Source organism: Psychrobacter sp. UBA6291, from assembly GCF_002439405.1.
GTDB lineage: Bacteria > Pseudomonadota > Gammaproteobacteria > Pseudomonadales > Moraxellaceae > Psychrobacter > Psychrobacter faecalis.
Window position 1 is genome coordinate 1 of record NZ_DJUD01000057.1, and the last position, 57,671, is coordinate 57,671.

Consider the following 57,671-nt stretch of genomic DNA (forward strand, 5'->3'; position numbering starts at 1 on the left):
ACTTGGTGTGTTAATCTAAGATATTATTTACTTGAGGAAGTCCCATGTCCTTATTTGCTATTATCGGCCACGATGTTGCTGGCAGCAGCGCCCAACGTCAGGTAACACGCGCCGAACACGTTGCCCGCCTGAAAGTATTACAAAGCGAGCAGCGACTCATTATCGCAGGTCCAACGCCCATCGAACACGGTAAAAGCGAGATGTCAGGCAGCTTGATTATTGCTGACTTTGACTCCCTCGATGCTGCGCAAGCATGGGCGAGCGCTGAGCCTTATCTGCGTGATGGCGTCTATAGCCATGTAGATATCAAGCCGTTTGTGCAGACCTTACCTGAACCTACTGACAGCGCCGCAGATAAACCAGCAGACAAGCCAGCAAATAAGGTAACAGTATCGTGATTCAGCAGTTATTATTAAATGGTTCTGTTTCTAATCATACCAGTGAGCACGTTCTTGGCCGCGTCGCTAATCTTATTGTTGCGAGCTTGTTATTACTTGCTAGCTTATCAGCACAAGCAGCACCAACTGTGACCAATGCTGATCCTGCGGCAAGAACGGCTCCGCTTGCGCCAAATGCTGTATTAGCGCCCAATACTGTTAATCAACTAGCGTTACCAAATACTGCCTCAAATACGGTCTCTGCTACAGCAGCGAACCAAGCTACTAGTGCTCAGCCTGCGACCAATATTAGCGACACTTTAGCCGCGCAGCTACAACCATCAACTAAAGCGCTCTCTGAAGCCAATCAAGAATTGCTAAGCCGTAATGCCCAGCTTCAGCGTCAAGTCAATGACTTACAAACACAAGTAAACGTTTTGGTTTATGAAAGCAAAGGTCAATTGTTTTTATACGGCGCATTTACGGTGTTAGTGAGCTTATTGGTTGGGATATTTATTTCGTGGTTGGTGTTTGTCCGCCGTGACCGCTGGTAGTAAATCCTCTATAAATGTGATGCTTTATGTCCAAATTTGTGTCTAAACCTGAGTCTAAACCGGCTATATCCAAGCCTACCTCTACCTCTCTTGCCACTTATAAAAAAGCCACCAAGCCCCCTAAGAAACCCGCGCCGCCAGATGTGATTACCCCTGCTAAGATTGGATGGCAAACCGATGATGCTGGCAATCAAGTGCCAGTATCAGGGGAGTTTGGCGATGTGTATTTCTCGCACGCTGATGGCTTAGCAGAATCTCGCCATGTATTTTTAGCCCATAATCAATTACCCGAGCGCCTAGCAAACCTTGCTGATAAGCAATGCTTTACGATTGCTGAATTGGGCTTTGGAACGGGCTTGAATTTTTTAGCGACATGGCAGCTTTGGCGTGAGCTTCGTGCTCAGCAGCCGCAGTTAACAAGCGCGCGCTTACACTTTATCACCACTGAAAAATACCCCATACCGCTTAACGACTTAACGCAGATACTCATTTTATGGGCACAACGCGCCCCTGAACTTGCCGAATTGATTAAAGAGCTTTTAGCCAACTACCCACCGCTGATTGCGGGCTGTCATCGACTAAACTTTATTGACGATAATATCACGCTTGATATTTGGTTAGGCGATGCGGGCGATAGTTTGGCAAGTCTGGCTAGTTTTGAGAGCTTAGCTACTTTAAATACTGAGACTGCTATCAATCGTCCTTACGTTGATGCTTGGTTTTTAGATGGTTTCGCGCCTTCTTGTAATGAGAGCTTGTGGGCGGAGTCGATATTTACCCAGATGCAGCGCTTATCTCGTACTGGCACCACGGCCGCTACTTATAGCTGTGCTGGTATTGTCAAACGTGGCTTGCAAGCGCATGGTTTTAGCATTAAAAAGGTAAAAGGTTTTGGGCGCAAGCGCGAGATGTTAACGGCAGCGATGGCGGACAATACTGAGTTCTTACCTGATTCTTTAGCACTGAATGACGATAACAATATTTGCGTTTTGCCACACCCTCATGACCATACTCCTAATCATACAGTGGTTATTGGTGCAGGCGTTGCGGGACTACTTACGGCTTGGACGCTGGCCAACCGCGGTGTGGCTGTGTCGGTAGTAGATAAAGTCGCGCCGCTTGCTGGCGCCTCTGGCAATCCGCGCGCCCTCCTCGCACCAAATATGACACCCATTCATCATGTGTATGAGCACTTGCACTCTATCGGCTATCTCTATAGCGGCAGGTTGTACCGTTATTTCAATCGGCAAGCAGCGCTGCAGCAAACGCCGCCAATACTTGAGCAAACAGGCGCGTTAGACTTGCTAATCAAAACCAATATCGGAACTGTGCAAATTGCCGATTATCCCAATGAAATGGCAACCACGGTTACGATTGAAGAGGCGCGGCAATTAAGTGGCTTAAAAACTAAAGACTTAACGGACAATTTATATTTACCACAATCTGGATTGGTCAATCCACAAGCGCTAAAAACGCTCATCCTTAAGCACTCAAATATCAATTATCAGCAGCTTAGCGTTACTGATATCAAAGAAGCTGCCAATAAAGTGACGGTGATTGGTGAGAAAGAAAGCGGTATTGATGGTCAAAGTTCTGTCACTATCTGCGCTGACAATATAGTGATTTGCGCCGCCTATGAAAGCCATCAATTAGACAAACGTATTGTTGAGTGCCGTACTATTCGCGGGCAATTATCTTGGTTTACACCTACTGCTGAGCAAGTTGCGGGTTTGCCTAAACTACCGCTCAAATATAGTGGTTATTGCGCGCCCTTTATCGGGCAAAGCGGCGATGCTGAGATAAATAACATTCGCGACAATGAGCCACAGTTTTTATTAGGTGCCAGCTTTGTAGATGCTGACGCCAGTATTGATATCCGCGAAGAAGAAAATCAGCAAAATTATGACAAATTGCTTGAGGATATTCCTGAATTAAGCAATGTCTTGCCAGACGATACCAGCGCATGGCAAGCGCGCGCCGGTGTGCGTACGCAAACGATTGACTATCATCCCTTGGTCGGACGACTTGCCCAAAGTCGCCGCATTTGGACGCTCTCTGCGATGGGGGCAAAAGGTTATGCCTTAGCACCGATATGCGCCGAAGCATTAGCAGATATGATGTTAGGCTGCTTTGCGCCTTTATCTACCGTTACCTTAGCGCGATTATCACCCAATCGGGCGCGATTGCATAAAGCGTAAAAAGTAACAATTTAACGTTACGCTAACTTTTATCAATATTTATGAAAACGCTCTTAAAGCTAAGGCATGTATTGATAATAGTATAGAAGCAGGCTTAAAGAATAATGCTAGACTAGCCTTAAAGTTTAAAACACTTAAATAACGATTATAAATGGATAGCTGTCTATTATGAAAACCGATATTTTTACCTTAGTGAAATCAAAACCATCCTTTAAAGCGATTTCTGTCACTCTATTAGGCCTATCCCTACTAAGTGCTTGCCAAAAGACGCCAGAATCTGAAACCGCCGAAGAGATTGCTGCTGACACAACCACCCAAACGACGCCAATAAGCTCTAATATTAATGCACCGAAAGTTGCTGAAACAAAGCCAAGCGCTACTGATTCGGCAGCCACTTTAGAGCAAGATACAAGCTCAAATGAATCAGAAAACGAGCTTAGCGCAGCGGATATCTCAACAAGTAGTGCTGCGATAATGCCCAATCCAGAACAAGCCATCAAAGGCGCGCAAATCACTGATGTCAATTATCGCAGCGCTAGCGGTGAGACGTTATTTGTTATCTTTGAAACCTCAGAAAAAGGCGTACTTAACGCTATCGTCACGTTGCCAAATAAACCAGAAATGACCTTGAGTGCGCCAGAAGGCCAAGGCAATAACCCTACTTATCGCTCAAACGATGGAAGTATTCAGCTGGTCAGTCATGGCGGTGGTAGCAGCATTGATCTTATTCAAAACAACAAAACGACCAGCTTTGAGGCCATCAGTGTAGAAGCAGAAGTCATTACCGAATAGTTTTTAAATAAAAATTTGGCTTAAAACCTGTCGAAAATAATAAATTAAACCCTAAAAAAGGCGGCAAATACTTATCATATTTGCCGCCTTTTTTACTCTACTTTACCTTTAACCAAAACCAGTGGTCTTGCTAAACAGACCGACCAGCCAGCTTATCATCGCCCATAAGCCCCAACCAATAACCACAATAACGATTAATCCCAATAGATCAGGAATATGCAGGTATAGCCAAGCAACGATAGGATTACGCCAAAAGAACGCAAAGCGGCTTTGCTGCTGCCTATCTTCTAATGATTGATGCAAAAACGGCCGATCCATATGCATGGTTTCGGTAATGCCATATTCATCGTGTAGATGCTCGTGCACGATGCTCAATGTCTTACGACTGGGCCGAATAAAAATATCGAGCACCGTACCTATACCCGGTACAATACCAACCACCATATCAATCAGCGCCAATCTAACCGCTGGGGTCATTTTATGCGCAGGTACGCCCAACTGCCGCCCTAATATAAAAGCATAGCTGGTCAACGCCAGTCCTGCCAAATCTCCCGCCAGCGGAATGGTCGACAGCGCCGCATCAGCCCCCATGCCTTGTTTGGTAAAGGGAATACGTACGAGCGAATCCATGGTATTGGCAAATTTCGCCAATTTGCGCTCAGTTTCGATGACTTGTGCGCGTGTTAAGCCATGTTCAGCTAGCTTTGCCTGATAATCGATAACTGGCGCCTTAACATCAGATACCTTTCTAGCTTTTGACTTTGAGAGTTTCTTAAAGTTATCCATTAAAAGTTGTCCATAAACACGCGATTGCGATAAGAGCAAAGACGTAACGCCCTACCCATATATTGGCCAAAAACGCCTGAAAACAGGCCAGTGCTTGACGACTGGCACAAGCGCTGTTCTGCTTGGCAAACATCATCGCCACGAGCGCCAAGCCAAATACTGGTAACACGCCCACACTGGTTGGCGCAAAGTAATGCCACATGACCGCACCCATAATAACTAAAAAGACGGTTTGCAGCAGCGAGATAATAATCACATCGTAGCGGCCAAATAATATCGCCGTTGATTTGACGCCAATTTTTAAATCATCCTCACGATCCGCCATCGCGTACTGGGTATCATACGCTACTGTCCAGCACATATAAGCGATAAATAATAACCAGCACCAGATATCAGGCGCGCCTTGTATCGCGACATAGGCCATCGGTATTGCCCAACCAAAAGCGGCGGCTAAAAACACTTGCGGCAAATGGGTAAAACGCTTCATGAATGGATAAATAAACGCCAATATAACGGCGCCAAGCGACCAGTAAAAAACGGCAATAGGCAAAAAGAATAGCAAACTGGCACTCAGCAATACCAATACTAAAAACGCGGCAATGGCTTCCTTACCAGACAAGCGTCCATCTGCTAATGGACGGCCTTTGGTGCGGCTGACATAACCGTCGACCTTGCGATCAGCAAAATCATTGATTGCACAGCCAGCCGCGCGCATAAAAATCGCACCGAGCGCAAAAATAACAAAGACTCTAAAATTTGGCATACCTGCTACCATGCCTTGCTGCTGCGCTTGACCCATCGCCGCCAGCATTACCCCCCAAAGCGTTGGCCAGAGTAACAGCTCGATACCTACAGGTTTATCAAAGCGTGTTAGTTGTAGGTAGGCTTGTAATTTGTCATTAAATGTCATGGCGTTTTATTATCATCTATATAAATTTTATATACTTTTTTGCAAGCTGCTAGGTTAAGCGAATAGAAGCGAAAGGGTTCGCGAGCTATTGGATTTGTTGCCACAAATTATTAGCTTCAATGAGCGACAACTCAGGATATTGCTTGCGTAAGGCTTTAATGGCAGGAACTTTTTCTTTTTGTACGGCTTGCTGTCGCAAGAATCTCAAGTAATCTTCAGGGCGACTCAATTCTTTTAAGCGCGCTTCCAATCTTAAAATTCTCGTACGCAGCATAATATTTATCAGTAATAGCGCCGCTCCCATTACCCAAATAATTAGTGTCGACATTCCTTGCTCCTAAATTCACTAACTCTAAAAGTTTAAACTGACTCCATGCATGGTAACGAAAGGTTTTTTAAACGAAATACCCATCAAAACGTATCGCTTCATTATGCCAGCTTTCGCTTGGTTGTTGATGCGCAAGTAATGGTGCGAGCTGCGGGCGTTTAACGACGACGCGGCCTTGGCTTGCACTTTGACTGACGATTGCTTGTGCACTTTGGAGCAATTGTGACTCTTCTTCTAGCGTTGGTGGACGTGCCAATTGGTGCAAGGCTTGCATATGCTTGCCCACTTTCGCGCCTTTACCCGTTTTGCTATCTTGATAGCTATCCTCTGGAAACATAGGATCAAGATATACCACATCAATAGTCTGATGGCTATTAGCGGTCAAACCATTACTAGAATCTGTAAAATCAATACTTTCAAAATAACTCAGCGCATCGGTATTGATAATCTGTAGTCGGCGCATCAGCTTTTGCCAATTTGGTAGCGTACTCATCCGCTGCTGTTCAGCTAGCAAAAACAGCGCCATCAAGGGCTGCTCCTCAAGCATAATGACTTGAGCGCCAGTACTGGCTAATATGAGGCTGTCATGCCCAAAGCCTGCGGTCGCATCAATGACCGTGCTATCCGCTGTAATTTTAGCCGCTTGTAGCAGTAACTCAGACTTACGCCCGGCACTCACCACTCGGCGTTGTAGCTTATCCCATTCGGGCGCCACGCTCAGCCCATCGCTCAGCCATGATAGCTTATCTTTTTCATCTAATACTAAGATAGGCTGGATAGAATGCTGGCTTAATTGCTGGCGGCGTTTTTGATTGAGCTTTTCGCTAAACAACTCAATGTTTAGAACAATAGGCAATTGATGTTTCACTACCAGCGCTTTTAGGCTGGCGATTTGCGCTTGTTGGGCTTCATTAACATAAAAAAGCTGGCAATGCATAAAATCGCTTGATTTTTGTTGTAAACTGCTCATGATTGCCCTCCCTCTTAATGTTTTATGGTTTAAAACGTTACCGTTAACCCAGTTGAAAATGATAACGCCACATCGTTAAAACTTAGCCTGCCATCTGATAGCCAAAACCCCAAGCGGCAATCAGTACTAATACGCCCGTAACAATACGTAGCCAAGCAAAGATTTTAAAGTCACGACGGCTAACCCAAGCGACCAATAAGCGGATACAAAGCAAAGCGACGACAAATGACACCACGGTGCCGATACCCAATACCAGCCAGTCTTCGCTACTGGTCAACACGTCATGGTGCTTTAATAAATCCAACAATGCTGCGCCAACAATGACAGGTATGCCTAAAAAGAAAGAAAATTCCGCAGACGCCTTACGCGACACGCCAAGCCAGAGGGCGCCGATAATAGTGGCCCCTGAGCGTGAGGTTCCGGGTATCAAAGCCAAACACTGCATCAAACCAATCATTAACGCAGTTTTTAGACTGACGTCTTCTGCTTCTTGGGCAATAATCGTTTTAGGTCGATTTTCGACATAAAATATCAGCAGACCGCCGATAATCAGCATAATCGCTACCACGATAGGGTTAAACAAATATGCCTTAATCTCGTCTGCAAAGGTAAAACCTACAATCATTACCGGAATGGTCGCCACAATTAAGCTTAAACCAAGCTGCCTTGGATTACTCATACCTTCCGCTTTACCAGTCAGTAGCCCCATGAGCGCTTGCCAGAGCCTGCCCCAGTAATCATAAATGACGGCTAAGATAGCACCAAGCTGGACTACCACCACAAACAAATCAACTTTTTCCTTAGTCCAAAAGCTCATCAAATCGGCTGATAAAATCAAATACCCCGTACTAGAGATGGGTAAAAACTCAGTGATACCTTCAACGATACCCATGATGAGCGCTTGGATTAATAACAGTATATCCACAGTTGCTTCCCTAAAAAAACAGCGCTAGCCGCTGTTTTATATTGTTGTTGCTTTTATAATCGTTTATACGTAGAAGTACAAAGTACATTGCTTACTAATCATCATGTAAGCACTATGCCTTACCTTGCTCTTTTAGCGTTTTCCATGCTTGATTGCGCAAGTACTTTGGTAAGGCATTAGCCGCATCGCTACCGCCTGTCTGTATGAATTGAGCGATACCCAATTGTCCAATCACTACCGCATCTGGCCAAACCTCTTCATGGCAAACTTGTTCGTCATGCGCTTTTAATAGCGGCGCACCGTTACCGACGACAGGCAGATTGGCAGCGGTTTGGCTGCCATAATCAAGTAAGCGCTCGGTATCTTCGCCACTTTCTTGCACGACGGGCTGCATGATATGGTCTATTAGTGCATATTGCCCAAAATATACTTGCTGCATACGCGCATCAAGCGCGCTATAAATTTGCGTCAAACCATACCTTTGATGCGCACACTGGGCAATGGCTTGTAAGCTAGAAACCCCCACGCAAGGAATATCATGGGCGACAGATAAGGCTTGCACCACCGCTGTATTGATTCTGATACCGCTAAAAGCACCGGGGCCACGGTTGAATACCAATGCTTTTATCTGCGCCAGATTGAGCTTAGCTTCAGATAAAGCCGCATCTATCATTGGCAAAATGTGCTGAGTTTGCTCACGTTTGCCTTGTTCGGTATGACTCGATAGCACCTGACCATTGGCATCTAAAATCGCGATCGAACACTGCTCAAATACGGTATCCATTGCTAAAAACATCATTACCTCGGCTTATTTTCTTAATACCACAAAACATGCGCTCATCAATCAGCGCCTATCATAGCATTTAGGATAAAAGAATTTTATCAATTTCTAAACTTTCCTAGTGCATCCATCAATATTTATGCAAATACGTCAGACATAAAAAACCCCAAAACTATTTCAGCCTTGGGGAATTTGTTAAAAAGTAAATACTATATCAATCTGAGCGTCTATTCATTAAAAGCGCGTTTTAAACTTCTTTGGCGCTTGGTTTTGTAGCTCTTGCATCTGTTTTTGCATCTCTTCGGTGCTCGGCATATTGTTTGGGTCCAGTCCCATCTGCTTTGCCATCTGCGCGGGATTTACATCTTTGGCACCGCCTTGCTGACCGCCGCCAAATAACGGACCGCCGCCACCAGCACCGCCGCCGCCCATCAAGCCTTGCATCGACTTCATCATTTTACTGATACCTTCAGGCTTAGAAATCATTTTCATCATTTTTGCCATTTGCTTGTGCTGCTTGAGCAAACGGTTGACGTCTTGAATCTCACGTCCTGAACCTGCGGCAATACGGCGCTTGCGGCTTGGGTTAATCTTATCGGGATTCTTACGCTCAAACGGCGTCATTGAATTAATCAAGGCTTCCATTTCACGTACTTTTTCTTCAGGCTTAGCGTCTTGCACGGCTTTTTGCATATCAGAGCCGCCCATACCCGGCATTTTATCTAAAAAACCTGCCATGCCGCCCATGCTTTTCATTTGCTGAAACTGGGTCAATAAATCCTCAAGGTCGAAGTCGCCGCCCTTTTGCATCTTTTTCGCCATTTTTTCCGCTTTATCACGGTCGATTTTTTGCTCGACTTCTTCGACCAAACTTAAGACGTCACCCATACCAAGGATACGCTGAGCGATACGCTCAGGGTGGAATAGCTCGAGCGCGTCGAGTTTTTCACCGCGACCTAAAAACTTAATCGGTTTACCAGTAATGGCGCGTACAGATAATGCTGCACCGCCGCGCGCATCACCATCGGTCTTGGTTAAGATAACGCCAGTCAATGGCAGCGCATCGTTAAAGGCTTTGGCGGTATTGGCCGCATCTTGCCCGGTCATCGCATCGACGACAAACAAGGTTTCAGACGGGTTGACCGCCGCGGTCAACGCCTTGATTTCAGCCATCATGGTCTCATCGATAGCCAGACGACCAGCCGTATCAATAATCAGAATATCTTGATATTGGATTTTAGCTTCTTCGATAGCGCGGCGGGCGATATCAATCGGATTTTCATCAACTGTTGAATTGACGAACTTGGCATTGACTTGTCCTGCTACTTGCTCAAGCTGTTTAATAGCTGCTGGGCGGTAAACGTCGGCAGAAACCAGCATCACCTTTTTCTTATGACGCTCTTGCAAAAACTTCGCCAATTTACCAGCGGTGGTGGTTTTACCCGCCCCCTGCAAACCAGCAAGCAGATAAACAACCGGCGGTTTACCCGTCATCTCAAGTTGCTGATTGGCACTGCCCATCATTTCGGTCAGCTCGTCATGGACAATTTTGACAAAGGCTTGTCCTGGCGCCAACTCTTTGAGCACTTCTGCGCCAAGCGCTTGCTCTTTGACACGTTTGACAAAATCACGCGTTACCGGTAGCGCAACGTCAGCTTCTAATAGCGCCATGCGCACTTCGCGCAGCGTGTCTTTGATATTATCTTCGGTCAACTGCCCAGTACCGGCGATATTACGCAGGCTCGATGATAAGCGTTCGGTTAAGGTATCAAACATAAATAACTCTCAATTAAAATAATTCTTAGTGAAAACAATCTTTGATAAAAGCAATTCTTAGTAAAAACACTATGACAACAATACGTCGTCAAATTTGGTTCAGCGTTGCTTGCTGATTTACATGATTTGGCTATGCTACAGACGATTAAAAAGTAGCATATTATCAATACTATAGCATTAAGAGGCCATAAAGCTTATAGTCGTTTTGCAAATGGCATTTTTCTAATAAGCGCTGCTGTGCTACAAGCGCTATAATCAATCCGTAAGATGGCGCTCAATTGCTTGCCATTTTATGATAAATTGGAGAATTATTCTAATCATTCTGATAATACCATTTTAGCATTCAACTGAGCGGCGTTTGTGCGCTCATCATGAGATGAGGTTCTTTATCTTGCAACTTGCATTTTTACTGGCTGGCATGGTTTATATTTTGGTCAGCATCTACATCGGCTGGGCGCTGATTCACGATAAACCTATCCACAAGGGCGTGAGCTTAGGTTTATTGGTCGTCGGCATGCTCGCACATGCCGCACTACTCTATCCACATGTGGTCACGCTTTATGGGCTAAATTTCAACTTGTTTAATACCATTAGCCTGATCAGTTTATTTTTCTTATTTTTCTACGTTATTTTTAGCTTATACCGCCCTATTGTCAGTCTTGGTATTTTAGCAGCACCGACGGCACTAGTTGGGATGATTATCGGTTATATCGGCCGCGCGCCCTATCGTCCGATTACAGACATCAGTGTCGGGTTAGAGGCGCATATCCTACTATCACTTGCCGCCTATTGTGTGCTGCTGATGGCAGCGCTGCAAGCGCTATTTTTGCGCTTACAAATACGCGAGCTTAAACACCAGTCGATTCATCGCTTTTGGGTCAATAAACTGCCGTCCTTGCAGAGCATGGAAAGTCTATTGTTCGACATGCTATTGGTCGGCTTTGTGTTGCTCAGTATCGCGCTTGGCATTGGCTTTGTTTATGTAGAAGACCTGATGGCGCAGCATCTTGCCCATAAAACGGTCTTTAGCATGTTATCTTGGCTGTTATTTGGCGCATTATTATTGGGTAATTGGCGCGCAGGATGGCGTGGTAAACGCGCTGCCAATATGACCATTTATGCGTTTATCTTATTAGCAATTGGCTTTGTCGGTAGCAAGTTTGTGTTAGAGATGCTGTTATAAACCCAGTTCTGCGATATTGGTAATTTGATTAAAAAAGGCCGCCAGTATTAAATACCAATACTGGCGGCCTTTTTTACGCTCTTCTTTTGGTTTAACACCGTCTTAAAAAAAAGCTAATTAAAAACCACGGTTTTATTACCTGCCACAATCACGCGGTTTTGTACATGCCAATTTACTGCGCGCGCTAAGACATTACGCTCGATATCACGGCCAATAGCACGTAATTCTGCCACTCCTTGACGGTGAGTGACACGATGGACGTCTTGCTCAATGATAGGCCCTTGATCTAGCTCGGCTGTCACATAGTGCGCAGTCGCGCCGATAAGCTTGACGCCTTTTTCATAAGCCTGACGATAAGGATCAGCACCGACAAAGGCGGGCAAAAATGAATGGTGAATATTAATGATTTGCATCGGCCAACGCTTGACAAAATCAGATGATAAGATCTGCATATAACGCGCCAATACCAACAAGTCATTGCCTGCCATCAAGGTATGAATCTGCTCTTCTGCTTCGGCTTTATTATCCTTGGTGACTGGCACATAATGAAAGGTTATACCAAAGTTTTCTACCGCTTGGCGCAAGTCCTCATGGTTACTAACGACAGACGTAATCTCGCAATCGAGTAATCCGCGCTGATGCCGCCACAGTAAATCTAATAGCGCATGATCGAACTTTGATACTAAAATACCAACCTTGGTTTTAATCGCATTATTATGTAAGCGCCACGCCATATTATGGCGCTTAGCCACCGTATGCCCAAAGCTGGCTTCAAAGTTATCTATAATCTCGCTCAAGCCTGCTAACGCAAACTCCAAACGCATAAAATATTGACCACCTTCGTGAGCGGTTGAATACTGATCAAGCGTAATAATATTGCCGCCATAACGATGAATAAACTCAGATACGGCTTGTACGATACCCGCTTGATCGCGGCATTTAATCAATAGCGTCGCGGTATCAATAGCAGCCGCAACCGGTGAGTTTTGAGAATTTTTGCTCGACTTTATGCTTGCTGTAGCAGTCGTGGTATTGTCTGACATAATGCGCCCAATTAAAAATGAAACGTGCTGCTTACTTTGAATATGGTTAGCAGCATAGGAAACCGACTATTCTAATCGCTTTTGCAGAACTTTGCTGATTGAGTTGCTTGTATTTGGTTATTGAGATTATGAATACAAAAACCCTAGCACAGAGCTAGGGTTTTTGTAAAAACACAACTTAGGATATAGTTATATAAATATCATTCAAGTTTCAATAGTTTAGAGAACCCAAATCCATTATTGATAATGGTAACTGTATCCCCCGTCTTATATGCACTGTCAAAGTCCATAATATATGAGTTGTAACCTTGCTGATGCTTATTAAACGTTATTTTTCCATTCCATAAAATGGAATAATTAGGTGAATAAGGTGATAGTGTTACCTTGGTTTTCCCAGCTTGAGCGTTGATATTTATATTCATACTATCTACACACGAGGCACTACCTGTGCCAAAAGGACTAGCATTGCCGATCCAAGGTGTATTAATGCTTGAACCATTAATAACAAGATCGCTTTCTGCAGAAGGCAGTTGATAGTTAATACTCTGTGTATTTTCACTACCATTTAAGAATGTAGTAGCATCAAACTGTACTTTAACCCAGTTAGAATAACGCATTGGATAGCGAATCTCAAAGTCAGCGCGACCTTCTTCATTGGTGACGAAAGTATATCCATCATCTGATACTGTACCGCCAATAATAGCTACGGGGTTAATAGCTTCAAGCGTACCATTACCATTCTTATCTTCATTTAAAACAGGGTTATTATCTTTGTCTAAAGTATAGTTATAGTTTGAGTCTTCAGTAGACTTCCAGCCAGACTGTAAAAATACAGATGTCTTTTCAGAGAATATTTTCGGGTCTGGCGTAGTTGTAGCGCCTGAAGCTGACACTTCATCAGCAGCTTGATACGTTACTGTGCTGTCTAGCAAGCAAACTCTGCCTTGAGCATATTCCGTTGCATAAGACTTTATAGAGACTTCTTTATTCGGTACAGCACGACCTGCACCATCCATCACAGAAATTGAACCGCGTTTCGTATAATAAATAGTATCAGAAGTCACGACGTTACTAAACGCTAAAGTGGTATATACAGCTTCTTTTGAGACTGTGATGTTAGTTGATGCTTCAAACTTGCCAAATGTTTCATCCAATAAACGTGCATTGATTTTCACACCACCGATAGGAGAACTGGCATTGGCTTTATAGACGACTCGTGCCTCACCTCTGCTATTTGTCACTGCTGTCGCAGCCGACAAACGACCTGCTGAAGAGTCTGACGCACGGCTAAAGACGACGGTTTGACCTTCGACTGGGACATCGTTTTTATCTTTTACCGTGGCCACAATTTCAGTACTACTGCCTGGAGTAATAACAGACTTCACCGCTTGGAATAGCATTTTAGCAGGTGTTGTAGCACGGAAACGTGTATCAACTGTCGTTTGATAACGAGGCTGACCATTGATATTTTCACCGAGAACTGTTGCTTGTAATACAGCAGTACCAGCAAGATTAGATTTTAGCCATACTTTTACGGTAATGATATTGCCTTGAATATCAGTTGCCTTAATAGGCTTAGTTACAATAACCTTATCAGTGAACTTATCTAAATAGTTCGGAATCAAGCTACCAATAGTCGTTTGCACTTCAACTTCTTTACCGACAAGAGTTGCTGCCTGTTCTGCACTATCAGCACGAATTTGAACATTAATTAATTGTGGCTCATCGACATTATAAACGTCTTCAATATTAATAAAGCTGATACCTGCCTGCGAAACCTTAATCAGCTCAATACTATTTAAACTACGCTGAATATTGATACTATTTTCACCCAAAGCGCGAGCAAATACACGTAAGTTACCATTGCTATCAAAGGTCAAATCAGCTTCGTTAATATTAAACACCGCTTGACCATCTGCATTGCTAATAGCAGTTGCACTAGAGTGAATAACATCACCGTTTGCGTCGACCAACTCCATACCAGCATTGGCAATAGCACGTCCTGCACCATCTACTAATGTGGTCGTGATAGTAGTAGAAGCGCCATCTTTTAGATTGGCTTCTGTAGCTGCAATAGTAATCTCTGTACCGATAGCTGATAAGCTTAATGACTTCTCTTCACGCACTTGCATGCTGACCTTGCCATCTGCATCGTATTGCGGTGTCACGATTTTAGCATTAATCACTACGCTATGATTTAGACGCGAATTGATAGAGTTGGCTGCTAGGATGACGCCGACATCGATCTGACCATTAGCATCAGTGGTTACCATACTTGGTGTGGTTAACGCCGCACCACTGGCCTCTAAGTCTTCAATACTTAACTGTACAGGTACTCCTGCCAAGATACCGCCTTTGCTGTCAGTCACACGGAAGGTAGCATTGGTCTGATCACCCCCAGTGTTTAAAGTAGACTTATCAGAGGACGCTATGAGCTGATAACTATCAATCGTAGCAGTATCTACTGCAACGATGTAGTTTTGCTCTAATTTGACGTTTTCGGCTGTTGTCGTAGTCGCCGTTAAGCGAATACCTGCTTCTAAGATAGCTTGGTTAACATTAGCACCGTCTTCTAGTGTTAGGTCAAATGTCGCCAAACCATCACCATTCGTTGTGGCAGTATTATTGGTTACAGTGACGCCAGTTTGTATAGGATCATCTACACTTAAACGAACCTCACGATTGGCGATACTACCCTTTTTATTCTCTACACGCACAAATACTTTAAATGTATCACCCTTCTTATTAACGACTTTATTTGCACCAATCGTTATATTTTCTTGCGTCCCACTTGCATCTGGGGCCATCGTCTCGACAATGCTGGTTTTCGTAGCAATATTATTGTTCTCATCGGTTGCTGAGAATACAACTTTAAAGTTACTGCCGATAAGTTTTTTCTGCTCATCGGTTAGACCAGATGGCACAGCAAGTGTAAAGCTAGCTCTTCCCGACTCATTGGTAGTTTGCGTGCCACTAGTGACTAAGCTAACCCCTTGAGCCGCAATGGCAGCAGGGAGCGCTAGGTAAACTGTCTTGCCTGCAATGACATTGTCTTTACTGTCTTTGGCTATCACCTCAACCTGAGTCTCACCACCGTTTAGATTCAGTTTTTTCGGTGTGATAGCTATCAAGTCAATCGCGGCTTTAGTCGACTGTATATTGAACTGGATTTCTTGTTTCTTACCTGTCAATGTCTCAGTCAAAGTAGCTGTTAGCTTTTGGTTTTTTAGAGCAGATTTTTGCTCTGGGGTTAAGTTACTCGGTACAGTAACGGTAAAGCCTGCTGTGCCTGTAGCGTTGGTACTGACAATATTAGTCGCCGATCCTAACTTACCATTTACAGTTAATAGCTTTGCCAACTCTTCATTAGCAAATTCTAGCTTGATAGGCTGCCCACCGATACTGATGTTGGTGTTTATAGTACTTAGTGCTGCATTAACCACAACCGTATCGCCTTCGCCATTCAATGTATAGAAAGGACGGTTATTGATAAGATTTGGTGGATTTACTACTGTCAAATCAACCACTGGGGTTAAGATATCTACTTTGGTTATAGCAGAAGTATAAGTTTCGCCTTTTTCGACATACGACAGCTGATAATTAATACCAGTAGATTTAAGCTCGGTACGCTCTTTTGCTGTCAGCCCTTCTGGGATAGTAACTATAAACGTCGTCTCACCACTAAAGTCAGTAGTCGCTGACTCTGCATTGACAGTAACACCATAATCGAGTGCAGCTTTACCTAACTGGATAGCAACTGTCTGTCCATTAACTGGCGTTTGCTTGCCTTTATCCAATAGCTTGATACTTATAGTACCGCTACCGCCAAGCTCACTAATTGAAGGCGTAAGAATAGAAGCAAACTCTAAACTCGTTGCTGGCTGTACCACTTTGACAACTGCATCTGTAATTTTAGCGACTGTGCCATCATCATCCGTTAAAGTAACATTGTATTTAATACCTGATGTAATTAGTGCTGTACGTTGTACTGGTGTTAAATCTTGACTAAGGTTAACAGTAAATGCTGCATTGCCAGCTTCATTGGTTGTTTGCTCATTTCCTTGGATACTGACGCCTGCGACATCACTGATCTCAAGTTTAACTTTTTGCCCTACTGCAACATTACCATTAGGACGTTTAGCAGATACTTGAATAGTAAACTGCTTGTCTGTGACAGTCACCACTTTAGGAGAGCTAATCGAAGTAAGTTTAATATCACTTTCGGTTAACTCTGAACTGATTTTTATAGCTGAACTACTGATACTACTACTTGCACCTGAGGCTTCAACAGCTTTGGCAGTTAGCACAAAACCCTTTTGCGCTTCTAGCTTATCTTTCTGTGATTTAGTCAAACCTGCAGGAACACTAACTTTATAACTGACTACGCCTTGAGCATTAGTCGTTTGGGTCGCAGTACTATCTAGAGTAAGTAAGCCAGAATCAATTAGAGCTTTCGGTAGCATTGCTGTGACGCTTTGGTTAGCAATAACCCCACCATTTTTATCATTCACACGGAAGCTAATGACTGCACTACCACCTGAACTTGATAATTGAACTTTATCACTGGTACCAAAATTAATCTGATACTGTGCTGCAGGGATAACCACAGAAGCATTATAATTACTGGTAGTGACACCATCGTTATCAGTCAAGCTCGCGGTATAAGTAATGCCTGACTTCACTAGTGCTTCACGTTGGGCTTGGGTTAAATCTGGGCTTATATCTACGATAAATGTCACATTACCTGATGCATCAGTCTTTTTCTCATCCTCTTTAACAGTAATACCCGTCATCTGAGCAAGGTTTAGCTTGACGACTTTATCAGATGCTGCACTACCATCTTTGCGTTTACCTAATACTTGAATCGTGAACTGGTCTTTTAAAATATTAACAACTTTAGGATTGGTCTCTGATGTTAAGACCGTTAAGCTTTTCTGTATTTTATTACTGACGTTAATAGGCGTACTATTAGCACTAGTAGTAGCTCCTGATGCCTCAATCAGCTTAGCACTCAAGATAAATCCACTGGCTTTTTCTAATGCTGATTTCTGTGTAGGTGATAGCCCAGTCGGAATACGAACGGTATAGTTCACGATACCTTTATCATTTGTTGTTTGATTAGCAGCAGTATCTAAGGTCAACAATCCTGCATCCACTAAAGCTTTTGGCAGGCTTACCGAGACTTTCTGATTGGCTATAACGCCACCGTCTTTATCATTAACTCGGAAACTAATGACAGTACTGCCACCTGAGCTTGATAGCTCTGCATTGCTGCTGCTACCAAAATTGATTTTGTATTCAGCACTAGGCACAGATGCTTTAATACTATAATTTTCAGTGGCAACCCCATCTTCATCAGTCAATGCAACAGTATAGGCAATACCTGCTTTTTCAAATGCCTTACGTTGTTCTAGAGTCAATGCTTGGTCTATATTTACGGTGAACACAGCATTACCAGCACTGTTAGTGACTTGTTCACCACCTTCAATACTAATGCCTTTGACATTATTAATTGCAAGTTTCACAGGCTTACCTGCAGCAGCACTACCATTCGGACGCTTAGCAGATACTTGAATCGTAAACTGGTCTTTTAAAACGTTTACGATGCTAGGAGTGGTTTTTGCAGTCAGGATGGTTTGACTTCTACTAGGGTCTGCAGTCACAGGAATACGATTACTGCTTGTATTGATACTTGCACCTGAGGCTTCTACCAGACGGGCATTTAGGACGAACCCACCTGCTTTTTCAAGTTCTGCTCTTTGTGTAGGAGATAGCCCTGCAGGTATACGAACCGTATAACTTACATTACCTTGAGCATCAGTTGCTTGGTTTGCTGCACTTTCAAGCGTTATAAGCCCTTTTTGAGTCAAGCTACTTGGTAAGCTTGCTGTTACAGTTTGGTTAGCTATTACGCCGCCATTTTTATCATTAACGCGGAAACTTAAAGTAGTTACACCACCTGTACTCAACAGCTTATCAGTACTACTGCTGCCAAAGTTTAGCTTATATTCAGCCACTGGAATGATAACTGGCGCCTTATACTTATTCGTAGCCACGCCATCTTCATCAGTCAAAGTCACGGTATAAGGAATACCAGACTTCACCAAATCTTGACGTTGCTTTTCTGTCAAATCTTGGCTTAAATTGACGGTAAATACTGCGTTGCCTGATGCATCTGTCGTTTGCTGGCTGCCTTGAATACTCACGCCTGTGACATTACTAATAGTCAACTTAACTTCTTTGCCAGCTGCAGCACTACCATCCGGACGCTTACCTGCAACTTGAATTTGGAATTGACTTTTTAGGATGTTTACAGCGCTAGGAATGTTTTTTACATTTAGAATCGTTTCACTTTCAGCAGTTACTTGGATACGTTCACTATTGATACTACTACTAGCTCCTGAAGCTTCAGTAACTTTAGCGGTTAGGACAAAGCCACCGATACTCTCTAATTTTGTTCTTTGAGCGGCTGTCAAACTTGCTGGGACACTCACACTGTAATTCACCATGCCTTTACCATCAGTTACTTGAGTAGCAGCACTATCTAAGTTTAAGAGTCCAGTTTTAATTAAATCCTGAGGCAAGCTGGCAGTGACTTTTTGATTGGCAATTGCTCCGCCATCTTTATCATTGACACGGAAACTGATAATAGCTTCACTACCGAAACTAGAGATTCTATTTTTATTTTTCGTCGCAAACTTTATTTGATACTGAGATTCAGGGATATACGCTTCGTTTCCATATGTATCCATCGTGACTGCACGGTTTGGCTCTGATAAAACCACCGTATAGCTGACGCCTTTTTCTACAATTTCTTTGCGCTGAGCGGCAGTAAGCGTAGGCGCTACAATTAAACTAACAACTGCACTTCCTGTTGCATCAAATGTAAAACTCTCTGTACTAAGCTTAACACCAGTAACTGCATTGTTAAGCTTGATTGTGCCTTTTGCCCCCTTAATAACGGTTGGCACTTTAGAGTTTTTAGCCGTTGCTGTGATAGTTAGCGGCTTCTCATCTCCATAGGCATTAAGCACTACGTCTCTACCTTTCACATCTAAGACATAATCAGAGATAGGCAGGGATACAGTTAAAGTATTTGTTTCTTGCTTGGTGGCACCATTCTGCTCTTGGATACTGATGGCATATGCAATACCTTCACCTTTTAACAGTGCATCACGCTCAACCTTCGAAAGATTTTCATCTATTTTAATAGAGAACGTTGCAATCCCATCCGCATTTGTGACTTTACTACTGCCACCTACGATAGAAACGCCTTTGATATTATCAATACCCAAGCCAACTTTAACATCCTGAACACGGGCACCCTTGCTGTTCTTAGCAATGACGGTCAATTGAGCACTATCACCATAAGGGTTTAGAGCGTTATTAGAGACTGAGCTAGTAGTGAACGAAGTGCTTATATCAAGTTTACTTTCCGTAACTTGTGTGCCATCACCACTACCTTTTTTATTGACTGAAACCTTGAGTTCCTGCGGTGCGACTGCAGTGCCATCTGCTTTGTTAGCAGTCGCCACTAGAGTAAAGCCATTGGCTATCAGTTTATCTTTATCAGCAACTGCTTGCGGATTGAGCTTCAATGCGTATACCGCATTACCATCACTGTCAGTGGTTTGGGTACTCTGACCTTCGATAGTGATACCGTTATTTTCAGAGTCCACTACCTTTAGAGTCACAGCTTTACCAACCATCGCTCCACCAGATACTTTTTCAACAGCTTTAACTGTAACACTAAAAGCTGCTTGATCATCAGACAACTCAATAATAGTAGGCGCTGTGCTCAGTTTTTGGATAAAGAAGTCAGGCTCAATCTCTGGTGTTTGCTCGCCACCGCCATTATTGTTGCCACCACCGTTATTACCACCAGTACCGGGCTGCACTCCTAAATCAGGTGTAGGAGCAATGACATCTGTGCCATCCCCGCCACCACAACCTGCCAATGCTAATGCACAGGTTAAAGAAGTGAGCTGAAATAACTTGGAAGTCAGTGGTAATGAGCTATAGGACATTTTAAAACTCCGTGATGGCAATCATCTATTTAAGTAAAGATACACACACTTACAATAAGAGCAGTTGTATTAACAGATTGTATTAAATATATAACCGCAACTTTACTGACTTTTGTTATAACTTACAACTAAAAAATGCATCTTTACTATTAAATAATCAATCACATAGCGTGTGCAATTCAGGGTATAATAGCTATCGTTTAAAGCAGCGATTATTATAAAAATATTTGAGTATTCATTAGTTTTATGGTATAAATGTCGGCTTTAAAATTTTCTGAATTGGTTTGCCTGTTATTTGCCTTTAGATGACAGTAATATCAGCTCAACCTTCATAATAGTTTTGTTTGGTGCAAAGCTGCCGCTTGCTGTGTCCATGCCGCAAAAACGTGCAACTTGCCCAGACTGGTATGAGAATCCCTCATACCTCATAGATTAGGAGTTCGCCATGTCTAGAGTTTGCCAAGTGACTGGAAAGCGCCCTATGGTGGGTAATAATGTTTCGCACGCAAACAACAAAACCCGTCGTCGCTTTCTACCAAACCTTCATAACCATCGTTTTTGGGTAGAGTCTGAAAATCGTTTCGTACGTCTACGTGTGTCTACCAAAGGTATGCGCATCATTGACAAACTTGGTATCGACAAAGTGTTAGCGGATCTACGCGCACAAGGTCAAAAAGTATAAGTTAAGATCAGCGGCTTGAGTGGTCGATAATTTTCACCTTCCAAGCTGCTTTTTAGCTACCTCATTTGTAGCGACTAACCTTTTTGCACTCGTACCTATCGTTTGAAGACCCCTCATTTACAGGAAAGCTATCATGAGAGATAAAATTAAATTAGTATCAACCGCTGGTACTGGGTATTACTACACCACTACCAAAAACAAGCGCACTATGCCTGGCAAAATGGAAATTAAAAAGTTTGATCCAAAAGTACGCCAGCACGTCATCTTTAAAGAAGCAAAAATCAAATAATTTGTCATTAAATTATTTTGATAAAAAAAAGGGTTTATCAAAAGATAAACCCTTTTTTATTGCCAGTTTTTTGACTCGCCAACCATTTCAACCATACACTATTTTAACCAGCTACTATATTTCGTTCTTACAGATTTAGAAGATATACATTTAGAAGCTATCAGCCTGTTTAGCTTTAGCTATAGTGAGTGGGCTCTTTATCATAGACATGGGCATGCCACTGGCTCATTTGTTTTTGCATAATGACCTGAATCGCAGCATGAATCATATGCTGACCAATCGCTTGGGTATCACTGCCAAGTATCTCTCTAAGCTTATCAGAAAAATCAATGGTCATCAGCGGTGCTTCTTCTTCCTCGGCGTCACGTAACAGCAACCTACCGTCCGCTGCTTCAACCAGCTCCAACGTGGTCTCTTTAGCAAATCCAGCGAATTGGTCGCGACTATCGTTATCTACTTCTATCTCATTATCAATATCGTATGGCATCTATTTTTTCCTTATTATCCCGGTTTACCTCTATAAAAAGGCGCTGATTCATTTATTAAAGCGCGGTTCTTACAAATATACGGGCAAAACTATCTTACTTATACAATGGACGCTTTGCGCCGACAATTCAAGGCCTGACGCGTAAGTCTTTTTGCATAAATGCTCTTTAATACTACTTATCAAGCTTATGAACGAGCTAAATCGCTCTTAACGCCAATAGCGTAATTTCGCTAAGGTAAATAAGAAAGCGACAAACATCCCCAGATAATACATTTGCTTGAGCTCGAGCGACGGGTCGCGATATTTGAACGGTAAGGCTACGGTAGCGGTGGCGGTCGGGATAATGAGCAACATAAGTAGCCAATTTTCAAAGACATGTAGCCAGCCTTGCAGTCCGGTACCATGGCGCAGGTAGGATAAGCCTAAGAGTAAACAGGCGATAATCAGTAAAATAAACAAACTGTTTGGAAGCTCTTTTGGGAAAATGATATCGGTGATTTTCTTAGAGGAAGTAGGCATACTAGCAAGTGTCCAGTCGCATCATAAAGCGCGACTTATTAAAAAGTAGAAATCGATGAATGCCATAAAGACAAAGTTTTAAAAGATAACCATGTTAAAGCGCTAACAGCAGCCAATTATTAACTATAAGTGCCCATTAACCAAAGCATGGCTATACAAGAGGTTAAATAGCCCAAGCTAATAGCATTCCAGCTTGCGATATGCAAACCTTTGAGTTTATTTAAAACGCGCGAACCAAGCCAGAAAAATAGCGGAATACCAATCATAAATGCTGGCACTATCACTGCTGCATGACGCAGCACTTCTCCGACATCATCGCCAATCAGCAGGCGAAAACCATAACCAGCGAGGCTAAGCACCAAGGCAAAAGCTGCCATGCCTATAGTGAGACCCTTAGGTACTAAGCTTGGGGCTTGTTTTTCTTTTATAGGCTCAGGCGATACTGACGAGTTAATGGGCTTTTGCGTGTTCATATTTCACCTTTATAGGGCTTATCGAGTCCATCGTTATAACCTTAACACTCATACTAATAGTTATAAATGGGGATTAATAACCATTTGCCAAGGCTAATTCGGCGCGCATAGCGTCGATGGCAGATTTATAATCTTCTTGATTAAAAATAGCGGAACCGGCGACGAACATATCAGCGCCTGCTTCGGCAATCGCGCGAATATTGCTGGCTTTGATGCCGCCATCTACTTCTAGTCTAATATCGCGACCACTGGTAATAATACGTTGACGAACTTGGCGAACTTTATCTAAGGTACCCTCAATAAACGATTGACCACCATATCCAGGGTTAACGCTCATCAGTAAGATTTGGTCAACCTTGTCCATCACATAATCTAAATAATGCAGTGGCGTTGCGGGGTTTAATACCAAACCGCATTCAGCGCCACCATCTTTAATCAGCTGCAAAGAGCGGTCAATATGGGCGCTGGCTTCTGGGTGGAAGGTGATAATACTCGCACCCGCCTCTAAAAACTGCTCGATCATACTATCGACTGGCGATACCATAAGATGGACATCAATCGGCGCCTCGATACCATAGTCACGCAGCGCCTGACATATCATGCTACCAAAGGTTAGGTTAGGCACATAGTGATTGTCCATCACATCAAAATGGATAATATCAGCGCCCGCCTCCAATACCTTTTCGACCTCTTCACCAAGTCTGGCAAAGTCAGCTGATAAAATAGAAGGCGCGATAAGATAGGGTTTGGCTGGGCTAGTCATAGTTGAACTACCTATTTGGGTTGGTATAAACGTTTAATAAAAAAGTTTTTAATCACTGGGATTGGTATTTAGATACTACATTTAGACGATTCTTTTAAATAAGGCGTTTTAAAAAAAACGTTAGCGCGGTTTATATTGGCTCTTACAATACGCACGACCGACATCAAACGGACGCTTTGTTTGATGCTTGGTCACACGGCTAGTAACGCGCTGACGCCATAGGCGAAAAGACGATGGTTTTAACTCTTGACGCATCAGCTTAATGACTGCGGTCTCATTTAGAGCGTAGCTGTGCTCTATCGCTTCAAACGGCGTACGGTCTTCCCACGCCATCTCTATCACCCGCGATAATTGCACGGCATCAAGCGCATGAATAGCATCTGTATTAGCTGGCTTTGCTTTGCGAGTTTCTGATTTGATATTTTCTTTTTGAACAACACCAACTCGCTGCTTATTTTTTAAAGTTGCCATCATATTAGCCATATCTGCTTGCATGGCCGCCAACGATAATTGAGCCGTCTGCTGTCGGTTAGCCAGATTTGTCTTCGATGGCACTGTTAGCTTATTCATCATAAAACTTACCTTTAAAAAAGTTTTGCCTATTGGCAAGCTCGCTCAATTTTGCACCAATCTATTTTATAACAATAAAGGCGCTTGGTTAAATAATCAGCGTAACCGTCTGTCAAGTTATATGACAGACGATACGCTCAGCTATTAGACGGCTATTATTTGTAGACAGATATTATTGGACAGGCTTAACCCATTTGCGCCATACGCCAGTGGTGTTCGATATGGTCATTAATCACTGTTTGAATAAAATAATAGCTATGATCATGACCGGCCTGATAGCGTAATGTTAATGGCTGCTTGGCCTTTTCACACGCTGCTTGCAGCTTAGGCGTTTGCAGCTGACCTTCTGCCAAAAAATTATCAGCCGCGCCTTGGTCGACCAAAATACTGGCGTACTGCTGGCCGACTTCTACAATCATCTGTGAGGCGTCAGCTTGCGCCCATAGCACCTTATCATCGCCAAAGTACTCTGTATAAGCGGCCTGCCCCCATGCCGACTCACTGGCGGCACAAACAGGTGCTAAGGCGGAGACACTGACAAACTTACTTGGGAACTTAAAGCCCAATAGTAACGCTCCATGACCGCCCATCGAGTGGCCTGTGATGCCGATACTATCAGTCGGAAACTCTGAGCGTAGTAAATCGTATAATTCATCAACGATATAGCTTTGCATATTAAAATGTTCTGCCCAGGGTGCTTGCGTGGCATCGACATAGTAGCTTGCGCCCTGCCCGACAAAATAACGCTCATCGTTTGCGACATCGTGCGCGTCATTACTTCTAGGAGAAGTATCAGGCGCAATAAATATCATGCCAAGCTCGCTACATTTTTGTTGAAAATGCGCTTTATGGGTGACGTTATCGGCATTACAGGTCAAACCCGAGAGATATAAAACAGCCGGACAACGGCGCCCAGCCAGCGCTTCATCTGGCAGATAAATACTAAAGGTCATCGGCGTTTTGGTCGCGGTGGACTCATGACAATAATAATGCTGCTCGCCATCGAAGCAGCGATTGACGCTGATTTGCTCAATCTTTGAGTTGGTAGATAAACTGTGTTTATAAGAATTATTCATAAGTGATATCCTTTTTATCCGAGATAAAACAAGCGCTGAGTGACAACTGCCCATCTTTACTATTAGCAAGCAAACCGTTAGAGACAAGCAATTAAGTAAAGTCAATTAAAGACAGTCAGTCACTCGAGTAGTATTTTAAAAATTCAAAAAGCGCGCCTTAGTAGCGACATAAATCTAATTTATCAGCAGCCCTTAGTCATTTTCAGGCAGATTATCGATTGCGTTTGCCGTATCAGGAGCTTGAGTAACCTTAACAGAATTCGGCTGATTAGTCATACTAGCGAGTGCTGGACGAGTTTTAGCAAACAACACTTGCTCAAATGCTGGCAGCGCGGTTTCCATTAAGCTACCAATGACCATCTGCGGCTCTGATGGCTCAAAACCCATATAAAGCTCACGTTCTTGAACGCGGTAAGCGGCGTCTTTAAATGCATCAGAAAAACTGGTGTTTTCGCGCAAACTCTCCGCAAAGAAGGCCTGTCCAAAGTAAGTCATCTCAGCACTATTGGTGCAGCCAAATGACATTTTATCAGCGGCGGAGGCGGTAATAATTACCGTTGTTGGTGATGCCAATTCATCGATAAATGAGCCTGAATAGCACGCCGACACCACAATCACTCGCCAGCGGATACCGGACGCATCTAACGCTTCACGCAGCCATGTGGCATCTAAATTATCCATCGCTAATGGTGGATTTGCCAGTTGAATAACATTCTCATCACCATGTGACGATAGGGTAAGAAATAATACATCTTCATCAGCATTCATTTGCTGACCGATGGTTTTTAACCCGCGCAAAATACTGGTTTTTGTCGCAATTGGCTCATCTAGCCACGTATAGTTATTATTAATCAATGCCAGCGAATGGCCACTGGTACCAAAGCGCACGTCAAACAATTCACGCACTTTATTAATCTCAGAACGAAAGACATTTTGGTCTGAGAATCCTGCCACGCCCATAAAATACCAGTCGCTTTTACCGGGTATACTCGGGTCGATACGGTCTAAAGCTTGCTGCAATAATCGCGGCTGCTCGTACAAAGCCGCTTCTTCTAGTACTGGCTCAACAGGAATTTGCTTAAATATCGGCTGGTCGGCGACGTTGCGCTGCCAAATGGTCAATAATGCCACTGCCCCTACTAAGACGATGATTCTCTCCCACCAAGAAATGCGCAGGCGACGGAAAAATATCCATAATAAAGCGAGTGTCTGCCATAAAAACAGCACTAAAAATAAAATAGGTAAAAAAGAATAACTCCAACTTGGCAACCACCCATAGCTGCCAAAAAACTGTACCAGGCTTTGCAGTAACGCTGATAGCGTATCAGCAACCAGCCATAAAATGACAGGCACAAAAACCAGCGCTTGGTTACCAGCGCGGCGAGCTAAAATAATACCGCCGAGCAAAATAATCATCGGCCAAATTAAATAGCTGACCAATCCTTGCTCATTAAAGACGCTACCATTTGCGGCGGCTAACCACGAGAATAGGACATTACTACCCAGTGCCAATATGGCGAATACCGCAAACTGGATAAAGGTGGGTTTTACCCAAGAGAACGCCCGCGTCGACCCGACCAGCATCCACAAGGTGGCAATAATATTGGCCGCGAAATTGAGCGAGAAGCGCTGAAGCGATACGGTTTTTAATGACGCAAGTGACAAAGACTTAGACCTCTAGCCAGTCGAGAGAAATAACGCCAATTTATTATTATTTGACGATAAAATAGGATTGAAAAGCGAGAAATCTAACTTAATATTTTAGCTCGCTAATCTATCGCGATTGTAACGGATTGTCGCTCAAGAGGATAAGGCTGATTTGTAAAAACTGCCGAAAAATTACTCTAAACGTTGATTGACAATCCATTAAAAAAGGAGGCCTTAAAATCAAGACCTCCTTTTATTAAGCAGCAATTATTATCGCATCAATAGCTCATTGACGCGTTTTAGATAAGCGGCTGGATCTTCTAGTTGACCGCCATCGGCAAGTAACGCTTGGTCAAAAATGACCTGCGCCAGCTTGTCAAAATTGTCGTCAGACTGCTCGCTACTCTCTAACTTTTTAATCAGTGGATGGTCAGGATTGACCTCAAGCGTTGGTTTGCTTTCTGGTACATCTTGACCCATTTGCTTCAGCATCTGAATCATTTGCGGTGACAGCTCACCTTCACCAATGACTAGACACGCTGGACTATCAACCAAACGCGTTGAGACTTTAACGTCTTTTGCGCGCGCGCCAAGTACCGTTTTTAGCTTATCAACGACAGGCTTCATGGTCTCTTGCGCTTTTTCAGCTTCAGCTTTTTCGGCTTCGTCCTGCAAGTCGCCTAAATCAACCGCACCCTTAGCAATATTTTGTAGCGGCGTGCCATCAAATTGGGTCAAGAAGTTCATCGCCCATTCATCAACACGGCTGGTCATCAAGATAACTTCGATGCCTTTTTTCTTAAACAGCTCAAGCTGCGGACTGTTTTTAGCAGCTGCTAAATTATCCGCCGTCAGATAATAGATGGCTTTTTGACCGTCAATCATACGACCTTTATAATCTTCAAAGCTGATCTCAACCTTGTCGTTGGTGCTAGTGGCATAACGCAGCAATTTGGCAATACGCTCTTGATTGCCCATATCCTCGCCAAGGCCTTCTTTAATCACATCGCCAAATTCGCTATAGAATTGGGCAAATTTTTCTTGTTTATCGCTATCTTCGCTGTTAGCAAGGCTCGCTAGCAAGGTCAAAATACGGCGCGCGTTACCATCTCGGATAGATTTAACATCGCGCGATTCTTGCAAGATTTCGCGGCTGACGTTAAGCGGCAGATCCGCTGAATCAATGACCCCTTTCACAAAACGCAAATACATCGGCAGCAATTGCTCAGCATCGTCCATAATAAAGACGCGCTTCACATAAAGCTTTAAGCCGTGCTGCTGCTCACGCGTGTATAAATCCATCGGCGCTTTTTTCGGAATATATAAAAGCTGGGTATACTGAACGCGACCTTCAACGCGGTTGTGTGTCCATGTTAGCGGCGCATCCATGTCATAAGTGATGTTTTTATAAAAATCGACATACTCATCATCTTCAACCTCAGATGCTGAGCGGGTCCAAAGCGCACTGGCTTTGTTAATGGTTTCCCACTCGTCGGTCAAGACCATCTGACCGCCTGCTGGCGCGTCACTGTCGTCGCCCTCTTCTTTCACATCTTCTTGCCAGACTTCTTTACGCATCTGAATCGGCAAGCTAATATGGTCTGAGTACTTATTGACCAAACGCTTGATTTTGCCGCGGTCTAGATAATTATCTTCGCCTTCGCTGTACTCTTCTTTTAGATGCAAAGTAATGCTGGTACCGCGCGTCTCTTTGGTAATTGGCTCAACGGTAAAGCTACCGGTGCCGTCTGAAACCCAGCGTACACCTTTATCGGCAGGCTCGCCCGCTTTTCGTGACTCAACGCTAATGGTATCAGCCACGATAAATCCAGAGTAAAAACCAACCCCAAATTGACCAATTAATTGTCCATCTTGCTTTTGCGATTCAGACAATTTGTCGAGGAAAGCCTTAGTACCAGATTTGGCAATCGTTCCTAAGTTTTCGATGGCGTCGGCTTCATTCATACCGATGCCGTTATCGATAAAGGTAATGGTTTTGGCATCTTCATCGACAGCGATACGAATCTTTAACTCGCCGTCATCTTCATAAAGACTGTCGTCATTGGTCGCTTCAAAGCGCAATTTGTCGCAAGCGTCCGATGCGTTCGAAACCAATTCACGCACAAAAATATCGGCATTAGAATAAAGCGAATGCGTCACCAAATGCAGCAGCTGCGCCACTTCTGCTTCAAAACTGTGTTTTTTTAATTCTGGGCTGTCTTTATTAATGTTGATGTCATTAGCGTTTTTATTATCCGCTTGGGTCTGTTCACTCATAAAAACTCCTATTATTGATACCAAAAATGCTGTTACCAGCACGCATAAATCACAAATTTTCAAATACTAGCAGTTTAGCCAATTTGATTACCCAATCTAATTACTAAATTTGATTAGCAAGAAGGCGCTGTAAATACTGCTAGGCTGCCTAATCAGATAGGGGCACGGGTAAAAATTTCAAGATCAAATAGGCTAAACTAAGCTAAAAAAATAATTAAGCATAAAAAAAACCGCCCCAGTTTCCTAAGGCGGTGTTTTTAGATAAATATAGAGCAGCTAAATTCTATCGTTTTTATTTTCTACAGAGATTATAAACAGCTAGGTAAATGACGAGCAGGATCATTCTCACGTGCTGCCATAGCGTCTTCAACGCTCATGCCAAGGGCTTTGGCAACGCCTACGCCATAAGCAGGGTCGCACCAGTTACAGTTGCGAATATGACGATATTTAATAAAATCAAGCGCATCACCCATCGCGCGGGCGGTATTATCAAACAACACTTGCTTTTGCTCATCATTCATCAGGTTAAACAGTGCGCGCGGCTGGCTAAAATAATCACTATCGTCTTCACGGAAATCGTAATGCGCTGCGTAGCCATCAATCTTTAACGCTGGCTCAGCGTACTGCGGCTGATCTTGCCACTGCTCAAAGCTGTTTGGCGTATAGTGTGGACGGCCACCGTAGTTATCATCGACACGCATTTGACCGTCGCGGTGGTTACTGGTCACCGGACAACGAGGTTTATTTACTGGGATCTGCTTGTGATTGACACCAACGCGATAACGCTGAGCATCGGCGTAGCTAAAGAGACGCGCTTGTAGCATACGGTCTGGTGAGGCACTGATGCCAGTCACGAGATTGTTCGGCGCAAAAGCCGCCTGCTCGACGTCTAAGAAATAATTGTCTGAGTTTTTATTAAGCTCAATCTCGCCAACCTCAATCAGCGGATAATCCCCTTTTGGCCATACCTTGGTTAAGTCAAACGGATGGTAAGGTACTTTATCGGCATCGGTTTCTGGCATGATTTGCACGTACATTTTCCACTTCGGAAAATCGCCATTGTCGATGGCATTGAGCAAATCTTCTTGATGGCTTTCACGATTCGAGGCGATGATTTCAGCGGCTTCGGCATCGGTTAAGTTTTTGATACCTTGCTGAGTACGGAAATGAAATTTGACCCAAAAACGCTCATTGTCGCTATTGATAAAGCTATACGTATGCGAGCCAAAGCCGTGCATATGTCTATAAGACGCTGGGATACCGCGATCGCTCATGGTAATGGTGACTTGGTGCAAAGATTCGGGCAATAACGTCCAAAAGTCCCAGTTATTGGTTGCCGAACGCATATTGGTACGTGGGTCACGCTTGACCGCTTTGTTTAAATCTGGAAATTTGCGCGGGTCACGAACGAAAAATACCGGCGTATTATTACCGACCAAATCCCAAATACCTTGCTCGGTATAGAATTTTAGGGCAAAACCGCGAATATCACGCTCAGCATCAGCGGCCCCGCGCTCACCTGCGACTGTACTAAAGCGCGCAAACATCTCCGTTTGCTTGCCCACTTCGCTAAAAATATCAGCACGCGTATATTGAGTAATGTCATTGGTGACGGTAAAAGTACCGAACGCGCCCGAACCTTTGGCGTGCATACGGCGCTCTGGAATAACCTCTCGGTTTAAATCAGCGAGCTTTTCGTTAAGCCATAAATCCTCTGCGAGTAGAGGACCGCGTTTACCAGCGGTTTTGCTATTTTCATTATCAACCACTGGCGCGCCATTACTCATGGTCAACGGCGTCATATCGTAAGGGCATTTTTTATCGTTCATATCGTTCATATCGTTCATGGCCATATTCCTTTAGTTATCGTTGTTGCAAGGATAAAGTGAAAGGTAACCTTCACTATCAAAACCCATCCTAGCAGTTTTGAATCACCTTGCCTCGTTGTGGTATTCCATTACAACCGATTTTTAATTATTTGTATAATAAATTAATCACATACTTTTGATTTATTTTATATAACTATTAACCATTTTCTTATCAACTAAATGCTAACTTAGGACGATAATTTGCTGAAACAATCCTGCTCAGTTTACTTTTGTGACTATCCAATACATAAAGCTATCGCGCTTTAACGCGGCATAGGGCGAATGGTCAAGATTTGCTCACTGCGACCAAACGGCCCGTGCACATCATGCAGCACAGCGCTGGTCAGCCCAATACCGTCATCGCCGTATTGTTGCACCGCTTCGATGCCAAGCCAGCGCCCTTTTGGCATGCGATGCATATGGATTTGCAAATCCGTATTGGGGAACATCCATTGCAATTCTGATAAGCCGAGTCCCAAGCGTGGCACGACGCCATTGGCGGTATCGACCATCCCCATTAGATGTACCAAATCGTCAGTCGTTTCGCCTTCTACCATCTCGACATCATTGGTAATCCATACCATACCACGACCAGCACGGCGGTCGGGCTCGGCAACCAAGCGGACGCTTTCGATAAAACCGCCCGGCCAGCCTTTCATACCATCCCAAACAGGCAAATCCTCAGGCTGATAGAGCGCTTTTTGGTCTTCAAGTCCGGCAATCTCACTAGTATCTTGGGTCAGCAGTCGCCAAGCACGGGCGATAATGGCATCACGGCCACGACTGCTCATGACCGCCTCAATTAGCTCAATCGTTCTACCCGGACGGATACAACGCGTGGTAACGGTAAACTCATCAAGCGGTATCAAGCCTAAAATATCCAGACTGATACGAGCGATACGCATATTTGCTTGCGGCGCATAACTTTCAAGCTCAGCGGTCAGCAGGCCAGTCGCTGGTGCCATATGCTGCTCGTGTTCATTCCAAGCGCCTTGTGCATGTTTGGTTGGCTGATAATGGGCAACGCTAACGCCACCTTCTAGCTGCTCGCGTTTGATAAACTGATAATAAGCTTGCATGAACATCCTTAATCTAATCTTCTTTATTAATGCTGTATTCTCGACCACTTTAATAGGTTGGTCTTTCATAATAACGGTTATATTTAATTTACCTTTAGCATTTACTTGGTAAGCTGTTGTTTTCTCATCATGAGCATGGTGCGACTTTTGGCCATTATAAATAGAAAAAACGCCATGACAGCGATAAGCGCGCCATATAAGACACTATAATCTTTCATAAATTGCGCAGTGTTCAGCACTAGCATGACAATCAGCACAACGATGGTAAACAGATTAATTTTTAATTGTTTATTAATCTCATCAAGCGTCGCTTCTGCTAACACAAAGCCTTTTTTCTGCTTATTCATGCTATTTACCTACTTGCGTGACCGGAATTCGCAGCGCTTTTGGCAAGCTAAAGGTCACGTTTTCTTCGATACCTGACAGCTCACTTGGTAAATCTCCGCCCCAATCTTGCAATTGTTGTAGCACTTCTTGGATTAATATCTCAGGCGCAGACGCGCCAGCAGTAACGCCAACACTTTGAATGCCATCAAACCAGTTTCTATCCATCTCAGTGGCATTATCAATCAGATAGGCGCGGCAATCCATACGCTCAGCCAACTCACGCAAGCGATTAGAGTTTGACGAGTTTGGCGAACCAACCACCAACACCACTTCACAACGACCGGCTAAATCTTTGACCGCATCTTGGCGGTTTTGGGTGGCATAGCAAATATCGTCTTTGCGTGGGCCTTGAATACTGGGGAATTTTTCACGCAGCGCATCAATAACGCGCGCGGTATCATCCATCGAAAGAGTCGTTTGGGTTACAAAAGCCAAATGCTCAGCGTTTTGCACATTTAAAGCCTCAACATCGCTTTCATTTTCGACCAAATGAATTTGCCCGCCGTGGCGACGATTAAAACGCCCCATAGTGCCTTCAACCTCAGGGTGTCCTGCGTGACCAATCAATACCGCATCCATCCCGTCTTGGGCAAATCGAGCCACCTCGATATGTACCTTAGTGACCAGCGGGCAAGTGGCGTCAAATACGGTCAAATCACGGCGCTCTGCTTCATCTTCGACCGCCTTTGAGACACCATGCGCCGAGAAAATCACAATCGAGCCATCTGGTACTTCGTGCAGCTCTTCGACAAAAACCGCGCCGCGATTGGCCAAATCTGAGACCACAAACTTGTTATGCACGACTTCATGACGCACATAAATGGGTGGCTCAAAACGTGTCAATGCTTCGTTCACTATCGCAATCGCGCGATCCACACCAGCACAAAATCCACGTGGATTGGCAAGATAAATTTGCATAAGAGGGCCTATCATTAGATAATTTATGGTTACAGCTTAACGTCAAACTGCTTAACCTCAAAACTTGGGATAACATCCATGCTCTACTTTAGCATAATTTGCTTTTATTGCCTTTGAAAATAGCTCTGTTTCAAATGAACTGAGCATTAACGTTCATTGACACAGCGCCTTTTAATGCAAAAACAGACAATAAATAAGATTAAGTGCTAAAAAGCTTGCGCTAATTAAATAAAAGCGCACCAAGCAGTTTATAATGACGTATCAATGAGAAATCAATACAACTTTATAGCGCCATACTTGATGGCGTTTTTTGTTTTTACCAGCTCAACACTTATTTGCGCCGTTTTTAGCTTTTTATTAGCGCACACTTTACTAGTACCTATTCCATTGTGGCACCTTACATTAGCAAACTATCCATTAGGAAAAACCGTATGACAGGTTCATTATTTATTATTACCGCCGCCTCAGGGACGGGCAAAACATCACTGGTCAAACAGCTACTGGCCACCACCAACGACTTGACCGTTAGCGTGTCGCACACCACGCGCGCGCCGCGTCCCGGTGAGATTGATGGTCAGCATTACCATTTTACCGACGTTGATAAATTTGTCACGGCTATCGGCGAAGGCAAGTTTTTAGAGCATGCCGAAGTGTTTGGCAATTATTATGGCACCTCAGAGCAAAGCGTGCGCGCGCAGCTGGAGGCAGGCGTCGATGTTATCCTTGAGATTGATTGGCAAGGCGCGCTACAAGTCAAAAAGATATTTACCGATGCGACGATGATTTTTATTTTGCCGCCAAGTTTAGCGACCTTACGTCAGCGCTTATCGACGCGTGCACAGGACAGCATGGAAGTCATCGAGCAGCGCTTGGCGGGCGCGGTCACGGAGATGGCGCAATATGTACATTTTGATTTTGTGGTGATTAATGACAATTTTGAAGTGGCATTAACCGAGCTAAAAGCCATTATCGTCGCCGAAAGACAAACCCTTAAACGCCAGCAGCAGCGCTATCATCGCACTATTGCCAATTTGCTAAATAGCCAAGTCGACGAATAAGCAAAGAAAACCTAGGAGAAAGAAGGTTTAAAAGTGAAAAATCTCGATTTTCGTATAACTAACAGTAGATATAAAAAGCAACTACGCGCCTAAGCAAAAAATGCTATAATGTCCAGCTATCCCCCTTTTATATTTCTGATATTATTTTTATTGAGTAACGGACAAGCGCCGTGACTGATAAAAACAACCGAGGTAGCTATTTATGGCACGAGTGACGATTGAAGATTGTTTGGATAATGTTGATAATCGCTTTGAGCTGATTTTGGTCGCTAGTAAGCGCGCCCGTCAATTGGCCAAGGGTATCGCTGAGCCGATGGTTGACGTCGATAATGACAAGCCTACGGTATTGGCATTACGTGAAATTGCTGCCGGCAAAATCACCCGTGATATTTTAAATCAGCCAGAGCATAACTTTGCGACAAGCTCATTAGATTTGGCTTTGTCGGGCGATCATAGCTTTTAATACAGAGCAGTTTTTAGTAAAGCCTAACTTTTAGCAATAAGCACGACCACTTTATTCCGTGCTGACATTACTAAAAGATAAGAACCACAGCATCGGCTGTGGTTTTTTGGTTATGAAACGACTGATAACACCAAACGCTTGCCAATTTTTGCGACCATTTATAGCGAAAATCATACCACTCAGGTAGAATTTTTTATTTTCTGCCTGACTTACGCGCATAAGAGTTGACATTGAGAACGATTTACGATTAATTAGAGGGTGGTCTGCCCTCTTTTCGCTTTGTGCGTTTTAAGTTAGTATGCTTTGACCTAATAGCTTACTCTTTTGCATAACCGCCGCTTATTCATCCAGCTATCATTTACCCAACAGTCCTGAACCCATTAAAAGTCCGTAGCCGACGAACCGTCCTGAACTGATAAATAGGTATTGGAAAATAGGATTACCACCTTATGACTCAAACCTTGCCCAAACTCAGTCATCCTTTAGTTGATGATGCTCAATACAACCTGCTGCGCTCAGTAGGTTATCTCACTGCGGCTGAACGTAGTGATATTATTGATGCCTGTGAGTTCGGTGATATAGCGCATATCAAAGATAAGCGTAAATCAGGGGAACCTTATATCACGCATCCGATTGCCGTCGCCGAAATATTGGCAGGCTTTCGCTTGGATCGCGATACCATTATTGCAGCAATCCTACATGATACGGTCGAAGATACCGAGGTTACCGCTGAAGATATTGAGCAGCGTTACGGTAAAATAGTATCCAGACTGGTCGATGGCGTGACCAAATTAAAATCATCAACCCATAACAAGCAAGAAAACAAAGCCGCCACCTTTCATAAAATCTTGACCGCTACCCTTGCTGACCCGCGCGTCTTGATTATTAAACTGGCTGACCGCTTGCACAATATGTCGACGCTCGATGCGGTACGCCCCGAAAAACAGCGAACTACTGCACAAGAAACGTTAGATTTTTATGTACCCTTTGCGCGCTTGATGGGCCTCAATGACATTGCCGATTATATCGAAGTGCTTTGTTATCGTAATCTTGATTCTGATATGTATAACAAGCTGTCTGATAAGCTGCTGCAACATGGACTTGGGCGTAATTTTCAAAGAGAAGCCATTCATCGCTACTTGAGCATTGTGCTAAACAACCTTGATCTGAATGGCATGGTCAAAGTTTTAGACAATCGCGTGGTTATCTTCCGGCAGTTTTTCCGTAATCGCGGTGAAATCAATGCGCTACTGCGCCATTATGCGTTTGAGATTGTGCTTGATAACATCGAAGCTTGTGACAAGCTCGCTTATTATCTCATTAAAAAATATCAGATTGATGACAGTCATATCGCCGATAACATTCGGCGTCCGCTGCCCGGTGGCAATCAGTCGCTCACCCTTATTTATGAGCGTGACAATGATTTTGTTAAAGTCACCATCTTAACCAAGCAAATGCAAAACGCGGCAAGGCTTGGCGTTATTGGTGCCGAACACGCCTCCGATGTCAGCCAGTCGGTTATTCAAGCATCACTGCGTAATATGAAAGACTTGGTTGACGAAGACACGTTAGATGCCGACAGTCCTGATTTTTCCGCGGCCGTTTCTACCATTAATGAGCTAATGGATTATCTACATTCAAGTAAAATCATCTGCTACAGTCCGCAAGGCCGCGCTTATGAGCTGCCCCAAGGCGCCACAGCCCTAGACTTTGCTTACGCCGTCGGTCCTATGGTGGGCAATGTCGCGGTCGGTGCCAATGTCGATAATAAACATGCAAAACTCGGGACGGTGCTAAAAAACGGGCAGTTGGTCGAGATTGAAGTCAGCAGTCATTCTGAGCCAAAGGCGGAATGGCTTGGCTTTGTGGTCACCAATAAAGCCCGCGTGGAGATTTTACGTTGGTTTAAAGACTTATCGCCCGCCGATAAACAGCATCATGGCAGACAAGCCCTAGACCGTGCCCTAAAAACCTATCAGAAAAGCCTCGATGATTTAACCGAAAGTGATTGGAAAAACTTAACTGAATGGCGCGGTCTGACAGAAAAAAATGCGCTGTTTGAGCAAATTAGCTCGGGTACGTTACTGCCGCAACTGGTGGTGACGCGTTTGTTTAGCGATGAAGTCAGTGATATGCAGTCGCAAGAAAGCGTTGATGATATGACCCAACCGCAACAATTGATTGTCAACGCGTCAGGTGTTGAGCTTGATTTTGCCAATTGTTGTCATCCGATTTATGGTGACCCTATCGTTGGCCATTTATCACGTCATGGTCTGGTTGTGCATCGCCATAAATGCTTTTCGTTAGACGATATCCGTAAAGACAACCCTTATCAAGTTATCCAACTGCGCTGGCGTAATGATAAAGCCATTAAACAAGGCGACTCATCCGGGGAACATAACAGCAAAATCCGCTTTCCTGCTTACTTAAAGCTATCTATTGCCCTAAGCGACGAGCAAATCAGTGAAGTGATTTATCATCTGCGCCAGTTAAACATCGGGGTCGAAAAGGTCGACGTGCGTAGCAGCGATACCATTATTCATATCGTCGTGCGTAGTCGCAATCATTTAGCGCAAGGCATTCGCGAGTTGCGTTCGCTACTTGGCTTCCCCAATATTATTAGGCTTTATCAATTATAAAAGCCGTTAAAATACATGTTAAAATCTATCCCTTTTAAAGACATTCAATGTTGAGCATTTATTATCGCCTGAAATTTTTGGCCAACTTTTTAACCAAAAAAACATCATAAGGAAATCATATGACCCGTCAAACCATTCAAACCGATAAAGCCCCAGCCGCCGTTGGTACCTATTCACAAGCGGTAAAAGTAGGCAATACTGTTTATATCTCCGGTCAACTGGGCTTTGACCCTGATACCATGGAGCTAAAAGAAGGCTTTGAAGCACAAGCCAAGCAAGTATTTGCAAACATCAAAGCCATCTGTGAGGCGGCCGGTGGCAGCTTAAATGATGTGGTCAAATTCAATGTCTCTTTGACCGATTTAAATGACTTTGCGGCGCTAAACGACGTATTTGTCGCTAACTTAAGCGAGCCATATCCAGCCCGCGCTGCCGTACAAGTGGCGGCGCTACCTAAAGGCGGCGTGGTTGAAATTGAATCTATCATGTATATTGAATAAGACGATTATTGAGCGTCACTGAGTATTACTGGTTTATAATAAATGATAATAAGCTTAGCTTCATGCTAAGCTTATTTGTCTGTGCCTGTTTAGATTTGCGTTGTTGTTACTATCCTCTATTCATTCGAAAAAAGACTGCGAAGCCCAGTTATGTTGCTACAAGTTGCCCTACCCGTGCCCCTTTATCGGGTATTTGACTATCGCTTGCCGGCAAACACGCCGACATTAGCAAATGGCGCTGCCATGGCCCCCATGGCGCTACCACCGATTGGTAGCCGTGTTGAGGTACCTTTTGGTCGTCAAACCTTAATCGGCATTGTCATTGCTCATATTGAAGAAGCGGCTAGCGACGTACCGACGAATAAGCTCAAACCTATTAATAAATGCTTAGATGCTGAGCCCATTTTAGACAACAATATGCTAAAGCTGGCCCATTGGTTGGCGCGTTATTACCACTATCCGCTTGGCGACGTGTTAGCGGTGATGTTGCCAACTCTCGTACGCCAAGGTAAGCCGCTAGATTTACTGACTACCCATTGGCGAATCCTACCGCACGTCACTGATGATGATTTTCATAGCAATGCCAAAAAGCAGAAACAACAGTTTGAGATGCTTAAGTTACACGGCGAGCACGGCGCTAGTGAAGACGTATTATTATTAGAAGGTATGCAGCGACCTTTCTTAAAAGCGCTAGAAGAAAAAGGGCTTATCGAGCGCTATATTGAAGCCAAATCTGCGCCCGCACCCGTTACTTTAGCAAAAATGCCGCTTGATCTAAATGAGGAGCAACAGCTTGCAGTCGATGGCATTATTGCGGCTCATGAAGCCAATCGCTACACGGGGTTTTTATTAAATGGCATTACCGGTAGTGGTAAGACTGAAGTCTACTTGCAGGCGATGCAAGCGGTCTTGGAGGCGGGCAAGCAAGTATTGATACTGGTACCAGAAATTGGACTGACGCCGCAGACGCGCGCGCGCTTTGCCAGTCGCTTTGCCGCTCATATAGTCTTATTACATTCGGGTATGAACAATACCCACCGCCTGCAAGGTTGGCAAGACTGCCGCACCGGTCGCGCGCAAATCATTATTGGCACGCGCTCAGCGGTGCTGTATCCGTTTGCGAATTTGGGCTTAATTGTCGTCGATGAAGCGCATGATGGTTCTTATAAACAGCAAGATACGTTGCGCTATCATGCTGCTGACGTCGCGCTGTATCGCGGCCTGCAAGCCAATATTCCCGTCGTACTTGGTACTGCGACTCCTTCGCTTGAGCATCTAAAACTGGTCGATGATGGCAAGCTTATCGAATACCAACTGCAAACTCGCCCTGGTAACGCCAAACCTGCAACCATGCAGCTGATTGATGCACGCCAGCAAAGCACCCATCAACAGACGACAGACGAAGGCGCACGTTATGATACCGGACTAACCGATGCGCTTATCGGCGCGATACGGCAAACGCTAGAAGCGGGCGACCAAGTATTGATATTTTTAAATCGCCGCGGCTATGCGCCCGTTTTGCTATGCGAAGCGTGCGGTTGGCAAGCGGATTGCCCGCGCTGTGATGCGCATTTGACCGTGCATTATAATAGCCAATCGCAATCCAATTCCTATTCAAACAGCCCTTATTTAAAATGCCATCACTGTGATTGGCAAGCCTATATCCCAACGGTTTGCCCTGATTGTGGCAGTCAAAATTTGGACGCCAAAGGTATCGGAACGACGAGGCTAAGCGAAAATTTGCATGCAATTTTTGCCAATCCACAAACCAGCAAAGAGTTGTACCCCATTATCCAAATCGATCGCGATACTACTAGAGGTAAAGATAGCTGGGAGAATATTTATCAGCGTATCAATGAAGGCAAACCTGCCATCTTAGTCGGCACGCAAATGGTCGCCAAAGGTCATCATTTTCCCAACGTCACGCTTGTCTGCTTGCCTAATGCCGATCGCGGTTTTTTGTCCGCCGACTTTCGCTCGCCAGAGCATACCGCCCAGCTCATGATTCAAGTGGCAGGCCGTGCTGGTCGCGGGGACAAATCGGGGCGCGTGCTTATTCAAACGCTGCAACCCGATAATGCGCTGTTATTAAAATTGGTAAAAGACGGTTACTTATCATTCGCACGTGAGCTATTGCAAGAGCGTAAAATGATGGGCTTGCCGCCGCATAGTTATGCTGCCCTAATACGCTGCGAAGGTAAAACGTTAGCTGCCACCACGCAAGCGCTAAAAGATGCCGTTGGTATTCTTCCAAATGCTCATAATCTTGCTGTTCTCGGCCCTATCGATGCGCCGATGAGTAAAAAGAACAGTCGCTACCACGCGCAATTACTGCTATTAGGCAAAGACCGACAGCAATTACATAGGGTACTCAATCACTGGTGGCAACCTGTACTTGCTTTGCCAAGCGCCAAATATCTAAAACTGACCTTAGATATCGACCCTGTCGGCTGGTAAACGTTCAATCTTAAAACACACCTCGCCAGTTTTAATTATCTCTCTATATATTGCTGTCAATAAAGAACGCTAGCCAAAATTCGCCTTATATCGTTTACTGCCTAGATACAGCAAGCCTTTAGTAAATGTGCTAAATTCTCTATAACTGTCTGGTTATGGACAGCAATCCTAACTTTATAAGCAATCAAAGCTTTATAAACCCTCTATTTCACCTTTTATTATCCCGAGTATTGTTATGAATCAAGAGCGCCCGAAATCTAAACAACATGACCATTCTCATCAGAATGCGGCGATTGATACCCATAAACATGCTCAAAATCATGCAGATAATAGTAATATTCAAGACAGATATACCAAGGATAATCAACACCATCATGACCACGATGAGCATCTAGAAGAGACGGTTGCACCGCGCGACACCAAGGGTTATCAGCGCACTTTGCTGTTTAGCTTTATCATCATTACAGGCTATATGTTTGTCGAAGCCATTGGCGGCTGGCTCACGGGTAGTTTGGCGCTGCTGTCTGATGCTGGTCATATGCTCAGTGACGCGGTAGCGCTTGGCGCGACGTTAATGGCCTTTAAAATTGGTGAAAAAGCGGCTACCCATCAAAAAACCTTTGGCTATAAACGCTTTGAGATTTTGGTGGCGACGGTCAATGGTGCAACGCTGGTTATTATTGCCATCATGATTTTTTATGAGGCGATTAAACGCTTTAACTCGCCGCCTGAGATTGCGACCCAAGGGATGCTTATTGTTGCGACCATTGGTATGCTGGTCAATATTGTGGTCGCTTGGCTGATGCATCGCGGCAGTCGCGGCACTGATACGCATGGGCATGCACATAGTCATAGCCATGGCGACAATCATGTACAGCAAGATGGACAAGCTGAAGCTAAAGCACCAGTTAATTTAAATATGCAAAGTGCTTATTTGCACGTATTAAGTGACTTAATGGGTTCGGTTGCCGCTATCGTTGCCGCGCTTTTGATGATGAGCTTTGGCTGGGTTTGGGCAGATGCGGCAGCGTCAGTCATTGTCGCCATATTGATTTTATTTAGTGGTTATCGCGTGGTACGTGATTCGGTACATATCTTGATGGAGGGCACACCAGAAGGCATCTCGTTGGTAGAAGTCGAAGATAAACTACTTACCCATCCACAAGTTCAAAAAATCCATGACCTACATGTTTGGAGTATCACCAGCGGTCTCAACGCCCTATCGTGTCACGTGGTCGTCGATGGTGAAATGAGTATTTATGAATCGAGTATCTTGATTGCCAGTTTAGAGCAGAGCCTTCTTGAGCTTGATATTCACCATGCGACCATTCAGGTTGAAAGCTTAGCGCATCCGCAAACCAAAACCCATAGCGACGCCTTAGTCTGCGATATCTCCCAGCAGGCGACTGATAGCAATAGTCATATTGGTCACAACCATTAGGCATGATTTTAGGTAAGATTTCTAAGACACTAAACTTTAAACATTAGCTATTAATAAGCCAGATACGACATATCAAAAACAATGCCCTTCTTATAACAATCAATTAAAACTAACCATCCATTAAAACCAACTATCCATTAAAACGTCGTCTATTTATGTTTCATTTATAAGCGACGTTTTGTCAAATAGTACTTTATTAAGTAATGGCAATAACGCAGCACAAAACAAACGAACCAAACTGCTGTTATGAGCCAAATACTCAGCCCCAGTCCCAACAGCGTCATGCGAATCCAAAAATCTAGCGCGCCGTCCATAAACTGTGGCAGATAAACCGGTCCCATATTTGACGCCAGTAGCAACCAAAATCCAAATACTAGCGCCAATCCTGCACCGGTAATTTTTAAAATCACCCTACTAAAACTTCTTAAGAAGCTCCGTCGATTATGATAATTTAGGAAATATTTAGAGCCATTATCCATAAAAACAGCGCCTAAGAAAAAGGTTTAATTTTAAACAAGCTTATATCAGGCGGCTTTTTTCATTGTAATAGGATGTTAAAAATCATGGGAAATTTGGCCGCGTCGCCATATTTTTTATCTAAATTCTGTATACTTAAAGCTGAAACGCCTAATTTGCCACTACTGGATTATTTTCTGCCATGTCGAGACGCTCAGCTCCTTTCGTCGCTCCAAGCTACATTGATGACCCTATCTCAAGCGAGGGTAAAAAGCATGCCAAAGCATTGCTATCGACGCTGCAAGAAGATATTGCCAGCTTTCGAGATGAGCAGTTTCCGCCTGATATTTTGCGGCAAATTCGTGATATGCCGATTTATGAAGGCAATTTAGCCGAAGTCCAAGCTTATCAGCAGCGTTGGCACAATCTGCTTGAGCGTGCGATGGCTTTTTATCCGGCGGCCAATCTACCGCCCGATTACCTGCCGTTACCTGCCAGCCTTGAGATACCGCAATTTATCTACCATGTACAAAGGTTACATCTGACCAAGACCCGTGCCAAAGAATCCAAAAGTTTTGGCTCGGTCGGGGCGCTGACCGATAAATGTGGCGATTATAGTGCCGATGAAATCGCCCGTATGAGTGCCGTATTTGACAATGATGATGAGGCACGTTTGGTGGCGCATCGTGAATTTATTGATTTGCGTGCTTATGTATTTTGCCGCGATTCCAAGGGCGAGATGCTAGAACCTGAGCGCGTACGCTTTTATCGTACGGGGCTTATCGTTCATGCCCTACCTGATTTTAAAATCGTCGACAGTCGTCAGACCCCGCGGAAACGCCGTAACGATGCTTATAGCAATCCGCTGGCAGACAATGGCGTATGGAAGATTTATCGTAAAAAGTAAACCCTGTAAAAGTTTTTACTTATAGCTCTATTTTGTTTTACTGCTCATTTTATCGTTACCGCTAAGGATTCCAGATGCTCGCTGCCGCCGCCGGCTCACCAAACTTGATGTTACAAGCTACAATTTTCTTGGGAGCAGCGCTGCTGTTTGTACCACTCGGCAAGCGTTTCGGTATTGCAACGGTGTTAGGGTATCTGATTACTGGCTTGATATTGGGCCCCAGTGGTTTAGACGTTGCGGGCGACGCCGAGAGCTTATTGCACTTTTCCGAGTTCGGCGTGGTCATGCTGTTGTTTATTATCGGTCTTGAGTTGCAGCCCTCGCGCTTATGGGCGCTACGGCGTTCGATATTTGTCCTCGGGGGCTTACAAGTCGGTTTGTCTGGCACGCTATTGATGTGGCTGTTACACCAGTTTTTTACCTTGCCGCTTGATACCGCTTTTATCGTTGGCTTTGGTTTAGCCTTGTCGTCGACTGCCTTTGTGCTACAAATCTTGACGGAAAAACAGCAGCTTTCTAGCACCCACGGCCGTGAAGCTTTTACGATCCTATTATTCCAAGATATCGCTGTTATCCCTTTGTTAGCCGTCATTCCATTTTTATCAGGGGTGCGCGAACAAAGCTACGATTTGATTTATTTTGGTAAAGTATTTGCCGTTTTTGCCGGACTTATCTTTGCTAGCCGTTATATCATTCGACCTTTCTTTAAATTTGTGGCATCTAGCGGTGCTTCAGAACTTTTAACCGCTGTCGCTTTATTTATCGTCATGGGCGTGTCTATTTTAATGGGGCAAATTGGCCTATCGATGGCATTGGGTGCGTTCTTGACTGGCGTATTGCTGGCGGATTCTGAATATCGTCACGAGCTAGAAGCCAGTATTGAGCCGTTTAAAGGCTTGCTGTTAGGGCTGTTTTTTATGTCGGTCGGCATGCTCACCGATGTCAAACTCATCTTAGCAAAGCCTATCTTTATTATTGGCTGCGCTATGGCGTTGATGGTGATTAAATTTGCGGTGATTACCGCCATTGCAAAAGTATCGGGCAATCGCTGGCCGACCAGTATTCGTTTGGGAGTTACCCTCGCTCAAGGTGGTGAGTTTGCCTTTGTATTATTCAGTGTGGCAAGCGCGCAAAATGTCCTACGCCCCGAACTTGGCAACACCCTAAACCTTATCGTCACCATCTCCATGGCGCTCACGCCACTGGCATTTTTACTCTTAGAAAAAATCGGTGAACCGCTCTTTGCCAAAAGAAAACCCAGCCGCGAGTACGATACCATTCCCGACGATGAGCATCAGGTGATTATTGCTGGTTTTGGTCGTGTGGGTCAGATTATCGGTCGCGTGCTGCGCATGCACAACATCGAATTTACAGCGATTGAGCGCTCGGCAAATCGCGTTGATTTTGTGCGTAAATTTGGTAACCAAGTCTATTATGGCGATCCAAAAAACCCCGAGATTCTACGCGCCGCCGGTATCAAAAAAGCACGCGTTTTTATCCTTGCCATCGACGATGTAGAGCGCTCTATTACCACCGCTCAATATTTGCGTAAAAACTATCCTGATATGATTGTCTTAGCACGCGCCCGTGACCGCCAGCATTATTACCGTTTGCGTGAAGTCGGCGTCCGTCATATTTGGCGTGAGACCTATTTATCGTCTTTAGATATGTCGCGTGAATCATTACAGCTACTTGGTATCTCAGCAGAAAAAGCGCGCGAGACTGTCCAAACTTTCCGCGATTATGATGATGATTTGATCGAGCGCCAGCGAGCGATTTATGACGACGAAGCCAGTATGATTGAATCGGCACAATCAGCCATAGCGGAGCTTGAGAGCTTATTTGATGAAGATATCGATAAAGCCCGTAAAATGGATTTGACGGACTTTTATGACGCGCTAAAAAGCCAATCCATACCCGCCGATGAAAAAGACAATCTGACCGCCGATTCTAAAAACTAACGGCTATTATAGTTTTATCGTTTATTAATCCTCGCTACAGCCTTTAGGCGCTTGCCTTTTATTTAGCGAGGTTGTACAGCGCCAATTATCGCTATCGGGCAGATGATAAAAAACCAGCGTCTGCTCATTTAAATAACGTAATGGAAATTTGACGTTTTGAATGGTAGCGATAACTGCGCAATCAGTGTTTGTCACGCCAGCAGCTTTAGTATCAACTGCGATATTGACTTGCTCTGTGCCCATATCTAAAGGCAGATTAAGCGGACACTGTCCTGTTTGCCGATAGCTAAGCGCCACACGATTTTGTGCCGTTTTAGCAGTATCGTACGCATCAAATAATATTTCATTTTCTTTAGGCTTGGCGACAATGGGCAAAAACTGCACCTTTATCACCATTAACGCAAAAGCAAAAAATCCAAAGCCTAAGCCCAAGCCAAATAGACTGACCCCGCCTTCCTTTTTTAAATGCGCTTTTTGCGCCGCTTCATCGCGCGGATAATCATTGATAGCATCCGCAATCTCGCGCCGTGCCATGCGGTAATAATAAGCATCCGTCCAACGTGCCACCATAAACGACCAAAACAGCCAAATCAGCGCCGCGATAGCGACCCGTATGCTCATCTGATACGCATCGGCAATAAAAGGCATCGCCACAAACTCAAACGCTACCAGTATCAGCGCCACATTCAGTTGAATAAATGACCAACCTGCGACGCTATATACAATCGCATCCATATAGCGCTTGCGATACAGCAGCCAAGGAAAGGTGACAAAGAACGCCGCCCAGTGCCATTTAGGCGACAGGTAGCCTTGTTCATCAAACTCCTTAAAGCGTTTAAGATAATACGACTGGCTACGCTGACTGATAAACCATTTATCCAGTTGTTCGCGTTTAGCAGCGCTCAGCTGTTCTTGATAAAACGGTGGCGGCGAATCCGTCTCGATAAATAACATGGTGATAGGCCTTACTGATTATTAAGCATAAATGTTAACGCGCGGATTTATATATCGTTTTTTTATCTAACGTTTCTTATTAAGTGGTTATTTTTAAACCCTTCTTTTTAAAACATGCTGGCTATATGATAACGCCAAAAGCCCTGCGTAGAAAACCTATATATATGAAACCTATATATACAAACAGCCTATAAAGTTATAAGCGTTATGGCGGGTGCGCTAAAACTGTATTGTGCGTTCACAGTGGTGAAGATTTCACTTATAATGAGGCAACTTTATCTACTTAATTAAGCTTTGTTAATCCTATGAGTCAACATCCTAAGCACAATGACATCAATAGTAGTGGTAACGATACGACTGATGCGCAAAACCCTAATCCCGCTGATACCATGAACACCGAAATGCAAACCGCTTCTAACATCAATACTGATAGCGTTAATACTGATAACGTGGATGTGGATACTGATGCCAGCAGTCAGACTGAAGAGTCAACTGACAAGCACATTCGTATCGTTAATACCTTTATGAAGCGCCGTACGCACATGAATAAGAATGCCGAGCTGGCACTGACTGCGCCAGAGTTTGCGCATTACTTGGTCAATAACAGTTTCGGAGATGGCAATCTTGAGGGCATTAACGATTTACGCGCGTTATTTGCAGATAGCCCGAATGGCAGTGATGCGCCGCTGACTTTAGAGATTGGTTTTGGCCTAGGCGATTCGTTTATCGAGATGGCCGCCGCAGAGCCGACGCACAATTTTGTTGGTGTTGAAGTCCATGAGCCAGGTATCGGTAAATGCGCCTATATGGCAGGGACGCAAGGGTTAACCAACGTTAAAATCATCAACGGTGATGCCATCCAATTGCTCAAGCAGCTACCAGAAAATCATATCGACCGCATTCAGCTTTACTTCCCTGATCCGTGGCAAAAAAAGCGCCACTACAAACGCCGTTTTGTCAGTCCTGAGCGCATGACAATTGTTACGCGCAGCTTAAAACAAGGCGGCTGGTTCCATACGGCGACCGACTGGGAACATTATGCCTTTTGGATGGTTGAGGTTTTAGATGCTTTTGCTGGACTGACCAATCAAGCAGGCGCAGGTAATTTCACCGTCCGTCCTGACTTTCGTCCAATGACTAAGTTTGAGCGCCGCGGTTTAGAGCGCGGACACGGCGTTTGGGATTTGATCTATATCAAGGATTAGGCTTGGTAGCGTAACCCTAGCATTCCTGCACGATAGCGGCTAAGATACTAATAACGTACTTAGCCGTTTTTTTATGCCAATTCATTTTTCCGCTTTTAGCTGAATTTTGCTACTTTTAGCATAGCCCTTGACATATAAGGCTTTGCATGTCGTTTTCAAGATGTTGAGCCATTCAAGGCTGTTATTGAATTCCCTGTAGGCGCAGGCATTATGTGAAACATAGGCGTAACAGAACAATTTTTTTATTAAATTTAAAGTTGCAAAAATAGAAATCATCAATATTTCGCCTGTCTCTAAGTTTTTATGTCTGCGCAAACATCGGTAACATAAGGGTTTGCGGAGTTCTCCCCATAAGCTGTGGATAACCCTGTGTATAAGTCGCTACTTGACAAGCATTTCCTTAGATAGCTTAAAGGGTTAGGTAAAATCGTTCATTTTTTGTACAATTTTAAAAACCTTATAAATCAATAACTTACAACATATTTTAAAGATAAATAATATATTTTTAATTTTTTTCAAATTAATTTAAAGCCTATCAATGTTTCACAACCTACAAATAAAAATACTTTTTTTATTGTGGACAACTCATAAAACTATTGACAAACAGCCCTGTTATTAAGTTCGAAATATAGGATAAAGCATAACTACTTCGTCATAATATCAGTAGAATAATAGGCGACATTAACTGTCGTTTAGCCGCTTACTACGCTAAATATTGGGCTTGGTTTTTGTTATAATAGCCTTATCTAAACAACAGCGATATAACACAGGATAGCGCGACCAGTATCGCAAAGATAAACCTACAGCCATTATTATGGCAAATGAGCATTAGCATCTATGAACTTTTTTTTGCTTTTATCATGATTCGTTTTTACTGTATAGTAAGGTGATATAGCCGATATCACTGTCTTAAACCCACTATAACCCTCTACCTCAAACTTGCCAAATGTGTCGTTTACTGATGATGAAAGTCGTGAGTGATTTCACTGAGCAAGTCGTTATTTAACAAACGCTTTAAACCTATCGTTTTAAAAGCCACGTTTTACATAACTAAACCATTTTATATTTATTATTTTTCACAAGGAGTCCTACATGGACGAAAATAAAGCCAAAGCCCTCAAAGCGGCATTAGGTCAAATTGAAAAGCAATTTGGTAAAAACACTATTATGCATCTTGGTGACGAGTCAGCCACGCTTGACGCCGATGTGGTTTCTACCGGCTCATTGGGTTTAGATATCGCGCTTGGTATCGGTGGTTTGCCAAAAGGTCGTATCATTGAGATTTACGGTCCTGAAAGCTCTGGTAAAACTACCATGACCTTGCAAGCGATTGCCGAATGCCAAAAACAAGGCGGCGTTTGTGCCTTTATCGATGCTGAGCATGCCCTTGACCCAGTTTACGCCCGTAAACTTGGGGTAAATACGGACGATTTACTCGTGTCACAGCCAGACAATGGTGAGCAAGCACTTGAGATTACCGATATGTTGGTGCGCTCAGGGGCAGTTGATATGATTGTCATCGACTCAGTCGCAGCGCTGACCCCGCGAGCAGAAATCGAAGGAGAAATGGGCGACTCGCACATGGGCTTGCAGGCACGTTTGATGAGCCAAGCACTGCGTAAAATCACTGGTAATGCCAAACGCTCGAACTGCATGGTGGTCTTTATTAACCAAATCCGTATGAAAATCGGCGTTATGTTTGGTAGTCCTGAAACCACAACCGGTGGTAATGCACTAAAATTCTATGCGTCCGTACGTATGGATATCCGCCGTATCGGGGCGGTGAAAAATGGCGATGATATTATCGGTAACCAAACCCGTGTCAAAGTCATCAAAAACAAAATGGCGCCACCATTCCGTCAAGCTGAATTTGAAATCACTTATGGTGAAGGTACCAACCATCTAGCAGAAGTGATTGATTTGGGCGTTGAGATTGGCGCAGTTGGCAAAGCAGGCTCTTGGTACAGCTATGGCGATGAAAAAATTGGCCAAGGTAAAGCCAATTCGGTACTGTTTTTAAAAGAAAACCCTGCAATTGCTGAAGAGATCGAAGCGAAAATTCGGGCTGAAAAACTCGGAGTAGTCGACCCTAATAAAGCTCCAAACGAGGAAGATCCTGAACAAGACTTTGCTCCTGAGCCTGTGCAATAATAGATTTTTTGTAGAATATGATTGTCTATCATGATTGATTATGAAAATTAAAACCTTAGCTGAAATACTCGCTGAGTCGGAAGCCGATTCAGCGAGTGCTACTCCTGCCAAATCCAAAAAGTCTACCAACTCCTCTGAGTCTTTCAAACACACTCAGAGCTCCTATCCAGACAAGCCTAGAAAAACGGCTAAACGTACGACTTATACAAAAAAAGAAGCAACACCTTTACAGGACGATGCTATAACGGATATAGACTCGCTTGCCTCTTCTTCCTCTTATAATAAAAAATCTTATAAAAACAAAAAGCGCAAAAAAAGCTTTCATCCAGCGGCAAATTTCATTCCTGAGCCTAATAACGTACCTTCCTATCAGCCACCAGAAGCGCAAAGCATTAAACAGCTACTTGCCGAGGTTAAGCATGATGTTCATGATAGCGAAGATAATGAGCATACAGATAGCAATATTGCTAACGGTCATAGTGAATTAAACCATCAAGCTAATAATCAAACAGACAACCTACCTGCAGCGCTTAAAGCCTATTTGCGTACGCCTGAGCAACGGCAAGCGGATATCGACGCCATCAAAGCCGAAAGCCGTTTGCGCTGGTTGGCATTTTATTATTTGTCACGCCGTGAATACGGCAAAGCCGAGCTGAAACAAAAGCTCCTAGACAAAGAGCAAGACCCCGATAAAATCGATGCCCTACTTGATGAGTTTGCAGAAAAAGGCTATCAAAGCGACTATCGTACCACGTTGATGCTGATACGAGAAAATATCCGTAAAGGACGCGGACGCGCTCGTATTAAGCAAGAGTTCTATCATAAAAAGATAGCCATGCCCGGCAATATTGATGAGCTGATTGACATGGCCAATGCCGAATCGGAAGAGTTTAGTGAATTTATCGATGAGGATACCGATAACTTGGTCGAAGGCGTCGATTGGCTAAAACTTGCGGTCACCGCCCGTACCAAAAAATATGGCGATGACATCCCCACTGAGCAAAAAGACAAAGCACGCCAGCTACGATTTTTGCAATATCGTGGCTTCAATACCGATATCTGCTTTGAGGCGTTAAATTATACGTTAGGTACCTTAAATGAGCGCTTCTAACCAATTTGAGCAAACTCATCGATGATTCATAATATTGTCAGTCTATTTATCAATAATAACCAAGCAGTTTCCACCAAATCAAACCAGCGCCTATCCATACCACAAGATTGACCACACTCATGATGGCGCCGATAATCCACCACTCTCCTAGGGTCACATAGCCCGAGTTAAAAATAACCGGCGCCGTACCTGTTGCATAATGGGTCAGCGTCATCATGATATTGCCTGCCGCTGCTAAAATAAGTGCATATAACATCGGCGGCGCACCTAAGCTTAACCCTACTGCATAAAAAGCAGCAAACAAGGCGGTAATATGGGCGGTGGTACTGGCAAAAAAGTAATGAATATACAAATAAACCAACGTCAAAATCACCACAGCGCCGATCCAGCCTACGCCTATCACGCCAATCATTGATTCGATGTTACTTGAGAACCAGCCAACCAAGCCTAATTTATTGAGGTAAGACGCCATCATAATCAGTGCCCCAAACCATACAATGGTATCCCATGCTGATTTTTCTTTAAGCACGTCATCCCATGTTAATACGCCTGTCAGTATGAGCGCCGTCAAACCGATAAAAGCAGTGGTTGTCGCATCGACACTTAATTGTTCACCAAAGATTAGTGCTGGAATATTGGCCCACAATATCAGCATTAAAGCGAAGACGCCCAACATGATTTTTTCCTGCGTGCTCACCTGCCCCATCTCGCTTAGATTGTCTTTAGCAAACTGTTTGGCATCTGGGGTGACTTTGACATCGGGCGGATAAATCAGATAAATAACCAACGGCATCAATAATAAACAGAGCATCCCCGGTATAAACATGGCCACTGCCCACGTCGTCCATGACAGCTGAATCTCACTCCCTGTGGCTTTATTGACCAAATCTACCACCAGTGGGTTTGGCGCGGTGGCGGTAATAAACATACCAGAAGTAATCGGATTAGCGTGATAATTAACCATCGCTAGATAACGGCCAATTTTATTTTGCGTGCCCTCTTCTGGCGTTGAATGAAAGCTTTGCGCAATTGACCGCATAATGGGGTGAATAATACCGCCACCACGAGCGGTATTAGAAGGGGTAATCGGCGCTATCATCAGCTCCGCTGCGCTTAACGAATAAGCAACGCCAATGGTCTTTTTTCCAAATATCGAGATGAAGTAATAAGCAATACGCCGCCCCAAACCCGTTTTTATAAGTCCTCGCGATATCATTACCGCAATACCGATGAGCCAAATCAGCGGGCTTGAATAGCTCGATAAGGCATCAGCGATGGCGTCTTTTGGACTGTCATTAGTCACCCCAGTCAGCGCCACCAACATAACGGCGATAATGGCAATCGCCCCGATGGGCAAGACTTTACCGATAATGGCCACAATAGTGGCGATGAATAAAGCCAGCATATGCCATGCTTCTGGTGTTACCCCATTTGGTACAGGAATCACAAACCAGATAATCAAACCAACTAAGATGGCAATTGCTGCTTGGATAGGCTTAAATGGCATGAGTAATATCCTTGTAAAATACTTATACCTTTATATCGCATGACTTTATATAAAGCTTTTTAAAGAAACTGGGTAATAACATGCAAAGCTATGAAGTAGCCTTAAATAAATTATACCGTTATCATAAATTTTTTGAATCTTCTTAGCGACTTTAGTCACGGTTCTTAACATATCTATCTTTTTAGCACTCGACTCACATAGAAAACTCTGCGCCCTTATCGCGTTAGAATGTAAGTATTTTTGCTAAGCTAAAACAAAAAAAGAGCGCATGTATATGCACTCTTTTCTTAATGACGGAAAGGAAGATTTATAAAGGACAATTATTTTACTTTAATGTGCCTAATCGATTTGATAACTGATTGATAATTTGGTCAATCTCTTCATTGGCTTCAGGTTCATTTTCCAAATTGCCATTTGGCGTTAATTGGTTCATAACCTCAGGCAGTAGCTCAGCTAGACCTTGGCGGACTTCCATCTCATTTGCGCCGGTATGCGCCGCTACCTGCTGAATCTCACTTTCATCAAATAAACGCGTGATCTCATTAGGATCAAGGTTATCATTGACTTCTTGGTTACTCATCCAAGAACGCGCTTGATTCTCATAGCCCATGCCAGTGATTTTTGATAAAGCGCCACTCAAACCACCATTGCGCTTAATCCAGCTGAGTACCATCGGCATGAGGAAAGCAACTAGCATGCCTTTACCGCCAAAGCCACCTCTTGTCGTCTGACCGCCAAGTACACCGCCTAGAATATCCCCAAGTCCACCACCAGCTCCTATATTGCCGCCTCGTTGATTACCGCCTGCTAATCCGCCAATAATATCATCTAAGCCAAAACTATTATCACTGCGGCGCTCATACTGCTGTGGATTGTAGCCACTTGGCTGGGTGCCGCCACCTAATACACTACCCAATATATCGCCAAGTCCACCGGTGCGGCGTGGATTGATACGTTGGTTGACCGGATTGCGTTGTCTATCCTCTGGGTCCATGGCACTGCGCGCCACTTGACTGACTAAATTTCCTAGTAAGCTCATGATATATTCCTTTTATTATGAATCATTTATCGTCGAATATCTGATCTTCTTTACTCATCTAAAAATCTATTCGCCACGGATATGGCAAATCCTTAAATAATAAAACAAATAAGAGTTTGACGATTATCTCCACTATAGCAAAACCGTTACCTAGCCTAGATAGACGTTTTGTTATGGCATGTAGCGGCATGTTAGTGATTGAAAGGATGAAATGAGAGGTAGGAAAAGATATATAAAGAATTGCACCATATAGATGGCGCTACTTGTATTATTTTCGTAATGCGTAGTCTTTATTTACGCCGTTTTGGCAGAAACGCTATGGGCTAAAATGGACAATTTGCGCCATTGCTCGGCGCTGACTTGATCCCGAAATATCGCGACTGCTAAAGGGCGCTGATAAGGTTCTTTGACAATAAATTTAAAGCATATCACCCAAGAATAGCTGCTGACTGCGACCAGCTCAGCTTGCCACAAGTTATCGCCGCGACTGCTCCGCATCAGAAGTTGCCAATGTTGATAGATGCTCTTATTTAAGGGCGGCTGGCTTAGATGTAGTAAAATCGGTCGCGATAGCGCTAAATAGCTTAGGGCAGCGGCACTTACAATCAATATGAGTACATACTGCCACAACGCCAATGACGCAAGCGCTGCCAATATTAGCAGCGCACTGGCCAAAAGCAGATAAAACATCAAACGTATACGGCTCGCAGGCTGGATTGGCGCGTCGATACGTAAGGAGCTTAGCAATGTCATCGTTAGCATCCAAGCAGGATTTTATGTATTCAAAGCCTCTATCTAAAAGGCTGGTACTTTGAAAAAACCTCAACGGTTACGTTTAACTTTTACTATGACGCCATGTTTTAATTTTATTAACCAAATCCCATATCGCTGCATTTTCTGGACGGCTTTGGTTGGTAAAATAATCCAATAAATCTGGGTCTTCATGGGTCAGCATTTCTGCGAAAGTCGCCTGTTCACTCGGGTCAGCGGTTAAATATAACTCTTTAATATAAGGATCAATATAAAAGTCCAATTCTTTTAAGCCACGGCGTGCTTGATAAATAATGCGGCGTTGCTCGAGGGTGGGTTCTGGTTGCTTGTTTGGCTCTGGTTGATTGCTAATCGTCATAAAAATATTCCCATAGGTTTAAATGGCATTTAACTAAATATACGTTAAATAAATAGTAAGATTAATAAATAACAGGAGTCAGCCGTGCTTATAAAAGCCTCGTCTATAAAAGGCAATCTAGCAACAGCCAGCTTATAAAAAGCTATTAGCCTATCAGCTTTGATTATACGCCGATAATTGCTGCCATAGCGTCACCGCTTGCTGCATCATAGCGACATTATGGGTGCGGATAATACTAGCGCCCTGTTGTAGTGCAAAAATCCCCGCCGCCGTTCCTACCGCGTCACGCTCTAACGCTTGAGTATTGGCAAGCGCTTCTACTCCACTTCTGCTCAACACTTCGGCTAAAAAACGCTTACGTGAAATACCAAATATCATTGGCAATCCGAGCGTTTGCAAGCGTTCGAGCTGACTTAATAACGCACAATGATGCTCATAGTTTTTTGCAAAGCCAAAACCTGGATCGATAATGATTTTTTCGCGCTTGACGCCCGCGTTTGTCACTTCAGCGATACGCGCTGTTAGCTCGGTACTGACTTCTTTAATCACATCATCATACTGAGCAAGATTGTTCATTGTCGTAGGCTCACCGCGCATGTGCATCAGCATGACAGGAACATCAAGCTTAGCTGCCATCTCTGCTGCGCCTTCACGCTTCAGCGCGCGAACATCATTCCAAATATTAGCGCCTGCTTCAAACGCTGCCTGCATAACGATAGGATTACTGGTATCAATAGATAACCAAATATCCTTACCTATATCGCCTAGCTGTTGGCGAATCGCTTTGACGACTGGCACGACACGCTGCACTTCTTCTTCGGTAGACACAGCAGCGGCATTGGGGCGCGTAGACTCACCGCCAATATCTATAATGGTTGCGCCCGCGCCTATCATGTCTTTAGCGTGAATGATGGCGCTATCAATCGCAGTAAACCGTCCGCCATCAGAAAAGGAATCAGGTGTCACGTTTAAGATCCCCATAACATGCGGCTGTGATAAATCTAAAGTTTTATCGCGGCTCGACACTTTATAATTAGGTAAAGGCTGGAATAATGACATAACTTATCCATGATAAATTGTATTTTAAAGAATTGTGTTAGCGGTATTTACACTGTTTAAGATTATAAACGTCCATGATAGCAGCAAATCTTATTCCGTCCTAAAGCCTTCGTCAAATGACGCCCACAAAAAAGCCCTTTATCAAAAAGGGCTTTTTATCGACTATCTATGAGATTGTAATAAACGAGAAACTACATCGCTGGTAATGGCGGCGGTGTAGAGTTCGTCGGTTTAATATCAGTTTTCGATAAATCTACTTCATTAGGCTGATAAACTCTTGGCGGACGAGGCTCTTCACCTGCCAAAATATCCTGCAACTGATCGCGGTCAATGGTTTCCCATTTCATCAGCGCATCTACCATCGCATGCATTTTGTCTTGATTGCCTTCAATCAATTCGCGGGCGATATCGTATTGCTCTTCCAGCATACGGCGTACTTCTTCGTCAACTTTTTGCTGCGTGGCTTCCGAAATCGTCCGACCACCGCCACCAAAGTAGCCCTGTGAGCTATCATCGTCTTCGTAAACCATGATGCCTAACGCATCTGACATACCATATTTGGTTACCATCGCGCGTGCCATCTTGGTCGCACGTTCAAAGTCGTTTGAAGCGCCCGTTGACATTTGATTGATAAAGACTTCTTCAGCAATACGTCCACCAAACAATATCGCAATATCGTTAAGCATTTTCGACTTATACATGCTGGTCTGATCATGTTCAGGTAGCTGCCAAGTCACACCAAGGGCAAAACCACGCGGCATAATCGTCACTTTATGGACAGGATCAGTACCGGGTAATAGCTCAGCAACTAGCGCATGACCTGCTTCATGATAGGCAGTAGCACGGCGCTCTTCTTCACGGATAACCATGGATTTGCGCTCAGGACCCATATATAGCTTGTCTTTTGCGTCTTCAAAATCATTCATATCAACGCTACGTTTGTTACGACGCGCGGCAAACAATGCGGCTTCGTTAACAAGGTTGGCAAGCTGCGCACCACTAAATCCTGGCGTACCACGAGCCAATGCATGCGCATCAACACCGATAGTATTCGGTAATTTGCGTAAATGTACTTTAAGGATTTGCTCGCGACCTTTGATATCGGGCAGACCTACTTGCACCTGACGGTCAAAACGACCTGGGCGCAATAGTGCTTTATCAAGAACGTCTGCACGGTTAGTTGCCGCAATGACGATAACGCCTTCGTTACCTTCAAAACCATCCATTTCAACCAATAATTGGTTCAATGTCTGCTCACGCTCATCATTACCGCCGCCCATACCAGAGCCACGATGACGACCGACTGCATCAATCTCATCAATAAAGATAATACAAGGCGCACTCTTCTTCGCTTGCTCGAACATATCCCGCACACGTGAGGCACCAACACCGACGAACATTTCAACGAAGTCAGAACCTGAAATCGAGAAGAAAGGTACTTTGGCTTCACCAGCAATGGCTCTTGCCAATAGTGTTTTACCCGTACCTGGAGGACCAACCATCAAGATACCACGTGGAATCGTCGCGCCAAGCTTGGTAAATTTGTCAGGGTCGCGTAAAAACTCAACAACCTCGACGACTTCTTCTTTGGCTTCTTCACAGCCAGCAACGTCATCAAAGTTGACCTTGATTTGGTCTTCAGTCAGCATTTTAGCTTTTGATTTACCAAAGCTCATTGGACCGCCGCCTTTGCCACCAGCGCCGCCCTGCATATTGCGCATAAAGAATAAAAACAGACCAATAATCAATAAAATTGGGAAACTGGCTATTAGCAGTTGCATCAAAACACTTTGACGCTTAGGCGCGGTGCCTTGCACTTCAACTTGGTTTTCGCGCAATAGTGGCATTAGCTGATCATCAGTCACAGCTGGACGAATGGTCTCAAATGATGAACCATTTTTCTTCTCGCCGGTGATTTGCTCGCCATCGATTTCAACACTGGCTACTTG

General features: G+C 44.0%; 47 protein-coding genes (1 of these 47 running past the window's edge). 18 read left to right on the forward strand and 29 right to left on the reverse strand.

Going from position 1 to position 57,671, the window contains the following annotated elements; genetic code table 11:
- Positions 1–44 precede the first annotated feature (44 nt).
- From B3R91_RS09575 to B3R91_RS09590, 4 genes are all read left to right on the forward strand, one after another.
- Positions 45–398, forward strand: coding sequence for a YciI family protein (locus B3R91_RS09575; RefSeq protein WP_144296627.1), 354 nt, complete (start codon positions 45–47; stop codon positions 396–398).
- Entirely contained in the window at positions 395–931 is a 537-nt protein-coding gene (locus B3R91_RS09580) for a hypothetical protein (RefSeq protein ID WP_223808483.1), read from the forward strand. The genes B3R91_RS09575 and B3R91_RS09580 overlap by 4 nt, the downstream gene beginning before the upstream one ends.
- Positions 932–957: 26 nt before the next feature.
- Positions 958–3,129: a tRNA (5-methylaminomethyl-2-thiouridine)(34)-methyltransferase MnmD gene (gene mnmD, locus B3R91_RS09585; protein ID WP_286797411.1), complete on the forward strand. Its 2,172-nt coding sequence runs from the start codon at positions 958–960 to the stop codon at positions 3,127–3,129.
- Between the two features lie 168 nt (positions 3,130–3,297).
- On the forward strand, positions 3,298–3,921 hold the full coding sequence (locus B3R91_RS09590; protein WP_286797412.1) for a hypothetical protein: 624 nt from the start codon (positions 3,298–3,300) through the stop codon (positions 3,919–3,921).
- Between the two features lie 108 nt (positions 3,922–4,029).
- Here the strand turns inward: B3R91_RS09590 and B3R91_RS09595 are convergent, their stop codons facing one another.
- The 7 genes from B3R91_RS09595 to ffh all read right to left on the reverse strand — a co-directional run bounded on the left by B3R91_RS09595 (position 4,030) and on the right by ffh (position 10,397).
- Complete coding sequence (locus B3R91_RS09595; protein WP_286797413.1) at positions 4,030–4,707, reverse strand: DUF4112 domain-containing protein; 678 nt, start codon at positions 4,705–4,707, stop codon at positions 4,030–4,032.
- The gene (gene ubiA, locus B3R91_RS09600; RefSeq protein WP_144296631.1) at positions 4,700–5,617 is read right to left on the reverse strand and encodes a 4-hydroxybenzoate octaprenyltransferase; all 918 of its coding nucleotides are present in this window, start codon (positions 5,615–5,617) and stop codon (positions 4,700–4,702) included. The genes B3R91_RS09595 and ubiA overlap by 8 nt, the downstream gene beginning before the upstream one ends.
- 85 nt (positions 5,618–5,702) lie before the next feature.
- Entirely contained in the window at positions 5,703–5,945 is a 243-nt protein-coding gene (locus B3R91_RS09605; protein ID WP_144296632.1) for a hypothetical protein, read from the reverse strand.
- A gap of 67 nt (positions 5,946–6,012) precedes the next feature.
- The gene (locus B3R91_RS09610; protein WP_286797414.1) at positions 6,013–6,915 is read right to left on the reverse strand and encodes a class I SAM-dependent methyltransferase; all 903 of its coding nucleotides are present in this window, start codon (positions 6,913–6,915) and stop codon (positions 6,013–6,015) included.
- A gap of 82 nt (positions 6,916–6,997) precedes the next feature.
- Entirely contained in the window at positions 6,998–7,840 is an 843-nt protein-coding gene (locus B3R91_RS09615) for an undecaprenyl-diphosphate phosphatase (protein WP_286797415.1), read from the reverse strand.
- A gap of 112 nt (positions 7,841–7,952) precedes the next feature.
- Positions 7,953–8,636 (reverse strand): tRNA (adenosine(37)-N6)-threonylcarbamoyltransferase complex dimerization subunit type 1 TsaB, encoded by a 684-nt coding sequence (tsaB, locus tag B3R91_RS09620; protein ID WP_286797486.1) that lies wholly within the window; start codon positions 8,634–8,636, stop codon positions 7,953–7,955.
- 219 nt (positions 8,637–8,855) lie between these two features.
- Entirely contained in the window at positions 8,856–10,397 is a 1,542-nt protein-coding gene (ffh, locus tag B3R91_RS09625; protein WP_191690368.1) for a signal recognition particle protein, read from the reverse strand.
- Positions 10,398–10,773: 376 nt separating this feature from the next.
- Here ffh and B3R91_RS09630 point away from each other — a divergent pair, with 376 nt between their 5' ends.
- Positions 10,774–11,580: a cytochrome C assembly family protein gene (locus tag B3R91_RS09630; RefSeq protein WP_286797488.1), complete on the forward strand. Its 807-nt coding sequence runs from the start codon at positions 10,774–10,776 to the stop codon at positions 11,578–11,580.
- 113 nt (positions 11,581–11,693) lie between these two features.
- Here B3R91_RS09630 and purU read toward each other — a convergent pair whose 3' ends face one another.
- Together purU and B3R91_RS09640 are read right to left on the reverse strand one after the other, a co-directional pair.
- Positions 11,694–12,626 carry a formyltetrahydrofolate deformylase gene (purU, locus tag B3R91_RS09635; protein WP_286797489.1) on the reverse strand — a complete coding sequence of 311 codons (933 nt, stop codon included), beginning with the start codon at positions 12,624–12,626 and terminating at the stop codon, positions 11,694–11,696.
- Between the two features lie 197 nt (positions 12,627–12,823).
- A complete protein-coding gene (locus tag B3R91_RS09640; RefSeq protein WP_286797417.1) occupies positions 12,824–20,650 on the reverse strand; it encodes a hypothetical protein in 7,827 nt (2,608 codons plus the stop codon).
- Between the two features lie 445 nt (positions 20,651–21,095).
- On the opposite strand from B3R91_RS09640, the gene rpmB reads away from it, so the two are divergent.
- Together rpmB and rpmG are read left to right on the forward strand one after the other, a co-directional pair.
- Positions 21,096–21,332, forward strand: a complete 237-nt coding sequence (rpmB, locus tag B3R91_RS09645) for a 50S ribosomal protein L28 (protein ID WP_057761372.1) — start codon at positions 21,096–21,098, stop codon at positions 21,330–21,332.
- 133 nt (positions 21,333–21,465) lie between these two features.
- On the forward strand, positions 21,466–21,621 hold the full coding sequence (rpmG, locus tag B3R91_RS09650) for a 50S ribosomal protein L33 (RefSeq protein ID WP_010201403.1): 156 nt from the start codon (positions 21,466–21,468) through the stop codon (positions 21,619–21,621).
- A 175-nt stretch (positions 21,622–21,796) separates the two neighbouring features.
- Here rpmG and B3R91_RS09655 read toward each other — a convergent pair whose 3' ends face one another.
- The 12 genes from B3R91_RS09655 to ispH all read right to left on the reverse strand — a co-directional run bounded on the left by B3R91_RS09655 (position 21,797) and on the right by ispH (position 33,685).
- Complete coding sequence (locus B3R91_RS09655; RefSeq protein WP_286797418.1) at positions 21,797–22,108, reverse strand: hypothetical protein; 312 nt, start codon at positions 22,106–22,108, stop codon at positions 21,797–21,799.
- A 207-nt stretch (positions 22,109–22,315) separates the two neighbouring features.
- A complete protein-coding gene (locus B3R91_RS09660) occupies positions 22,316–22,627 on the reverse strand; it encodes a hypothetical protein (RefSeq protein ID WP_286797419.1) in 312 nt (103 codons plus the stop codon).
- Positions 22,628–22,746: 119 nt separating this feature from the next.
- Positions 22,747–23,100, reverse strand: coding sequence for a hypothetical protein (locus tag B3R91_RS09665; protein ID WP_191691054.1), 354 nt, complete (start codon positions 23,098–23,100; stop codon positions 22,747–22,749).
- Between the two features lie 73 nt (positions 23,101–23,173).
- Complete coding sequence (gene rpe, locus B3R91_RS09670; RefSeq protein ID WP_286797420.1) at positions 23,174–23,863, reverse strand: ribulose-phosphate 3-epimerase; 690 nt, start codon at positions 23,861–23,863, stop codon at positions 23,174–23,176.
- A 120-nt stretch (positions 23,864–23,983) separates the two neighbouring features.
- Positions 23,984–24,238, reverse strand: a complete 255-nt coding sequence (locus tag B3R91_RS13500; RefSeq protein WP_349681541.1) for a TIGR03643 family protein — start codon at positions 24,236–24,238, stop codon at positions 23,984–23,986.
- 380 nt (positions 24,239–24,618) lie between these two features.
- Positions 24,619–25,509, reverse strand: coding sequence for an S-formylglutathione hydrolase (fghA, locus tag B3R91_RS09680; RefSeq protein ID WP_286797423.1), 891 nt, complete (start codon positions 25,507–25,509; stop codon positions 24,619–24,621).
- 192 nt (positions 25,510–25,701) lie between these two features.
- Positions 25,702–27,174: a C13 family peptidase gene (locus B3R91_RS09685; protein ID WP_286797425.1), complete on the reverse strand. Its 1,473-nt coding sequence runs from the start codon at positions 27,172–27,174 to the stop codon at positions 25,702–25,704.
- A gap of 252 nt (positions 27,175–27,426) precedes the next feature.
- Positions 27,427–29,433 (reverse strand): molecular chaperone HtpG, encoded by a 2,007-nt coding sequence (gene htpG / locus B3R91_RS09690; protein WP_286797426.1) that lies wholly within the window; start codon positions 29,431–29,433, stop codon positions 27,427–27,429.
- Positions 29,434–29,741: 308 nt separating this feature from the next.
- A complete protein-coding gene (locus B3R91_RS09695; protein ID WP_414707556.1) occupies positions 29,742–31,262 on the reverse strand; it encodes a catalase in 1,521 nt (506 codons plus the stop codon).
- Positions 31,263–31,564: 302 nt separating this feature from the next.
- Positions 31,565–32,380: a thioesterase family protein gene (locus tag B3R91_RS09700; protein ID WP_286797427.1), complete on the reverse strand. Its 816-nt coding sequence runs from the start codon at positions 32,378–32,380 to the stop codon at positions 31,565–31,567.
- Positions 32,381–32,481: 101 nt separating this feature from the next.
- Positions 32,482–32,727, reverse strand: coding sequence for a hypothetical protein (locus B3R91_RS09705; RefSeq protein WP_198329126.1), 246 nt, complete (start codon positions 32,725–32,727; stop codon positions 32,482–32,484).
- Between the two features lies 1 nt (position 32,728).
- Positions 32,729–33,685 carry a 4-hydroxy-3-methylbut-2-enyl diphosphate reductase gene (gene ispH, locus B3R91_RS09710; protein ID WP_068403830.1) on the reverse strand — a complete coding sequence of 319 codons (957 nt, stop codon included), beginning with the start codon at positions 33,683–33,685 and terminating at the stop codon, positions 32,729–32,731.
- A 431-nt stretch (positions 33,686–34,116) separates the two neighbouring features.
- On the opposite strand from ispH, the gene gmk reads away from it, so the two are divergent.
- From gmk to B3R91_RS09740, 6 genes are all read left to right on the forward strand, one after another.
- Complete coding sequence (gmk, locus tag B3R91_RS09715) at positions 34,117–34,743, forward strand: guanylate kinase (protein ID WP_286797428.1); 627 nt, start codon at positions 34,117–34,119, stop codon at positions 34,741–34,743.
- 202 nt (positions 34,744–34,945) lie between these two features.
- On the forward strand, positions 34,946–35,206 hold the full coding sequence (rpoZ, locus tag B3R91_RS09720) for a DNA-directed RNA polymerase subunit omega (protein ID WP_068403827.1): 261 nt from the start codon (positions 34,946–34,948) through the stop codon (positions 35,204–35,206).
- A gap of 449 nt (positions 35,207–35,655) precedes the next feature.
- Positions 35,656–37,845 carry a RelA/SpoT family protein gene (locus B3R91_RS09725; RefSeq protein WP_286797429.1) on the forward strand — a complete coding sequence of 730 codons (2,190 nt, stop codon included), beginning with the start codon at positions 35,656–35,658 and terminating at the stop codon, positions 37,843–37,845.
- 119 nt (positions 37,846–37,964) lie between these two features.
- Positions 37,965–38,345, forward strand: a complete 381-nt coding sequence (locus B3R91_RS09730) for a RidA family protein (protein WP_191691038.1) — start codon at positions 37,965–37,967, stop codon at positions 38,343–38,345.
- 150 nt (positions 38,346–38,495) lie between these two features.
- Entirely contained in the window at positions 38,496–40,802 is a 2,307-nt protein-coding gene (locus tag B3R91_RS09735) for a primosomal protein N' (RefSeq protein WP_286797430.1), read from the forward strand.
- 235 nt (positions 40,803–41,037) lie between these two features.
- Positions 41,038–42,243 carry a cation diffusion facilitator family transporter gene (locus B3R91_RS09740; RefSeq protein WP_286797431.1) on the forward strand — a complete coding sequence of 402 codons (1,206 nt, stop codon included), beginning with the start codon at positions 41,038–41,040 and terminating at the stop codon, positions 42,241–42,243.
- A gap of 164 nt (positions 42,244–42,407) precedes the next feature.
- Here B3R91_RS09740 and B3R91_RS09745 read toward each other — a convergent pair whose 3' ends face one another.
- A complete protein-coding gene (locus tag B3R91_RS09745; protein WP_286797432.1) occupies positions 42,408–42,653 on the reverse strand; it encodes a hypothetical protein in 246 nt (81 codons plus the stop codon).
- 248 nt (positions 42,654–42,901) lie between these two features.
- On the opposite strand from B3R91_RS09745, the gene B3R91_RS09750 reads away from it, so the two are divergent.
- Complete coding sequence (locus tag B3R91_RS09750; RefSeq protein WP_286797433.1) at positions 42,902–43,606, forward strand: hypothetical protein; 705 nt, start codon at positions 42,902–42,904, stop codon at positions 43,604–43,606.
- A 74-nt stretch (positions 43,607–43,680) separates the two neighbouring features.
- The gene (locus B3R91_RS09755) at positions 43,681–45,567 is read left to right on the forward strand and encodes a monovalent cation:proton antiporter-2 (CPA2) family protein (RefSeq protein WP_286797434.1); all 1,887 of its coding nucleotides are present in this window, start codon (positions 43,681–43,683) and stop codon (positions 45,565–45,567) included.
- A 24-nt stretch (positions 45,568–45,591) separates the two neighbouring features.
- Here B3R91_RS09755 and B3R91_RS09760 read toward each other — a convergent pair whose 3' ends face one another.
- Positions 45,592–46,521 (reverse strand): DUF2628 domain-containing protein, encoded by a 930-nt coding sequence (locus B3R91_RS09760; protein WP_286797435.1) that lies wholly within the window; start codon positions 46,519–46,521, stop codon positions 45,592–45,594.
- Positions 46,522–46,910: 389 nt separating this feature from the next.
- On the opposite strand from B3R91_RS09760, the gene trmB reads away from it, so the two are divergent.
- The 3 genes from trmB to B3R91_RS09775 all read left to right on the forward strand — a co-directional run bounded on the left by trmB (position 46,911) and on the right by B3R91_RS09775 (position 50,988).
- Entirely contained in the window at positions 46,911–47,726 is an 816-nt protein-coding gene (gene trmB / locus B3R91_RS09765) for a tRNA (guanosine(46)-N7)-methyltransferase TrmB (RefSeq protein ID WP_286797492.1), read from the forward strand.
- A gap of 1,092 nt (positions 47,727–48,818) precedes the next feature.
- Positions 48,819–49,877, forward strand: a complete 1,059-nt coding sequence (recA, locus tag B3R91_RS09770) for a recombinase RecA (protein ID WP_286797436.1) — start codon at positions 48,819–48,821, stop codon at positions 49,875–49,877.
- 40 nt (positions 49,878–49,917) lie between these two features.
- Positions 49,918–50,988 carry a regulatory protein RecX gene (locus tag B3R91_RS09775; RefSeq protein ID WP_286797439.1) on the forward strand — a complete coding sequence of 357 codons (1,071 nt, stop codon included), beginning with the start codon at positions 49,918–49,920 and terminating at the stop codon, positions 50,986–50,988.
- Between the two features lie 49 nt (positions 50,989–51,037).
- Here B3R91_RS09775 and B3R91_RS09780 read toward each other — a convergent pair whose 3' ends face one another.
- The 6 genes from B3R91_RS09780 to ftsH form a co-directional block, all read right to left on the reverse strand.
- The gene (locus B3R91_RS09780) at positions 51,038–52,495 is read right to left on the reverse strand and encodes an anion permease (RefSeq protein WP_068403812.1); all 1,458 of its coding nucleotides are present in this window, start codon (positions 52,493–52,495) and stop codon (positions 51,038–51,040) included.
- A 325-nt stretch (positions 52,496–52,820) separates the two neighbouring features.
- A complete protein-coding gene (locus B3R91_RS09785) occupies positions 52,821–53,534 on the reverse strand; it encodes a YidB family protein (protein WP_286797440.1) in 714 nt (237 codons plus the stop codon).
- A gap of 294 nt (positions 53,535–53,828) precedes the next feature.
- The gene (locus tag B3R91_RS09790; protein ID WP_286797441.1) at positions 53,829–54,287 is read right to left on the reverse strand and encodes a hypothetical protein; all 459 of its coding nucleotides are present in this window, start codon (positions 54,285–54,287) and stop codon (positions 53,829–53,831) included.
- A gap of 82 nt (positions 54,288–54,369) precedes the next feature.
- Positions 54,370–54,663, reverse strand: a complete 294-nt coding sequence (locus B3R91_RS09795; protein ID WP_068403808.1) for a succinate dehydrogenase assembly factor 2 — start codon at positions 54,661–54,663, stop codon at positions 54,370–54,372.
- Positions 54,664–54,816: 153 nt separating this feature from the next.
- Positions 54,817–55,722: a dihydropteroate synthase gene (gene folP, locus B3R91_RS09800; RefSeq protein ID WP_286797442.1), complete on the reverse strand. Its 906-nt coding sequence runs from the start codon at positions 55,720–55,722 to the stop codon at positions 54,817–54,819.
- A 191-nt stretch (positions 55,723–55,913) separates the two neighbouring features.
- Positions 55,914–57,671: the 3' portion of an ATP-dependent zinc metalloprotease FtsH gene (ftsH, locus tag B3R91_RS09805; protein ID WP_068403805.1), read on the reverse strand. 138 nt of this gene lie beyond the right edge of the window; the window shows 1,758 of its 1,896 coding nt (coding positions 139–1,896); its start codon lies beyond the right edge, outside the window — the gene reads right to left on this strand; the stop codon is at positions 55,914–55,916.

What these genes read in the sequence shown, in the direction of transcription:
- B3R91_RS09575 (WP_144296627.1), top strand. Translation starts at nt 45, where the DNA reads ATGTCCTTATTTGCTATTATCGGCCACGATGTTGCTGGCAGCAGCGCC.
- mnmD (WP_286797411.1), top strand. Translation starts at nt 958, where the DNA reads ATGTCCAAATTTGTGTCTAAACCTGAGTCTAAACCGGCTATATCCAAG.
- B3R91_RS09590 (WP_286797412.1), top strand. Translation starts at nt 3,298, where the DNA reads ATGAAAACCGATATTTTTACCTTAGTGAAATCAAAACCATCCTTTAAA.
- B3R91_RS09595 (WP_286797413.1), bottom strand. Translation starts at nt 4,707, where the DNA reads ATGGATAACTTTAAGAAACTCTCAAAGTCAAAAGCTAGAAAGGTATCT.
- ubiA (WP_144296631.1), bottom strand. Translation starts at nt 5,617, where the DNA reads ATGACATTTAATGACAAATTACAAGCCTACCTACAACTAACACGCTTT.
- B3R91_RS09605 (WP_144296632.1), bottom strand. Translation starts at nt 5,945, where the DNA reads ATGTCGACACTAATTATTTGGGTAATGGGAGCGGCGCTATTACTGATA.
- B3R91_RS09610 (WP_286797414.1), bottom strand. Translation starts at nt 6,915, where the DNA reads ATGAGCAGTTTACAACAAAAATCAAGCGATTTTATGCATTGCCAGCTT.
- tsaB (WP_286797486.1), bottom strand. Translation starts at nt 8,636, where the DNA reads ATGTTTTTAGCAATGGATACCGTATTTGAGCAGTGTTCGATCGCGATT.
- ffh (WP_191690368.1), bottom strand. Translation starts at nt 10,397, where the DNA reads ATGTTTGATACCTTAACCGAACGCTTATCATCGAGCCTGCGTAATATC.
- B3R91_RS09630 (WP_286797488.1), top strand. Translation starts at nt 10,774, where the DNA reads ATGAGGTTCTTTATCTTGCAACTTGCATTTTTACTGGCTGGCATGGTT.
- B3R91_RS09640 (WP_286797417.1), bottom strand. Translation starts at nt 20,650, where the DNA reads ATGTCCTATAGCTCATTACCACTGACTTCCAAGTTATTTCAGCTCACT.
- rpmB (WP_057761372.1), top strand. Translation starts at nt 21,096, where the DNA reads ATGTCTAGAGTTTGCCAAGTGACTGGAAAGCGCCCTATGGTGGGTAAT.
- rpmG (WP_010201403.1), top strand. Translation starts at nt 21,466, where the DNA reads ATGAGAGATAAAATTAAATTAGTATCAACCGCTGGTACTGGGTATTAC.
- B3R91_RS09655 (WP_286797418.1), bottom strand. Translation starts at nt 22,108, where the DNA reads ATGCCATACGATATTGATAATGAGATAGAAGTAGATAACGATAGTCGC.
- B3R91_RS09660 (WP_286797419.1), bottom strand. Translation starts at nt 22,627, where the DNA reads ATGCCTACTTCCTCTAAGAAAATCACCGATATCATTTTCCCAAAAGAG.
- B3R91_RS09665 (WP_191691054.1), bottom strand. Translation starts at nt 23,100, where the DNA reads ATGAACACGCAAAAGCCCATTAACTCGTCAGTATCGCCTGAGCCTATA.
- rpe (WP_286797420.1), bottom strand. Translation starts at nt 23,863, where the DNA reads ATGACTAGCCCAGCCAAACCCTATCTTATCGCGCCTTCTATTTTATCA.
- fghA (WP_286797423.1), bottom strand. Translation starts at nt 25,509, where the DNA reads ATGAATAATTCTTATAAACACAGTTTATCTACCAACTCAAAGATTGAG.
- htpG (WP_286797426.1), bottom strand. Translation starts at nt 29,433, where the DNA reads ATGAGTGAACAGACCCAAGCGGATAATAAAAACGCTAATGACATCAAC.
- B3R91_RS09695 (WP_414707556.1), bottom strand. Translation starts at nt 31,262, where the DNA reads ATGAACGATAAAAAATGCCCTTACGATATGACGCCGTTGACCATGAGT.
- B3R91_RS09700 (WP_286797427.1), bottom strand. Translation starts at nt 32,380, where the DNA reads ATGCAAGCTTATTATCAGTTTATCAAACGCGAGCAGCTAGAAGGTGGC.
- B3R91_RS09705 (WP_198329126.1), bottom strand. Translation starts at nt 32,727, where the DNA reads ATGAATAAGCAGAAAAAAGGCTTTGTGTTAGCAGAAGCGACGCTTGAT.
- ispH (WP_068403830.1), bottom strand. Translation starts at nt 33,685, where the DNA reads ATGCAAATTTATCTTGCCAATCCACGTGGATTTTGTGCTGGTGTGGAT.
- gmk (WP_286797428.1), top strand. Translation starts at nt 34,117, where the DNA reads ATGACAGGTTCATTATTTATTATTACCGCCGCCTCAGGGACGGGCAAA.
- rpoZ (WP_068403827.1), top strand. Translation starts at nt 34,946, where the DNA reads ATGGCACGAGTGACGATTGAAGATTGTTTGGATAATGTTGATAATCGC.
- B3R91_RS09725 (WP_286797429.1), top strand. Translation starts at nt 35,656, where the DNA reads ATGACTCAAACCTTGCCCAAACTCAGTCATCCTTTAGTTGATGATGCT.
- B3R91_RS09730 (WP_191691038.1), top strand. Translation starts at nt 37,965, where the DNA reads ATGACCCGTCAAACCATTCAAACCGATAAAGCCCCAGCCGCCGTTGGT.
- B3R91_RS09735 (WP_286797430.1), top strand. Translation starts at nt 38,496, where the DNA reads ATGTTGCTACAAGTTGCCCTACCCGTGCCCCTTTATCGGGTATTTGAC.
- B3R91_RS09740 (WP_286797431.1), top strand. Translation starts at nt 41,038, where the DNA reads ATGAATCAAGAGCGCCCGAAATCTAAACAACATGACCATTCTCATCAG.
- B3R91_RS09750 (WP_286797433.1), top strand. Translation starts at nt 42,902, where the DNA reads ATGTCGAGACGCTCAGCTCCTTTCGTCGCTCCAAGCTACATTGATGAC.
- B3R91_RS09755 (WP_286797434.1), top strand. Translation starts at nt 43,681, where the DNA reads ATGCTCGCTGCCGCCGCCGGCTCACCAAACTTGATGTTACAAGCTACA.
- B3R91_RS09760 (WP_286797435.1), bottom strand. Translation starts at nt 46,521, where the DNA reads ATGTTATTTATCGAGACGGATTCGCCGCCACCGTTTTATCAAGAACAG.
- trmB (WP_286797492.1), top strand. Translation starts at nt 46,911, where the DNA reads ATGAACACCGAAATGCAAACCGCTTCTAACATCAATACTGATAGCGTT.
- recA (WP_286797436.1), top strand. Translation starts at nt 48,819, where the DNA reads ATGGACGAAAATAAAGCCAAAGCCCTCAAAGCGGCATTAGGTCAAATT.
- B3R91_RS09775 (WP_286797439.1), top strand. Translation starts at nt 49,918, where the DNA reads ATGAAAATTAAAACCTTAGCTGAAATACTCGCTGAGTCGGAAGCCGAT.
- B3R91_RS09780 (WP_068403812.1), bottom strand. Translation starts at nt 52,495, where the DNA reads ATGCCATTTAAGCCTATCCAAGCAGCAATTGCCATCTTAGTTGGTTTG.
- B3R91_RS09785 (WP_286797440.1), bottom strand. Translation starts at nt 53,534, where the DNA reads ATGAGCTTACTAGGAAATTTAGTCAGTCAAGTGGCGCGCAGTGCCATG.
- B3R91_RS09790 (WP_286797441.1), bottom strand. Translation starts at nt 54,287, where the DNA reads ATGACATTGCTAAGCTCCTTACGTATCGACGCGCCAATCCAGCCTGCG.
- B3R91_RS09795 (WP_068403808.1), bottom strand. Translation starts at nt 54,663, where the DNA reads ATGACGATTAGCAATCAACCAGAGCCAAACAAGCAACCAGAACCCACC.
- folP (WP_286797442.1), bottom strand. Translation starts at nt 55,722, where the DNA reads ATGTCATTATTCCAGCCTTTACCTAATTATAAAGTGTCGAGCCGCGAT.